Origin of the sequence: Leucobacter alluvii (assembly GCF_039530485.1) — a bacterium.
In the GTDB taxonomy this organism is placed as follows: Bacteria; Actinomycetota; Actinomycetes; order Actinomycetales; family Microbacteriaceae; genus Leucobacter; species Leucobacter alluvii.
This window is the reverse complement of record NZ_BAAAOP010000005.1, coordinates 723727-780792: the sequence shown is the minus strand read 5'-3', so window position 1 is coordinate 780792 and position 57066 is coordinate 723727. Positions and strand designations below refer to the sequence as shown.

The following is a 57066-nucleotide window of genomic DNA, read 5'->3' as shown; positions in this document are numbered from 1 at the left end:
GGAGCCTGCGCACGAGCGCGACGATGACGAACCCGAGTGCCACGAGAGCGACGACCGGGGCGACGACTGCGAGCACCGTGAGCACCACCGCACCGATGTCTTCGAACGTGCTGGCGACGGCCGCGCCTGCCCCAGCCGTCACCACGTTCACGACCGGGCGCGCGATGGCTTTGAGCGCATGGGGGATCAGCGCAACGCAGGCCCCGACGACGACGGGCCAGACGTCGGCGGAGGCGATGAATGCCGCGGGATCCGACACCGCGACGGTATCGCTGCCGCTCCCGGCGGCGAAGACCATTCCTCCGGAAGCCGGGCGGATGATGGTGTGGAGCACGTCATTGATCGAATCGAGAGCCGGAACCTTGTCGACGAGCATCTCGATCACGAGCAGGACGCCGAGGATGCCCAAAGACCATTCGTTCTCGATCCAGCTCCAGCCGGTCGGAAGGCTCACCCACTCCGTGAACCTGGAGAGCAGGCCTAAGCCCAGCAGCGGAACGTACGCGTTGAGGCCCGCCGACGCCGCGAGCACGACCCCGGTGATGATTTCGAGCATGGTTCCCTCCCGTGAGCCAGCCTACGTCGCCGGCGGATAAGCTGACAGCATGCGATTGATCGGGTTGACGGGCGGGATCGCCGCAGGGAAATCGACGATCGGACGGCGGCTCGCCCAGCACGGCGCGATTCGCATCGATGCCGACGATCTCGCTCGTGACGCCGTTGCCCCCGGGTCGCCGGGTCTCGCGCGCGTCGTGCAACGATTCGGCTCGGGGGTGCTGCGTGCCGATGCAACGCTGGACCGCGCTGCGCTCGGAGCCCGCGTGTTCGGCGATGCGGCCGCCTTGGGTGAGCTCAATGCGATCGTCCATCCCGAAGTGCGGCGACTCTTCCGCGAGCGCGTCGAACGCGCGCGCGCGGAGGACCCCGACGCGATCGTCGTGTACGAGGTGCCGCTCCTCGTCGAGACGGCGGCGCGCGACGAACCGTGGGACCACATCGTCGTCGCTGAAGCCGATGCCGACACCCGCATCGCGCGCATGATGAGCTTGCGCGGCATGAGCGAGGATGCGGCGCGCCAGCGCATATCGCGGCAGGCGAGCGACGAGGAACGCCGGGCCGTGGCCGACGCGGTGATCGATACCTCTGGGACTGAGGCCGAAACGCTCGAGCAAGCAGACCGGCTGTGGCACCAGCTGCTCAGCCTCGGCTGAACTCCGACACCCAGTCGAGCTGCAGCTGCGCGACGAACGCGATCGTCGCGAAGCAGACGAGGATGACCACCCAGCTCCACGCGTAGCAGCGCCCGAGCACGCGCTGCGCGTTCGGCGATACCGGTATGTCTCCGACCGCGTACGGGCGGAACAGCGTGATCCAGAACAGCGGGATGGTCGCGGTCCAGACGACCATGCACCAGGGGCACAGCGTTCCGAGCATGAACACGCTCTGCACGACGAGCCAGCTGACGAGCGCGAACCCGCCCAGCAAGCCGATCTGATACGTCACCCAGAACCAGGGCGCGAATCGAGCGCCCGCCAGGAGAGCCACGCCGACGGCGATCGGTGCGACGAAGGCTGCGACACCGATGATCGTGTTGCTGAAGCCGAGGAGCGCACCTTGCCAGGACGCCATGTTCGGCCCGCACGTGACCAGGATGCTCACCGAGCAGTTCGGAACGTAATCCGGGTTCTGCAGCGTCTTGATGTACTCCGTGAGGAGCTCGAACGATGCGAACCATCCGATGGCTCCGGCGACGATCGTGAAGATTGCGAAGGCGACGGAGCGCGACGGGGCGCGGAGCTCTGAACTCATGGCGCGATCCTACTGCGCCCAGCTGCGAGTTCTTTCCTCAGGCCCCTTGCGGACACCGTCGTGACATAATGGTGTCGGTGAGAGGCGCCGCACGGCGAATCTCACGCACAGTCTTTTGAAGGTCGAAGGCCTTCACCGGTCGATGAACGACCGAGCGCGAGCGAACCCGCTCGCGGAGAACAGGATTCGCGGGTCATACCGCACGATGAGCAACCTCTGGGGAATGCGCATTCTCCCGGGGCAGAGGAGACACCAGGAATGGTGAAGAACACAGCAACCGAACAGCACGACAACCCGGGCGAAGAGCCCTCGCAGGAGCAGGAGCTTCCGGCGACCGTGGAGGCGCACGCAGGCTCCACCGAGGCAGCGGAGGCGGAGCGGCCGCTCGCCGAGTCGCCGCCCCTGATCCTGCCGTTCGCAGAGATGACGCCTGAGGAGCGGTTCAGGGCGACGACCAGGTTGCTCTTCCTCGCACCGGACGTGCCGCCGATCGCCCCCCGCCCCAGGCGCGCGGAGTTCCGGCCGACCGAACTGCGTCAGCTCGACGACCTGCTGGACGAGCGCTTCTCACGCGATGAGGCGGGGGACGAGAGGGAAGCAGGCTCGTCCCAGCGGCGCAATCGTCGGCGCACGTCGAGCGATGCCCCGGCGGCGCCGGAAGAGGACGCGCCGCGCCGCCAGCCTCGGCAGGCGCCGGTCATCACCGAGCCGCAGAAGGTCAAGGGCTCGACCCGCCTCGAAGCGAAGAAGCAGCGGCGGCGCGACGGGCGCGACGCCGGTCGACGCCGCGTGGTCATCACCGAGTCCGAGTTCCTCGCGCGGCGTGAATCGGTCGATCGCGAGATGATCGTTCGCACGACCTCCGATCGCGTGCAGATCGGCGTGCTCGAAGACAAGGTGCTCGTTGAGCACTACGTCGCGCGATCCAGCGAGAACTCCCTCATCGGCAACGTGTATCTCGGCCGGGTGCAGAACGTGCTTCCGAGTATGGAAGCGGCCTTCGTCGACATCGGCCGTGGCCGCAACGCGGTGCTCTACTCGGGCGAGGTCGACTGGTCCGAGTTCGAGGGCGGAAACACGGCCCGGCGAATCGAGAACGCGTTGAAGCCCGGCGATCAGGTGCTCGTGCAGGTCACGAAGGATCCAGTGGGGCACAAGGGCGCGAGGCTCACGAGCCAGATCTCCCTTCCAGGCCGGTTCCTCGTGTACGTGCCCGGTGGAGCCATGAACGGAATCTCCCGGAAGCTTCCGGATACCGAGCGTGCTCGACTCAAGAAGATTCTCAAAGCGGTGCTGCCCGACGGTGCTGGCGTGATCGTGCGCACCGCGGCGGAGGGCGCGAGCGAGGACCAGCTCACGCATGACGTGCAGCGGCTCACCCGTCAGTGGGAGTCGATTCAGAAGCGCGTCGAGAAGGGCGGCGGCCCGGTGCTGCTGCACTCCGAGCCGGACATGCTCATCAAGATCGTGCGCGATGTCTTCAACGAAGACTTCCACCGGCTGACGATCTCGGGCGCCGAGACGTACGCGACGATCGAGAACTACCTCTCGCAGGTCGCCCCGGATCTGCTCGAGCGCGTCGAGCAGTACCAGGCAGAGCGCGACATCTTCGACGAGTACCGTGTCACGGAGCAGATCGCGAAGGCGCTCGACCGGAAGGTCTGGCTTCCGTCCGGCGGATCACTCGTGATCGACCGCACCGAGGCGATGACGGTCGTCGACGTGAACACCGGAAAGTTCGTCGGCTCCGGCGGCAACCTCGAAGAGACCGTGACCAAGAACAACCTCGAGGCCGCCGAGGAGATCGTGCGCCAGCTGCGACTGCGCGACATCGGCGGCATCATCGTCGTCGACTTCATCGACATGGTGCTCGAGTCGAATCGCGATCTCGTGCTCCGTCGCATGGTGGAGTGCCTCAGCCGTGATCGGACGAAGCATCAGGTCGCCGAGGTCACCTCGCTCGGGCTCGTGCAGATGACCCGCAAGAAACTCGGCCTCGGGCTGCTCGAGTCGTTCAGCGAGCCCTGCGACGTCTGCGCCGGCCGCGGTGTCATCGTGCATCACGAGCCGGTGAGCAAGCACCGGAGCGAGGCGCCTGCGCGCGGATCGAAGCGCGGCCGAGGGCAGCAGCAGCACCCGCAGCCACAGCAGCAGCATCAGCAGGCCGAGGCGAAGTCGCACACGCACGCCATCACCGATGGCGCGAAGAACATGCTGGCTCAGGTCGCCGCCTCGACGCTGCAGGCGGCGAAGGAGTCGGAGCACGAGGATCTCGCGCGAGCCCTGCAGGGTGCAGCGCAGACCGGCGCGCCCGCGCGCGATGATCGATCGCCAGAGGATCGACCGCAGGGGGCCCGGTCGCACGGTCCGGAGACGCCACGGGCCACGGGTCGGGCTCAGCTGGGCTCTGACCGGGCGCCGCGCTCGACGGAAGCGCGCAGGGATCGAGCGGAGCCGGTCGCCGACGCACTGCTCGACTCGGTGCTCGAAGCCCTTCCGGCGGCGCCGGCTGCCGGCAACGGACGCGCGCGCAATCGCCGAGTGTCAACGGCGCAGCTGCGCGGCGGCGTCGATGCTGGTCGCACCGAGGGAACCTCAGATGCCGGTGCGGAGACTCCGGAGGCGGCGCCAGTCGATCCGAAGCAGGCCGCCCAGATGGCCCTCGCCGAGGCGCTCGACGCGACGGCGAAGCGCAAGGATTCGGGTCGCTCATGACACGCGGGGGCGCCTATTTGACCAAAATCGGTGCTTCGAGATAATATTGACCGTTGGTGCCACTCCTCGGGGTGGCAAACACAAGCTTCGATCGCGGCGGCGCTGCGGTTCGACACGCAAGGCGATCCTCGAGAAAAGGGTATGAAGTGGTTTACGCAGTAGTGCGCACAAGCGGACGTCAGGAAAAGGTCGAGGTCGGCTCGATCATCACCGTCAACCGTGTTTCGGGCGACTCCACGGGCAAGCTTCAGCTTCCCGCGGTGCTCCTCGTCGACGGCGACCAGGTGACGACCGACGCGGCCGAGCTGGCCAAGGTCACGGTAACCGCAGAGGTGCTCAACGACCTCCGCGGCCCGAAGATCGTGATTCAGCGATACAAGAACAAGACCGGTTACAAGAGCCGCCAGGGGCACCGTCAGGATCTGACGCGCCTCAAGGTCACCGGCATCAAGTAATCGCTTCGACTACGATTCAAGGAGTAGAGACTCATGGCACATAAGAAGGGCGCCAGCTCCACCCGCAACGGCCGCGACTCGAACGCGCAGCGCCTCGGCGTCAAGCGTTTCGGCGGCCAGCAGGTGAACGCCGGCGAGATCATCGTCCGTCAGCGCGGAACTCACTTCCACCCCGGCGCCAACGTCGGCCGTGGCGGAGACGACACGCTGTTCGCCCTCGCGGCGGGCGCAGTCGAGTTCGGTGCGAAGGGCGGCCGCAAGGTCGTCAACATCGTGGCCGCAGCCTAACTTCAGGCATTCAACGGCGAGGCGGGCTTCGGCTCGCCTTTTGCCGTATCTAGGGGCAGGAAAACAGTAATGGTCACCTTTGTCGATCAGGTGCAAGTGCACGTCCAGTCAGGTCGCGGTGGAAACGGCTGCGTGTCGATCCGCCGCGAGAAGTTCAAGCCGCTCGCGGGTCCAGATGGTGGAGCCGGCGGGCATGGCGGAGACGTCGTGCTGGTCGCCGATCCTCAGGTGACCACCCTGCTCGACTACCATCGGCGACCGCACCGCACCGCCGAGAACGGCGGGTACGGCGCGGGCGACTATCGAGCCGGCACCAATGGCGCCGACCTTGTGCTCCCGGTGCCGGTCGGCACCGTGGTGAAAGACGAGGCGGGGGAGACCCTCATCGACCTCACCGAGCCCGGCACGCGGTTCATCGCGGCGAAGGGCGGTGTCGGCGGTCTGGGCAACCTCGCGCTCTCCAGCACGAAGCGCAAGGCCCCCGGGTTCGCGCTGCTGGGGACCGAAGGCTGGTCGGGCACGCTCACCCTCGAGCTCAAGACGATCGCCGACGTCGCCCTGGTCGGCTATCCGTCGGCCGGCAAGTCGAGCCTGATCGCCGCTATGAGTGCTGCGAAGCCGAAGATCGCCGATTACCCGTTCACGACGCTGCACCCGAATCTCGGTGTCGTGCAGGTCGCCGATCACCGCTTCACGGTAGCCGACGTGCCGGGTCTCATCGAGGGAGCGAGCGAGGGGAAGGGCCTCGGGCTCGACTTCCTGCGTCACGTCGAGCGGTGCAGTGCGCTGCTGCACGTGCTCGATTGCGCGACGTTGGAGCCGGGGCGCGATCCGCTCTCCGATCTCGAGGTCATCAAGAACGAGCTCGCCGCATACCCCGTGCCCGAGGGTCAGACCCCGTTGCTCGATCGGCCGCAGCTCATCGCACTCAACAAGATCGACGTGCCAGAGGGGCGCGAGCTCGCCGAGTTCGTGCGACCGGAGCTCGAGGCGCAAGGCTACCGGGTCTTCCAGATCTCCACCGTGTCGCACGAAGGGCTTCGTGAGCTCGGCTTCGCGCTCGCCGAGCTCGTCGAGACCGAGCGGCAGCGGCGCATCGACGAAGCACCCGTGCAGGAACGCATCGTCCTGCAGCCGAAGGCCGTCGACGACGGCGGGTTCCGCGTCGTGCCCGAGGGTGGCAGCTACGGAACGATCTACCGCATTCTGGGCGCGAAGCCGGAGCGCTGGGTGGCCCAGACCGACTTCAAGAACGACGAGGCCGTGGGATATCTGGCTGACCGGTTGCAGAAGATCGGCATCGAAGACGCGCTGGTGAAGGCCGGGGCGGTCGCTGGGTCCACTGTGGTGATCGGCCCCGGATCGGGAGTCGTCTTCGACTGGGAGCCCACGATGACGAGCGCCGCAGAGGTGCAGATGGGCGCTCGCGGCACCGACCTCCGCGTCGACCAGAACGGACGGCGCACCAACCAGGAGCGTCGCGTCGACTACCACGGCCTCATGGATGCGAAGGCCGAAGCGCGCGCAGAGCTGGAGCGCGAGCGGAAAGCGGGGCTCTGGGAGGATCAGGCGTGACGCACGGCGACGAATTGCTCTCGGCCCGCAGAGTCGTCGTGAAAGTCGGCTCGTCCTCGGTGAGCGGGGCGAACGCCGCTCAGATCCCCGAACTCGTCGCCTCGCTGGCACGCCTGCACGCAGCGGGCGCGCAGGTGATCCTCGTATCCAGTGGCGCGATCGCGACGGGAGTGCCGTTTCTGCGCCTCGAGGAGCGCCCTGACGACCTCGCAACCCAGCAGGCGGCTGCGGCCGTCGGGCAGAACATTCTGGTCAACCGGTACCAGCGGGCCCTGACGACGCACGAGATCATCGCCGGGCAGGTGCTGCTCACGGCGCAGGACATCGAGAATCCCACGCACCGCGACAACGCTCGACGAGCCATCGAACGGTTGCTGCAGCTCGGCATTCTGCCGATCATCAACGAGAACGACACCGTCGCGACGCATGAGATCCGTTTCGGCGACAACGATCGTCTCGCCGCGCTCGTCGCACGCCTCGTGGACGCCGACCGGCTCGTGCTGCTCTCCGACGTCGATGCGCTCTACACGGCGCCCCCGATGATGGCCGGCGCTCAGCGCATCGCAGCGGTGGCCTATGGCGACCCGTTGGAGGGGATCGAGATCGGCGAGAGCCAGTCGGGTTGGGGCACTGGCGGAGCCGCGACGAAAGTGCAGGCGGCCCGTTTGGCGGCCGACGCCGGCGCCACCGTCCTCCTCACTGAGACACGGCTGTTGGCCGCGGTGCTCGACGGGGCGGATCACGGAACTCGCTTCGCCGCTCGACCCTGAGCCGTCTCGCCTGAGCTGGCTCGCCTGAGCTCGCTCGCCTCAGCGCTGCTCAGCCCTGAGCGGCGCGATAAGCTGTGTGCCATGTCTGCTGCCGATGCCTTCGTCGAACGGCTCGAGCGCGCCCGTAGCGGCGCTCGAACGCTCGCCGCTGCGACCACTGATTCGAAGAACGCTGCGCTCGAGGCGATCGCGGTCGGGCTCGAGAACGCAGTTCCCGAGATCGTCGCCGCGAATGCTCAGGATCTCGCCAGGGGCGAGGAGAACGGCATCGGCGCCGGCCTGCTCGACCGTCTGCGGCTCGACGAGGCACGAGTGCGTGCGCTGGCCGCCGCGGTTCGAGAACTCATCTCACTGCCGGACCCCGTCGGGCAGGTGGTGCGCGGCAGCACGCTGGCGAACGGAATCGCGATCAGCCAGGTGCGGGTGCCGTTCGGCGTGATCGGTGCGATCTACGAGGCCCGCCCCAACGTGACGATCGACATCGCCGCCCTGGCCGTGAAGAGCGGAAACGGCGTCGTGCTCCGCGGCGGCAGCGCCGCGGAGCACACGAATGCCGAGCTCGTGGCCTTGATCCAGAGCGCTGTGACGAGCGCGGGGCTGGACGGCCGAGCCGTGCAGACCATCGACCCGTTCGGCCGCGAGGGCGCCGGGAAGCTGATGCGCGCGCGAGGCTACGTCGACGTGCTCATTCCGCGCGGGAGCGCAGCACTCATCTCGACCGTGGTGAACGAATCGACCGTCCCCGTGATCGAGACCGGATCCGGCGTCGTGCACGTCTTCGTGGACGAGACCGCCGACGACGACATGGCGGTCGAGATCGCGCTCAACGCGAAGACGCACCGGCCGAGCGTCTGCAACGCGGCGGAGACGCTCCTCGTGCACCGCGGCGCAGCCGACCGTCTGCTCGAGCGGCTCTCAGAGTCACTGCTCGCCGCGAATGTGACACTGTACGGCGATACGGCGGTCACGCAGCGCGTGCCGGGCGTCTCGCCGGCGAGCGACGAGACCTGGGGCACGGAGCACTTGGCGCTCGAGATGGGCATCAAGGTGGTCGATTCGCTGGACGAGGCGCTGCTGCACATCCAGCGCTACTCGACTCGTCATACGGAGGCGATCGTCACACGCGACTACGCGAATGCCGAGCGGTTCCTGTCAGAGGTCGATTCCGCCGTCGTCATGGTCAACGCTTCGACGCGTTTCACGGACGGTGGCGAGTTCGGCTTCGGCGCCGAGGTGGGCATCTCGACGCAGAAGCTGCACGCGCGCGGACCCATGGGCCTTCCGGAGCTCACCAGCACGAAATGGCTGGTGCGCGGCGCTGGCCAGATCCGCTGACGCCACCCGCTAGACTGGTTCGGTACCACCCACCGTAACGAATGCAGGGGACCACCAATGTCACTTCTTGCCACGATCGCAGCTGCCGCCGAAGAGGGGCACCACATCGTCAATGAGCTGCCGTTCCCGGCTGTCGTCTTCGGCGTCATCGTCTTCGCTGCGTTCGTCGCGATCGCGGCCGTCACCTTCTCGTTCCGCGATGTCGCCAACCGTCACGCGGCGAAGGCAGAGGCGTACGCTCGCGAGCACGGCTCGGCATCGCACCACTAGAAGAGCGCACCGACCGTGCCACACACACGTCGGATCGGGGTGATGGGCGGCACGTTCGATCCCATTCATCACGGTCACCTCGTGGCTGCCAGTGAGGTAGCTCAGAGCTTCGACCTCGACGAAGTGCTCTTCGTGCCGACGGGCCAGCCCTGGCAGAAGCAGAACGTCTCAGCGAGCGAGCACCGGTACTTGATGACCGTGATCGCGACGGCGTCGAATCCGCGATTCACCGTCAGCCGGGTCGATGTGGATCGCGCGGGACCGACCTACACGGTCGATACCCTGAGAGATCTGCACGAGCAGCATCCCGATGCCGAACTGTTCTTCATCTCGGGCGCGGACGCCGTCGAGCAGATCCTCGGCTGGAAGGATGTCGATCACCTCTGGGATTACGCTCATTTCATCGCCGTCTCGCGCCCCGGTCACGACCTCTCGCTTTCGGGATTATCGGAGGAACACGTAAGCTTGTTGGAAGTTCCCGCGCTGGCGATCTCGTCGACGGACTGCCGGGCACGAGTCGCCCGAGGTTATCCGGTGTGGTACCTCGTCCCTGACGGTGTGGTGCAGTACATTGCGAAGCACGGGCTATACACCGAGGAAGCGACAGAGTGATGAGCGAGCAGGACGAACAACGACCGCTGACCCGGCGTGAGCGGCGCATGCGCGACCTTGAGGAGACCGGCGCCATGGATCTCTCCGAGATCGGCGCCGGGAGCAGCGACGCTCCGAGCCCTCCGGTGAGTGCTGCGCGACCGGCCGCGGGAGCGGACATCGAGATCTCACCCTTCCATCCGGATGGGACCCCTCGGAGCCGACGCGAGATGCGTCAGTTGCGCGAGGAGGCGCTCGCGGCCCTCGGTCACCCCGTCGGTGAGGATGCGTCTGGCGCCGAAGCGCCGACTGCTGGTGAGGACGATCCGTCTGCTGGCGGGGCTCCGGTTGCTGGAGAGGTTCCGACTGCAGAAGACGCAGCTGTTACTGCACCCGTTGCTGATGACGCTCTCGTCGCGGATGATGCCCCCGTCGCCGATGAAGTCCCGGTCGCGGATGATGCCCCCGTCGTCGAGCAAGCCGTCGTCGTGGACGAGGCTCAGATCGTCGACCAGGCAGCGGAATCGGACGAGCCAGCTGTGATCGCCTCCGTGGTGGAAGACGAGAGCGTGGTCGAGCCTGCCGACGAGAGCGGCGCTGCAAGCGAATCGGGCGACCCCGAGGTCGTCGTGGCGGAACCGGCAGCTGGAGAGCCCGACTTCGACACACTGATGTCGCCACCGACGGAGCCCTTCACGGTGGAAGAGCTGCGCGAGGCGGAGTCGGCGGAGAAGATCGACGCCGAGGAAGCGGCGACGGAGGGCCAGTCCTCCGATGCTGGCGCGCCCGTGGTTGACGCGGCAGCGGTCGCTGGTGCGTCGGACGCCCCGGTCGACGCCCCGGCTGCTGAGGACTCGGCCGATGCGGCTCCCGCTAAGTCGAAGCGGCGGTTCCCGTGGCAGCGCTCGAAGCAGGCTAGTCAGCCCGCCGAGGACCCGGATCAGAAGGCCACCGAGGGGGCGGAGGAGACGGAGTCCGACACCGCCGCTGCGCGCGAAGCAGAAGCGGCTGACGAGAGCGTTGACCAGCCGACGAGTGAGCGCCCGGAGGACGCGCCGTCGGCCTCGGCCTCCGATGCCGAGCCCGTTGTGGCTGAGATCATCGCCGAAGAGGAGCCGGCGGCAGAGGCCGAGCCCGAGACGACGGTTCTCGATGCCGCGCGCCCGACGCCTCCCGCTGAAGTCCCAGAAGATCTTCCTTCGGCGTCGCCGCAGACGGTCGCGTTTCCGGCGCAGCAGAGCGATGAGGCGCCGCTCGCCGGCGCCGCAAGTGCGAGCGCTGCCGCGACGGACGGGGCCGACCGCAGTAACGTCGCGAATCCGCAGGAGCGTGAGAGCTATTCGTTCCCCGACATCGCCCCTCCGGAGGAGTGGCGCTCGGTGTTCGATGACCCGTCTGGGCGGAAGTTCCAGAACGAGTCGGAGCAGAATCCCGAGAGCGGAGACTTCGACGATCTGATCTCACGTGCAGTCGCCCAGGAGGGGTCGACTGGCGGGACGGGGTCGTCCGCGCTGATCCTGCCGACGATGCCGGAAGACACGGGTGGGTTGACTGGGCCGCTCGGTGCGACTGGCGATCTCTACGTCACCGGTTCTCTGAAGCTCCCGAAGTCACTGGGCGAAACCGGTGGGCATTCGGCGCTGCACGATTCGATCGAGATGGACCCGATCACCGGCGACCAGGTGCCGCCCCGCGACGAGGCGAACGAGGGGCCGGCCCCGGTGTCTGCGCGTCACGCTGTGAGCGCTCGGGTCGATTCCAGTATTCCGGTCGTGGCGAAGCCGACTCGGGAGAAGAGCAAACTGCCGCTCGTGCTCTCACTGACGGGCGGAGGGCTGCTCATCGTGGTGGTCGGACTGGGCGCCTGGGGCGCGAGCAACGGATTCTTCGGTTGACCGACCGAAGCTCGAACATGTTGAACGAAGGACACGAACTGAACGCTGCAACTGAGACACGAGATGTGCGATCCGACCTGAAGCTCGCCGTAGTGGCGGCCGACGAGAAGGGAGCCACGGCGCAGGTCGCTCTCGAAGTGACGGAGCAGTTCGGCCTCGCCGACGTGTTCCTCATCGTGACCGGCTCCGTCGAGCGCAACGTGCAGGCCATCTCCGACGGGATCGAGGAGGCGCTGAACGGAGCAGGCGTGCGCACGGTTCGCCGTGAGGGCCGTGAGAGCGGCCGGTGGATCCTGCTCGACTTCGGCGACCTGATCGTGCATGTCTTCCACCAGGAGGAGCGCGACTTCTACCAGCTCGAAAAGCTCTGGCAGGACTGCCCCACGATCGATACGACGGAGTTCATTCCTGAGGTTCCGCAGGGGCACGCCGACAGTTGAGAATGACGCGCCCGAGATCCCTCGATTTGGCTCTCACGTGTCCGGGTGATGTACAGTAGAGGAGTTGTCGGGCGAGCATTCGCTCGACTTCCCTGGGTCTATGGCGCAGCTGGTAGCGCACCTGCATGGCATGCAGGGGGTCAGGGGTTCGAGTCCCCTTAGATCCACCACAAGAGAGAACGGCCCCGCTTCGGCGGGGCCGTTCTGCTGTCGGTGCGGGCAACTACAGTGGGTGCTGTGCGCTCGGCGAGCCGCGCACCGAGGAGACCGCATGCATACGCCCGTTCCCGAATACCTGCAGGAAGTACTCGACGGCCTGAGCGGGCATGTCGACGGGGCGGTGGCCGATTACATCCCCGAACTCGCAGCGGCTGATCCGGATCGCTTCGGCATTGCGCTGATGACGACGAGCGGTCGAGTCCACGCCGCCGGGGACGCGGATGCGGAGTTCTCCATCCAGTCCGTATCAAAGCCGTTCATCTACGCTGCAGCGATCATGGATCGCGGCCTGCCGCGGGTACTGCGCTCGGTGGGTGTCGAGCCCTCGGGAGAGGCGTTCGACGAACTCTCCCTCGAGCAGGGGTCGCATCGGCCCCGGAACCCGATGATCAACGCCGGTGCGATCACCGCCCACCAGCTTCTGGTCGGCGAGGGTGCCACGAGCGCGCAGCGCACGGACCGTGCGCGGGCGTTCCTCTCCGTCCTGGCCGATCGCGAATTGCGCATCGACGAGGCGGTCATGCAGTCCGAGCTCGAAACGGCCGACCGCAACCTGGCACTCGCGCACCTGCTCCGCAACTACGGCATCTTCTCGACGTGCGCCCATGAAGCCGTGGCGGGATACACGGCGCAGTGCTCCATCATGGTGACGGCGCGCGATCTCGCCGTGATGGGCGCGTGTCTCGCGAATGACGGCGTGCAGCCGCACACCGGCAACCGGGTGGTGCCCAGTGATGTCGCGCGCCAGACGCTCTCGGTGATGGCGGCGGCGGGAATGTACGACGCTGCTGGCACGTGGTTCTCGGAGGTCGGGATTCCGGCGAAGAGCGGGGTCTCGGGAGGCATGCTCGGCGTGTTGCCCGGACAGCTCGGCATCGGGCTCTTCTCTCCACGCCTGGACGAGCACGGGAACAGTGCGCGAGGAGTGGAGGCCTTTCGCCGGCTTTCCTCGGACATGAACCTGCATCTCATGACAGCCGGCCCGGTCGGGTCAGCCCCGATCCGCACGATCGAACGGAGCGATGACCGCATCACCGTGGTGCTGCAGGGAGCCATCCAATTCGCAGGGGCTGAGGCCGTGCTCGATCGCCTGCAGTCGATCGAACCGGGCTCGACGCTCGTCCTGTTCGATGTGAGCCGGGTCGATCGGTTTCTCGACGTCGGCCGTCGGATGACGCTCGAAGGCATGCGTCGGCTGCGTCTCGACGGACACCGTGTTGCACTCCACGATCCCGACGGGCTCCTGCCCGAACCGGATATGGGCGATGGGCACGTCCCCGAGTCGTGGCCGGTTCCGACGCCCCATCGGTCATAGGCCGGCAGCCGACCCTGAGGCGGTCGCCGGGGCCGGGGAGCGCCGCGCGGGCCGGCGTCGTCGCCCCGCACCGTGCACGAGCAGGCCGTGCGTCGGACTGAACAGGTAGGCGAGGGCGAACGCGCTGCCCTGGACGAGGATCACCAGGCCTCCGGAGGCGGCATCCATCCAGTAGCTCAGCAGGATGCCCGTCACGGAGCAGACGGCCGACAGTACCGGCGCGATGATCAGCATCCGGTGGAACCGGTTGGTCAGCAAATACGCGGTCGCTCCCGGAATGATGAGCATCGCGACGACGAGGATCACGCCGACCACCTGGAGCGCGACCACGGAGGTCAGCGCGAGCAGTCCGAGCAGGAGCGCTCCGAGGAAGCGCGGGCTGAGCCCGATGGCGTGGGCATGCGTCGGATCGAAGGCGTACAGGGTCAGGTCGCGGCGCTTCACCATGAGCACGGCGAATGCGATGGCGGCGAGGGCGGCGATCTGCAGGAGGTCGGCGTCGGACACGCCGAGGATGTTCCCGAAGACGATGTGAGTGAGATCGGTCTGACTCGGGGTCACGGAGATGAGCACGAGGCCGAGAGCGAACAGGGTGGTGAACACGATGCCGATCGCGGCGTCCTCTTTCACACGGCTCGTATCGCGAATCGCTCCGATGAGTGCGACGGCGAGGAATCCGAAGATGAGGGCTCCGAGAGCGAACGGCGCGCCGACCAGGTAGGCGAGGACGACGCCCGGCAGAACGGCGTGCGATACCGCGTCGCCCATGAGCGACCAGCCGGTGAGCACGAGCCAGCACGAGAGGAGCGCGCAGACGACCGCGGCGATCGTGGTCGTCATGATGGCGCGCACCATGAACTCGTACTGCAGCGGTTCGAGGATGAAATCGATCGGGGTCACAGTGTCTCTCCCGTCTCTCTCGCGTCACGAGCGTCCAGCCCGAAGGCGTGCGCCAAGCGCTCCGGCATCAGAGCCTCCTCGACGGAACCGTGGAACAGCACGCGTCGCAGCAGCAGGGCTGCCTCGTCGGCGAGGTCGGGCAGGGCGTGGAGGTCGTGCGTCGAGACGAGTACGGTGCGGCCGGCGGCTGCGAGCTCGCGGAGGAGGCGCACGATCATCCCCTCACTGCGCTGATCCACGCCGGCGAACGGTTCGTCGAGGAGGAGCAATTCGGAATCCTGCGCGATGCATCTCGCGACGAACGCTCGCTTCTTCTGGCCTCCGGAAAGCGCCCCGATCTGGCGATCGCCGAGTTCGGCCAGCTCCACGCGCGCGAGCGCCTGCTCGACGGCAGCGCGGTCCGCGGCGCGCGGGCGACGGGTCACCCCGAGCCTGCCGTAGCGCCCCATCATCACGACGTCGCGAACGGAGATGGGGAACGCCCAGTCGACGTCTTCGCTCTGCGGCACGTATGCGACGCGACCGCTGGACCGTGCGGCGGCGGGAGCCATGCCGTCGATGAGGACGCTGCCGAGCTCTGGGCGGACCGCGCCCATGATGGACTTGAAGAGCGTGGATTTCCCAGAGCCGTTCATCCCGATCAGCCCGGTCACGCGGCCCGCCGCGACTTCCAGCGAAGCGTCGTCGAGCGCCACGACATCGCCGTAGCGCACGGTCACATGCTCTACCGAGATGGACGTCTTCATGACGCTTCCTCCGATTTCCCGCCGAGCGCGGAGACGATCACGTCGGTGTCGTGCGCGAGCAAGTCGAGGTAGGTCGGGACCGGTCCGTCGGGGGCGGAGAGCGAGTCGACGTAGAGCGTGCCTCCGAAGGCGGCCCCAGAGGACTCTGCGACCTGCCGCATCGGGCGATCCGATACCGTGGACTCGCAGAACACTGCGGGAACCTGGTGCTCGCGGACGAACTCGATCGTGTCGGCGATCTGTCGAGGCGTCGCCTGCTGCTCAGCATTCACCGGCCAGATGTACCGCTCGGTGAGTCCCGCATCGCGCGCCAGATATGAGAACGCCCCTTCGCAGGTGACGAGCGCGCGATGCGACTCGGGAAGCGCGTCGACGGCCTCGGTGAGCCGGTCATCGACCGCCTGGAGCTCGGACCGGTAGGCTGCGCCCTGCGCCGCGAAGTCTTCGGCGTGCTCGGGGTCGAGCTCGCTGAAGGCGGCCACCATGCGATCGACGTAGATCTGCGCATTGCGCGGACTCATCCACGCGTGCGGATTCGGTTTCCCTGCGTACGTGTCGCCGGCGATGTCGATGGGATCGATGCCCTCGGATACCACGACGTGCGGTGCGTCGGCCTGCTCGACGAAGCGCTTGAACCAGGCCTCGAGACCGAGTCCGTTGTCGAGAATGAGGTCGGCCTCCGATGCCTTGGCGATGTCGAGCGGGGTGGGCTCATAGCCGTGGATCTCGGCGCCGATCTTGGTGATGGAGCGCACCTCCACGTGTTCGCCTCCCACGTTGCGGGCGATGTCGGCGAGCACGGTGAAGGTCGTGAGCACGACCGGTCGTTCTCCCGCGGCATCCGTGCTCGAGGGGTCGGCAGCCGCCGTCGCGCATCCCGTCGCGAGGAGCACGACGCCGACCAGTGAGCAGATTGCCCGAGCGCTTCGTCGTCTTGGTCTCGGATGCACGTACCGCCACCTCTCGCGTAGTCGAATCTGAAAGTTCGGCATGGCGAACTTTGATGCGATGCTAGCGGAATTCGACGTGTTTCGCGAGGCTCCCTCCCGCTCCGGCGGGGGCGGCGGCGGGGTCGCGGATGCCGGCCGCTCGCTCCCGCGTCAGCGCATCCGGGCGCGTACACTGATCCGGGTGACCCTTCGTTCCCGACTTCCCGATCTCGGCCTGGTCGCACTCGGCGGTGCTCTCGGCTCGATCGCGCGGGTCGGCGTCTCGACGGCCATCGGCCCGGTCGACGCCACGGGCGGTTTTCCGCTCGCGACGCTCGTCGTGAACCTCTTCGGATCGTTCGCGCTCGGCGCGCTGATCGCGGGCACGACGGCGCGGGACGAGGTGCGTTGGCGGCGGCTGCGCCTGCTGCTCGGCACGGGTCTGCTCGGCGGCTTCACGACGTACAGTCTGCTCGCCGCAGACCTCGCGGCCTCGCTCCTGGACGAGCGATTCGGAATGGCGATGGGATACGCCTTCGCCACGGTGACCGGCGGTGCGATTGCGAGCGGGCTGGGAGTACTGCTCGGGCAACGGATCGCGAGGGCGCATACACGCCCCGTCGCATCGGAGGCGACCCGGTGAGCGACCTGTGGTCGGCCCTGAGCATCGCAGCCGGGGGCGGTGCCGGAGCCGTCATCCGCTATCTGGTGGACAGCGCTTTCCCTGCCGACCGCCGCGCGAGGTTCCCCTGGGGAATCCTGACGGTGAATCTCACTGGATCGTTCGCAATCGGGGTGGTGACCGGTCTCGCGCTGGAGCATCCGGCGGCAATGGTTGTCTCGGTCGGATTCCTCGGGGGCTATACGACATTCAGTACCGCGAGCGTCGATACCGTGCAGCTCCTCGTGCGTCGTCGCTACGGCGCCGCGATCGCGAACGGCATCGGCGCGCTCGGAGCGGCGACGGGGCTCGCGATCTGCGGTGTGCTGCTCGGGGCGGCGCTCGCGTGACGCACGGGGTTGGTCGGGGCAGGAGGATCGGAGCCCGCTCGCTGCCTCGCCCGGCGGTGGTCAGCGTACGCGCTGTGCGCTGAATCGCATGTCGGGATGCGCGTATGCCTCTTGGGCCTCGACGAGCTGCAGCTCGCGGGAACCAGCAGCGAACGTGCGCTCGAGCAACGCGAAGACACTCGCCGTCGTGCGCTCGAGCGCGTCGGCGCCATCGCTCGAGCGGCCGAAGTGGGCGGTGAAGAGCGCTGCGGTGACGTCTCCCGAGCCGTTGACCTTGAACGGGATGCGCGGCGTCTCGATGAGCCACGCGCCGGCATCGGTTACCGCGAGCATCTCGATCGCATCATCGGGCCGATCGGGGCGGTCGACGCTCGTCACCAGCACGGTGCTCGGGCCGGCGGCCCGAACGAGATCCACGGCGGCGAGCGTCGAATCCAACGTATCGGGGGAGGTGCCTGTGAGGAACCCGAGCTCGAACTGGTTCGGCGTGATGAGGTCTGCGCGCGGAACGACGCGGTCGCGGATGAGGTTCTGCACCTCGGGCGAGACGTGGCATCCCGATCGCGCATTGCCGAGCACCGGATCGCAGGCGTAGATCGCGTCGGGATTCGCCTCCTTGACGCGAGCTACCGCGTCGAGGATCGCGTCGCCGATGCTGTCGCCGCCCTGATAGCCGGACAGTACGGCGTCGACGTCGGAGAGCCCGCCCCGCTCTCCGATGCCGACGACGATTTCGCGGACGTCGTCTCCGGACATCATCGGGCCGCGCCACGATCCGTATCCCGTGTGATTCGAGAACATGACCGTGTATATCGGCATGACATCGACGCCGATGCGCTGCAGCGGGAACACTGCTGCGGAGTTCCCCACATGGCCGTACGAAACCGAGGACTGGATCGAGAGGATGCGCATGGCTTCGATCTTGCCAGTGGTCCGAGCAATGGACCAGTCTGCAAGGCCCGGGGCGGACCAGTTCGCTGTGCCCGATCAAGCCGGGCGCAGCGAAGGCTCGCGCCCGCTCAGAGCTCCGTCGTGCCCGACCGGCCCGGGCCTTCGCTTCCGGTGATCTTGGCAGCGGCGATCTTCACGGCTGCGGCGACTTTTCCGCCCGGTACACCCCAGTACTGGGCCGACTCGCCGGTCACCCGGAGCAGCCCGAGGTTCGGGTCGTCGAGCCCGCCGTCGAAGTACGCGTCCACCTCGCCGTCCCAGAGCTCACGCGCCTTCGCCTCATCGGTCACGAATTCGGCGAGTCCTGAGACGGAGAGCCAGCTGCCCGTCTCAGCGAAGGCGAGGTTCACCTGAGGGTTCGCGCGAATCGCATCGGCCTGGTCTCCCTGGAGGCCGATGAAGAACCACACGTCGCCCGCATCGGTCACCTCCTGCGGAGTCATCGGGTGCGAAACGATTTTCCCGTCCGGGGTCGCCGTCGACAGCATGACGAAGCGCTCCTCGCGCATCACGTCGATCACGGTCTCCGGGGTCAGTTCGCGCGGTGTGCTCATGTCAGCCTCCAGTCGGTGGTGCGGGTCGTCGAAAGACGATTGGCGCCAGTCTTCCGCTGCCGCGGACCGAGCGGCAAGCCCGTTGACAGCGCGTCAGATGCCTCGCTCCGGTGTCAGCGTTCCGAGCGGATCGAGTGCCCGCTTGATCGCCACCTGCACGCTCAGCGCGACCGTATCGAGCTGCCATCCGAGCTCGTGCCGTTTGACCGAGCCGATGCCGTGCTCGCCGGATATGGTGCCGCCGAGCGCGAGTGCGAGCCGCGTGATGTCGTCGATGACCGCGTCGGCTTCGCGAATGCCGACGGGTGTGTCGGCAGACTCGACGGTGCTGTGGAGATTGCCGTCGCCGGCGTGCGCGACCGTCGACACCCGCTTGCCGTGCTTCGCGGATATCTCGGCGATGCCGTGGAATACCTCCGCCAGGGCGGCGACGGGAACGCCGACATCGCAGGAGATCTTGAGTCCGCGCGCATTCAGCGCTGGATTCGAGAGGCGACGGGCCTCGAGCAGCGCGTCGGTTTCGGAGATCTCGGTATCGTCGGCCCCGACGTCCCGGCAGATGGCGGTGATGGCCTCCGCCTGCTCCTGGGCGTCCCACCCGACGGTCTGCCCGACGAGCATGGCGCCCGCCGGCACCGTGAGGCCACTGGGGTGGAACGACTCGATGATCTCGACGCTGAGGGCGTCCATCAACTCGAGCACCTCGGGGCGCGCCGCGCTGTTCACGATCGCGGTCACCGCCCGCCCGGCGTCCTCGAGCGTCCCGAAACTCGCGCGGAAGGTGCGGGGAGAGCCGGGCGGAACGGGCTTCAGCCTGACGGTCGCCTCGGTGATGACGCCGAGCGTTCCCTCTGACCCGACGAACAGCCGCGTCAGGTCGTATCCCACGACGTTCTTGCGGGTGCGCGCGCCGGACCGCATGACCCGGCCGTCTGCGAGCACGACTTCGAGCGCCGCGACCGCATCGCTCGTGACGCCGTGCGACACGCAGCGCAGGCCGCCGGCGTTCGTAGCGATATTTCCGCCCACCGTACTGATCCGCGCGCTCGCGGGGTCGGGTGGGAAGAACAGCCCGTGGTCACGAGCTGCGGCGTCGAGGTCGGCCGTCACGACCCCCGGCTGCACGGTTGCGAGCCGATTCGGCACGTCGATGTCGATAATGGTGCGCATCCGCTCGAGCGAGACGACGAGGCCGTCGGCGTAGGCCATCGCGCCCCCCGCGAGGCCGGTCCCGGCGCCGCGCACACTCACCTTCACGCCTGCACGGTTCGCCCAGCCGAGTGCCGCCGCCACGTCAGCCGTCGATTCGGCGAGCACTACGGCGAGCGGTGCGCCCTCGGCCACCGCGCGCGACGTATCGACGGCGTACGGAGCGATCAACTCCCGGTCGCGGACGAGACGCGGCCCCAGCAGGGTGTGCAGCTCGTCGAGGTCGAAGTGCGGTTCGGGGTGGGATTCGGACACGTGCGCCTCCTTGCGGTCGAACTCAAGCGTAGTCCCGCATGGCGCAGGCGCTCCACGCTCCTCGCTGCAACGGGCTCGTGAGAGGATGAACGGCATGACGGGAGCGAACGGGGCCGGACGCTACGCTCCGAGTCCTTCGGGGGATCTGCACATCGGGAACCTGCGCACCGCGCTGCTCGCCTGGTGCTTCGCCCGAGCGAGCGGGCGGAGATTTCTCATGCGCGTGGAGGATCTGGATCGCGCCAGAGACGCCGGCGCGGCCGCACGGCAGCTGGACGACCTGTCCCGGATCGGCCTCGACTGGGACGGGGAGGCGGTGCTCCAGTCGGAGTTGGGTCGCGGGCACGACGCCGCGATCGACCGGCTCGCCGAGGCGGGCCTCGTGTACGAGTGCACGTGCACCCGCGCCGACATTCTCGCGGCCCCGAGTGCGCCGCACGCCCCGCCCGGCGCGTATCCCGGCACCTGCCGGGACCGCAGCGAGGCTGAGCGGGCTCGAGAGCGCGAGCGCATCGCGCCGCGTCGGCCCGCCCTGAGGCTGCGCGTGCCGACCGGAGTGGCTGCCCCGGAGTTCGACGATCGGATTCGGGGCCGCGTTGTCGGAGAGATCGATGACTTCGTGCTGCGTCGCGGCGACGGGACGGTCGCCTACAACCTCGCCGTGGTGGTGGACGATGCCGCGATGGGCATCGACCAGGTGGTGCGCGGAGACGATCTCGTGACATCGACGCCGAGGCACATCGTGCTGCAGCGTCTGCTCGGGCTCCCGTCACCGCCCGATGTCGAGTTCGCGCACGTGCCGCTCGTGCTCGGGTCGTCGGGTGCCAGATTGGCCAAGCGCGACGGCGCCGTCACTCTCGCCGACCTGCGGAGTGCCGGCGCGAGCGCCGAGGAGGTGCTCGCGGTGCTCGCGCAGTCGCTCGATCTCGCTGCGCCTGGCGAACGCGTGCATCCGCAGCTGCTCGTCGAGCGGTTCGATCCCGGCGCCCTGCCGCGCTCGGCCTGGGTGTGGCCCGGCCTGGAGAACGCCGCTACTTCTTGAGCGCTTTGATGATGCGAGCGAGCGCTCGGCCGGCGACCCAGAGGAACGGGGTGCCGACGGCGAGCAGAGCGATGATGTTCGGCTCGAATCGGGTGGTGCCTTCGCGGGTGATGTAGGAGCCGACGGGAATGGAGAACCCGCCGCCGCCACCGCCTGATCCTTCTCCCTGGGCGACGCCCTCACCGGCACCGGCGCCTTCCCCGGCTCCGAAGCCGTAGGCCGTGTACGCCACCGGGATCAGTGTCGAACCGTCGACCTCGACGGGATCGCCGTACGCGGAGTGCACGCCGACCTCGACCAGGGTATCTGCGATCTGCTTCGTCAGGTGAGTCATGCGCCCCACACTACTCGCTCGCGCTAGTCTTCGGCAGCCCCGTGTCTCGACGGGCGCAGTGCCGCTGCAATGGGCCGTTTCGCTTCGATGTGGTCGCCCGATGACACGTGCTTGATCCGCCTGATCACCCACGGGACGAAGTGCTCGCGAGCCCAGACGACGTCCTCGCGACGTGCGGCCCGCCAGCTCCGCTCGGGGAGATCCGGCACCTCGAGCGGAGCGAGATCGTGAGGCACGCTGAGCGCCGCGAGCGCCGCCCGGGCGATGGTGTGGTGCCCGAGCGCGTTCAGGTGCAGTCGATCGCCGGCCCAGTAGCGGCTGTCGTGCAGTTCGTCGAGCGCCCACTGGTCGACGACGATGCAATCATGGCGTTGCGCGACCTTCCGCACGTTCTCGTTGAAGATGGCCACCTTGCCCCGGATCGAGCGGAAGACGGGCTGGAACGCGGTATCCACTCCGGTGAAGAGCATGATGGTCGCGCCGCCGACGCTCAGCCGCTCGACGATGCGCTCCAGCTTCGCTGCGACCTCGTCTGGATCCGTCCCAGGACGGATCACATCGTTGCCGCCGGCGCAGATGCTGATGAGGTCTGGGCGGAGATCGAGGGCGGCGTCCACCTGCGTGTCGGCGATCTGCTGGATCAGCTTGCCGCGCACGGCGAGGTTCGCGTACGCGAAGTCCTCATCGAAGAGGCTCAGCACCTCCGCGACGCGATCGGCCCACCCGCGGAGCCCGCCCGGGCTGTCAGGATCGGGATCTCCCACGCCCTCGGTGAACGAGTCACCGAGGGCCACGAAACGCGACCACGGAAGTTCGACTCGGGTCTGCGGAGCGCCGTCATCCTGTGCCATTGCTTACCTCTGAGTGTCTGGGGCGGTGGGGGGAGCCGCTCGCGGGCGTCGGCGAGGACGCAGCGGTCGGCTTACAGCGATAGTCTAGAACGTCGTGACAGATTCGGATCCGGGCCTCCACCTTCCTGGGACGAGTGCAGCCGAGCACCTGCCTCCCGCCTATCCCGAGCGCGCAGCGCACGGGACGGCGGGTACGCTGCGCGCCTGGCAGGAGGAGGCGATCAAACGCTACCTCGACGCGGCCCCGCGCGACTTCCTCGCCTCTGCGACGCCGGGAGCCGGCAAGACGACGTTCGCGCTCAGACTCGCGGCGATCCTGCGCTCCAATCACACCGTTCGGCAGATCATCGTCGTCGCCCCCACCGAGCATCTCAAGACGCAGTGGGCGGACGCGGCCGCACGCGCGGGTATTCGGCTGAACCCGAATTACTCGAACAGCGACGGGCTCGCCTACGGGCGCCACTTCCACGGCGTCGCAGTGACGTACGCGCAGGTGGCGATGAAGCCGGTGCAGCACCGGCTGCTGACCGAGCACGAGGACACGCTCGTGATCATGGACGAGGTGCATCACGGCGGCGACGCGCTGAGCTGGGGCGACGCGATCCGTGAAGCCTACGGAAACGCGCGACGGCGGCTGTCCCTCACAGGAACCCCCTTCCGGTCAGATGAAGCGCCGATTCCCTTCGTGCAGTACGCGCCGCAGGGGGACGGGTCGCGCCTCTCCCTGACCGACTACGACTACGGATACGGTCGTGCGCTCGCGGATGGCATCGTGCGCCCGGTCATCTTCATGGTGTACGCCGGCAAGATGCGGTGGCAGACATCGGCGGGCGAGGAGATGGAGGCGGCGCTCGGCGAGGGCAACACGAAGGACGTGACCTCGCAGGCATGGCGGACTGCGCTCGACCCAGCGGGAGACTGGATCGGCAAGGTGCTGCGCGCGGCCGATCGCCGGCTCACCGAGGTGCGGCAGCACGTGCACGATGCCGGAGGGCTCGTGATCGCGACCGACCACGCCTCGGCGCGGTCGTACGCCGCGCAGCTCAATGACATCACGGGGGAGGACGTGGCGCTGATCCTCTCCGACGACGCCGGAGCGTCGGAGAAGATCGATGCCTTCTCGAGCGGGGAGCAGCGCTGGATGGTCGCCGTGCGCATGGTCTCGGAGGGTGTCGACGTGCCGCGGCTCTCCGTGGGCGTCTACGCGACGAGCTCCTCGACGCCGCTCTTCTTCGCGCAGGCGATCGGACGCTTCGTGCGCTCGCGCCGCCGCGGGGAGGTCGCCTCGGTGTTCATCCCCAACGTGCCCGCCCTCATGCAGCTCGCGGCTGAGCTCGAGAAAGAGCGGAACCATGTGCTCGAGGGCCCGAAGAGCGCCGAGGAGATGTGGGACGCCGAGGCCGCACTGATGGCGGAGGCCGAGCGAGGCGACCAGGCATCATCGGAGCTGGTCGAGGGGGAGACGTTCGTCTATCAGGCCCTCGCCTCCGACGCCCACTTCGACCGCGCGGTCTTCGACGGTGCTGAATTCGGCGGCTACGCCGAGGTGGAGACCGAGGAGGAACTCGATTTCCTCGGGTTCCCCGGGCTGCTCGAGCCGCAAGAGGTGAAGGCGCTGCTTCAGCAGCGGCAGGCCAGGCAAGCACGCCGGAGCGCGGGGAAGCAGGGCATTCTCGAACACGCCCCCGACCGAGCCGAATCGCCGGAGGCGTTGCATCGTACGCTCGGGGAGCAGCGGAAGCTGCTGAGCTCGCTCGTGGGCATGTACGCGAAGGTCTCTGGCGAAGCGCACAAAGACATCCACACCGAGCTCCGTCGGGTCTGCGGCGGGCCTGCGGTGGCGCAGGCGTCGGTCACGCAGCTGCAGAAGCGGATCGAGTTGCTGCGCCGACGTCTCCGGCCGTGAGCGGCTCGTTCGCCCGCTGGTACGGGGCGCTGGAAGCCGACGCGCGCGAGATCCCGGGCCGATTCGATCAGCCCTCGAGATCCGTGCTAAGTTATCTTCTGTTCGGCCGATGAAGGTTCCGAATCGTTCGCGCGGGTGGCGGAATGGCAGACGCGCTAGCTTGAGGTGCTAGTGCCCGTATTAGGGCGTGGGGGTTCAAGTCCCCCTCCGCGCACGTGAACGAAAGAGGCTCTCCGAGAGGAGGGCCTCTTTTGCGTTACCGTGAGGGGAGGAGTGGACGATGAACGATTCGCGCGGAGAACGCACCCGGAGAGGGGCTTCGAGCGCCGATCCGACGAAGGTGACGCAGCAACCCGCCCTCACCACGGCGTCCGGGACCATCTGGGTGGTCATGGGGAGCCTCCTGCTCGTCGCGGGTGCGGTTCCGGTCGTCGCGATCATCGCGCTCCGACCCGGACCGATGGTCCCGGTCGCGGTGGCGACGGGAGCGCTCATGCTCGCCTGCACCTGCGTCCTGTTCATCGCCCGCTTCGCCGTGCAGCGGGGACCCCTTCGGCTGCGGGTCATGGCCGCCTCGATGATCGCCTCCGCCGTCGTCGGAGTGCTCGGATTGCTGCTCTGCCTCGTGATCCAGGGCGGCTGAGCGTCCACCGGGCTACGCTGGAAGCATGAGCCTCGAGACCTCCGAGCACGCGCTGTCTGAAACGGCCCGCGTTGCGCGCGATCTGATCCGCATCGACACGTCCAACCGCGGGGGCGGGGATGCCGAGCCCGAGCGGCCGGCGGCCGATTACGTCGCGGCGTACCTGCGCGAGCTCGGTCTCGAACCGGAGATCTTCGAGAGCGACCCCGGTCGCGCGAGCGTCATCGCGCGGGTTGCGGGAGCCGACGCATCGCTGCCGGCACTGGTGCTCCACGGACACCTCGACGTCGTGCCGGCGGATCCCGCGAACTGGTCCGTCGACCCGTTCGCCGGCGTGATCAAGGACGGCATGCTGTGGGGGCGCGGCGCGGTCGACATGAAGGACATGGACGCCATGATCCTCACCGCCGTCGCCGAACTGCTGCGGGGCGGCGAGCGGCCGCGACGCGACGTGATTCTCGCCTTCTTCGCCGATGAGGAGAACGGCGGCGTGTACGGCGCCCAGCATCTCGTGCGGAACCATCCGGAGCTGTTCGCGGGAGCGGAGACGGCGATCAGCGAAGTCGGCGGGTATTCGATCGATATCGCGGGCACGCGGGCCTACCTCGTGCAGACGGGTGAGAAGTCGCTCGAGTGGATTCGGCTGCGGGCGCGCGGCACGGCCGCCCACGGCTCCCGCGTCTGGCACGACAACGCCGTGACCCGCCTCGCCGAAGCGATCGCCGCACTCGGACGGCACGAGTGGCCGGTGACGCTCACCGACACCACCAGAGACCTGGTCGACGCCATCGCCGAGATCCTGGGGGAGGACCCGCACGTCGTATCCCCGGAAGATCTCGTGCTCCGCTTGGGCAAGGGCGGCGGATTCATCCAGGCCAGCCTGCGCAGCACCAGCAACCCGACCGTGCTGCAGGCGGGATACAAGCACAACGTCATTCCCGACACGGCGGAGGCGCTCGTCGACGTGCGCGCGCTGCCGGCCGATCAGGAGTCGATCCTCGACCAGATCCGTGCGATCGTCGGCGACGACATCGAGCTGGAGCAGGTGCACTCCGATATCGGTCTCGAGGTGCCGTTCGCCGGGGAGCTGGTGGACGCCATGACGGCGTGTCTGAAGCGCGCCGACCCAGAAGCCCGCGTGCTGCCGTATCTGCTCTCCGGCGGCACCGACAACAAGTCGCTGGCACGGTTGGGCATCACGGGCTACGGGTTCGCTCCGCTGCGGCTTCCCGCGGATCTCGACTTTCCCGGCATGTTCCACGGCGTCGATGAACGTGTTCCGCTCGAAGCGCTCGACTTCGGCCACGGCGTGCTCGTGGACCTGCTCCGCACCTACTGAATCGTCGGCGCCCGGGCCCGCCCTCACGGGTTCTCAGTGCGCTGTGAGCTAGTCTGGACGGCGGTCCAAACCCGGCGCGGTCGGTTCGCGCGCGTGGTGCAGCCAGGAAAGGAATCATGGGAATCTTCGAGGCGATCCTCCTGGGAATCATTCAGGGACTCACCGAGTTTCTGCCCATCTCGTCGAGTGCGCATCTGCGCATCGCGAGCGAACTGCTCGGCATCGGCGACGCGGGTGCGGCGTTCACCGCGATCACTCAGATCGGAACGGAAGCCGCCGTCATCGTGTTCTTCTGGCGCGACATCGTGCGCATCATCGGACGCTGGGCGCAGTCGCTGGGCGGGAAGCGCGTGCCTCGGAACGATCCGGACGCGCTCATGGGGTGGTGGATCATCATCGGCACCGTTCCGATCGTCGTGCTGGGGCTGCTGTTCCAGGATCAGATCGAGACGACGCTCCGCTCCCTCTGGTTCGTCGCCATCAGCCTCATCGTCTTCGGCCTGCTGCTCGGCGTGGCCGACCGCGTCGGCCAGAAGGTGCGCCCCATCGAAGCGCTCACCTGGAAGCACGGTCTCGTCTACGGATTCGCTCAGGCCCTCGCCCTGATCCCGGGCGTCTCGCGCTCGGGCGGCACGATCACCGCTGGGCTCCTCATGGGGTACACGCGCGAAGCCGCGGCCCGCTACTCCTTCCTGCTCGCGATTCCAGCTGTGCTGGGGTCCGGCTTCTACCAGGTGTTCAAAGCGCTGCGCGCTCCCGCAGGCGAAACCCCCATGGGACTCACCGCGGTGGCCACGGTGGTCGCATTCGTCATCGCACTCTTCGTCATCGGTCTCTTCATGAAGTACATCTCGAAGCGCAGCTTCATGCCGTTCGTCGTCTACCGTGTGCTGATCGGCGGGATCATCATCGTGCTCCTCGCGACCGGCGTACTCTCAGCCGATGGCGGGGCATCCGTCGCCGAAGGCGCTGCAGCCGTGCACGCGGTGACGGCGGGGGGTGTTCGATGAGAACCTGGACCCCGCCCGAGCTCCCCGCGCTGCCGGGAACCGGCGTCGCGCCGAAACTCTTCAACACCGCCACCGAGCGCCTCGAGTACCCGGCCATTCCCGAGGGACGCGCGCACCTTTACGTCTGCGGCATCACGCCGTACGACGCGACGCACCTCGGGCACGCGTTCACCTACCTCGCGTTCGACATCATGCAGCGCGCGTGGCGCGACGCCGGGATCGAAACGGTCTACGCGCAGAACATCACTGACGTCGACGACCCCCTGCTCGAGCGCGCGAACGCCACCGGAGCCGATTGGCGCGCGCTCGCGGACGAGCAGATCGGTCTCTTCCGCTCCGACATGCATCGCATGGGCATGCTGCCTCCCGAGCACTACATCGCGGTGACCGAGCAGATCGATGAGATCGCCGCCGCGGTGCGCGAGCTGCTCGACCGCGGATTCGCCTACACGGTGCCCACCGCAGACGCTGCCGGCGACGACATCTACTTCGATACGGCCGCCGCCGAGCGGGACTCGCAGTGGCGGCTCGGCGACGTCGCGCCGTACGACCGCGAGACGATGCTCCGGTTGAGCGCCGAGCGCGGGGGAGACCCCGAGCGTCCGGGCAAGCGGGGCCCGCTCGACCCGCTGCTCTGGAGGGCGGAGCGCGCCGGGGAGCCGAGTTGGGAGACCCCGGTGGGGTCGGGGCGCCCAGGGTGGCATATCGAGTGCTCCGTGATTGCACGCGGTGCGCTCGGTGGAGCGTTCACCGTGCAGGGCGGGGGCTCCGATCTGGTGTTCCCGCATCACGAATTCACCGCCGCGCACGCGACCGCCCTTTCGGGCACGCCCCTGGCGCACGCCTACTGCCACGCAGGGCTCGTCTCGTACCACGGGCACAAGATGTCGAAATCGAGGGGCAATCTCGTCTTCGTCTCGCGGCTGCTCGACGGAGGAGCCGACCCCTCGGCGATCCGGTTGGGGCTTCTCGCCCACCACTACCGCTCCGAGTGGGAATGGCACGACAGCGACCTCGCGGTGGCGCAGCGCCGGCTGGAGGCCTGGCGGGCCGGGCTGCTGCGCGAGAGCGAGGATCCGACTCCCGCCGCCGCCGTGGTGCGCCAGCTGCGGTCGGCGATCGCCAACGACCTCGATACGCCCGTGATGCTGGCGACCCTCGACGCAGCGCTCGATCAAGGCGTCGACGCACCGGGGCTCGTGGCCGATGCGGTGCTCGCGCTACTCGGAGTGCAGCTCTAGTACGACCGGGGTGACCCGGGCCCGTCTCAGGCCGAGCCGGGCCCGGAGTCGTCGTCCCGGCGGTCCGCAGGGCCGTCCGGAGTCTCCGGACTGCCGGGCGTCTCTCGGTCCGTATCGTGCTCAGGATCCGCGGCGGAATCCGACGCACCCGAGCGCCGCGACCCCGCGTCGGGAACCTCGACATCGCGCGCGAACCGCGGCCCGCCCTTCAGGAACTTCTCGAATTCGAGGGCGATCGCGTCTCCGGTGGTCTCCGCGGCGAGTTCCTCGTCCCGCGATTCCTCGAGCCGGCGGATATACCTCGACATGTCCTCGTCGGCGTCGGCGATGCGATTGATGTTCGCCTCCCACTCGTTCGCCTGAACGAGCAGCTCTCCGCGCGGGATGACGATGTCGAGCAGTTCTTCGAGCTTGTCGAGCAGCGCGAGCGAGGCCTTGGGAGACGGCGTGCTGTGCACGTAATGCGGCACCTGCGCCCAGAGCGACAGCGTCTCGATGCCCGCCTCGGCGAGCGCCAGATCGATGACCGTGGAGATGCCGGCCGGCCCCTCGTACGTGCTTCGCACGGCTCCGACTGCGTCGCGGCGCGCCTCGTGCTCCGACGTCACGGTGGTGACGATCGGCCGCGTGTGGGGCGCATCGGAGAACATCGACCCCAGGATGATGACGAGATCGATCGCCCAGACATCGACCAGCTCGACGATCTCGTCGGCGAAGTTCTGCCAGTCCCTCGCCGGCTCGACGCCCGCGAGGAGGAAGAGATCCCGAACCGGACTCCCGTCGATGCGTCGCACCGTTTCACCGTCAGCGGGTTCCGGAGAGACGACGGCATCCGACGACTCGCCCGGGCGCTGCACCGGACCGAACAACCGGGTGTCGGGCCATTCGAGCACCCGCTTGCCCGACTCGTCGAAGAGCACTTTCGGGCGGTGCACCTGGAAGTCGACGTACCCCTCGGCGCCGATCTCGTGGAGCACCTCGGCATCGATCAGACCGGCGAGGTGCTGCAGCACCTCCGTCGTCGCGTCGCCGGCGTCGCTCCAGCCCTGGAACGCGACGATCAGGACGCGGGAATGCGGGGCCGAGGGTGTGGACATAGGCTCAAGGGTATCGGCTGACGAACAGTACACTGGTTCGGATGAACGCATTCCTCTCTGAGCGGACACTCGACGCTCGTCCCGCCGCCGTCCTCTGGGATATGGACGGCACACTGATCGACTCCGAACCGCTCTGGCTCGCATCGGAGCTGGCGATGCTCGGTCGCTACGGGATCGAACTGACGTCCGAGATCCGCGACTCGCTCATCGGCTCGGGGCTTCGCGCCGCCGCGCGGCGATTCCAGGAACTCGGTGTTCCCATGACGGTCGACGACATCATCGCGGAGTGGACGGCCGGCGTGATCGCTGGGCTCAGCGCGGAGGAGCCCATGTGGCGGCCCGGCGCCGTCGAACTGCTGGAGTCGCTGCGCGACTCGGGTATCCCCTGCGTGCTCGTGACCATGGCTGTGCGGGAGATCGCCGATGCGGTCGTGGCCCTGCTTCCCGACCGTCTCTTCACCCACATCATCGGCGGCGATGAGGTCCCGCACGAGAAGCCGCACCCGGAGCCGTACCGCATGGGCGCGGCTCTGCTCGGCGTCGATATCGAGGCGTGCGTCGCCCTCGAGGACTCCGTCACGGGCCTGCGCTCCGCTCACGCTTCCGGGGCCGTTGCCTTCGGCATTCCGAATCTGATCGATCTGTCCGACGCACCCGCTCACGAAGTCTGGCCGACCCTGGTCGGCGTCGATGCGGCGGTGCTCGGCGAACGGTACGCCGCGCATCGCGGTGCGCCTTCGGCAACCGTGTCGCCGGCAGTGCGCGGCCCCTTCCAGTACGGCGATCGCGTGCAGCTGACGGGGCCGAAGGGGCGTCTCAACACCATCACCCTCGTGCACGATGGCGAGTTCCACAGTCATCGCGGCGTCATCCCGCATTCCGATATCGTGGGCCGGCCCGACGCCTCGGTGGTCGCGAACAGCAGCGGTGAGGAGTACCTCGCGCTGCGTCCGTTGCTCTCCGATTTCGTGATGTCCATGCCGAGGGGTGCCGCGATCGTCTACCCGAAGGATGCGGCGCAGATCCTGTCGCTCGCCGACATCTTCCCGGGAGCTCGTGTCGTCGAGGCCGGCGTGGGCTCCGGCGCGCTGTCGCTGCATCTGCTCAGAGGAGTCGGGCCGGAGGGTGCGCTCTTCTCGTTCGAGCGTCGCGACGAGTTCGCGGAGATCGCCACCGGAAACGTCGTCGCCTTCTCGGGCAGCGTTCCCGAGAACTGGACCGTGACCGTCGGAGACCTGCAGGAAACGCTGCCCGCCGTGTGCGCAGCAGGCAGCATCGATCGCGTCGTGCTCGACATGCTCGCACCGTGGGAATGCGTGGACGTCGCCGCCGATGCGCTCGCACCCGGCGGCGTGCTCATCTGCTACGTCGCCACCGTGACTCAACTCTCCCGCACGGTCGAGCAGATTCGCCGCAGCGGCGAGTTCGCTCATGCTCAGGCATCGGAGACGCTCGTGCGCGGCTGGCACGTCGAGGGCCTGGCGGTGCGGCCCGATCACCGGATGGTCGCGCACACCGGCTTCCTGGTGACGGCGCGAAGGCTCGCGCCCGGCACCGTGCTGCCCGAACTGAAGCGACGCGCGTCGAAGAGCGATTTCAGCGAGACCGACCTCGGCAGCTGGCTGCCCGACCTCGGCCCAGAGGACGAGGCGCCGGCGAGCGCGGAGGTGTGGACACCGGAAGCGGTCGGCGAGCGCACGAAGAGCGACAAGGTGCTGCGCAAGAAGATGCGTGAGACCCAGCAGTTCGCGCGGGAGCGCGGCGGCGAGCTCCCGGGCTCCGATTCCGCGGTGACCGACTGATCGCGCGGCGGCGAGGGTTCTGGCGCCCGTGATCGGACCGGTGGTCGCAGCGCCGGACGACTACGAGGCGCGCATACGCCCAGTCGCGGTTCGATAGGATAGCGGGGTTCACGTCGGCTTCCTCGAGAGGTGCTCATGCTTCGTCGCATCATTCCCGCTACCGCTGCTGCTGCGCTGCTTCTCGCCGGGGTGACCGGCTGCAGCGCGCAGCAGGCGCAGGCGTCAGACTGCAAGACGACGCTGCAGCCGGGCGCTCTGAGCGATGGCACGACGGTTCTCGGGAGCTTCGGCGACGTCCCGGAGATCTCGGCGCCGGAGGATCTCGAGATCCTCTCCACCCAGCGCACCGTCGTCGAACACGGCGACTCCGATGGCTACGTGGCCGAGGAGCAGTCGCTCGTCGGGGTCAACATGGCCTTCTTCGACGCGGCCACAGGCGACGCCCTCTTCCAGAGCGAGGGGTTCACGGATCCCTCGCAGCCGCCGCAGCCCCTGCTCGTCGCCGAGGAGACCGCGAACCCACTGAGTGAGGCGGTGCGATGCTCCGTCCCCGGCGATCGCATCGTGCTGGCGCTCTCGCCAGAGGAGAGCACGCAGCTCGGAGGTCAGCTCGGCGCGACCGGAGCGGACGCGGTCGTGGGCGTGGTGGACGTCGTGTCGACGGCTCCGACCGTAGCGGAGGGTTCGAAGCGCGGTCTTCCCAATGGCTTCCCAGCAGTGGTCACCGACGAGGAGGGTCGTGTCGGCGTCGTGCTGCCGCCCACCGAAGCGCCCGCAGGCACGACCTCGGCAGTGCGCATCGCAGGCGAGGGAGCGGAGGTGACTGCCGACGACAACGTCATCGCGCAGGTGCTCGCCGTCGGCTGGGACGGCATGGAGCAGGAGAACACCTGGGATACGGGGCTCAAGCTGCTCTACACCGAAGCGGACATCGCCCAGTCGGGGGTCACGTATCGTGCGGAACTGACGGGCAAGTCGATCGGCTCGCAGGTGGTCGTCGTCGAGAACGAGGGCGACGCGAATGCCCGTGTCGTGGTCGTCGACATCCTCGGGGTCAGCTGATCGGCCATGCCGAGCAGCTCGGCAGCCTCTGAGGCCCCGGAACGGCGGTCGCGTTCCTCGGTGCCGAGCGAGCAGCGTCTCTTCAGCCTGGTCCTCGCCCTCGTCGTGAGCCCGTTCGGCGCTACGAAGCGCGAGCTCCTCTCCTCGGTCTACGGGTACGCCGACAGATATCGCCACGGCCAGCCGAGTGCGGCTCTGGAAAAGCAGTTCGAGCGCGACAAGGAACAGTTGCGCTCCCTCGGCATCCGGATCGACGCGTTCGAGGATCCGCAGGACGTCGGCAACAACCAGCTCATCAGGTACCGCATTTCCAAGGAGCGGCTGCAGTTCCCAGCCGATCTTCGATTCTCCGAGCGCGAGCTCATGCTGCTGCGGCTCGCGGCTCTCGCCTGGAGCGAGGGAAGCCTCAGCGCGGAGTCGCGCCGTGCCGCGATGAAGCTCGAAGCCCTCGGCGCCGGGCTCGATGTGCAGCATCTGGGCATCGCACCGCGACTGGGAACGGCAGAGGCCGCTGCAGCGCCGTTGCAGCGCGCGATCGATGCCGGGCGGGTGGTGCGCTTCGCGTATCGCTTACCGGATCGGGAGGCGCCGCTGATGCGCAGGGTCGCTCCGCTGCGGCTGCACCGCGCCGAGGGGCGCTGGCACCTCGTGTCGTGGGACCTCGAACGCGACGCGGCTCGCACGTTCCTCCTCGCCCGCATCGAGGGGCGCGTGCAGCAGTCGACTGAGGCATTCGACCCCGAGCTGCGGGTGCGCGCCGATGCGGCGGTGGAAGACCTCGAGCGATTGCGCTCCGACCGGCGCGCCGTGCTCTGCGTCCGTCGCGGAAGCATCGCGGAGGCTCGACTGCTCTCGCGGTCAGGGGATCAGGGCGACCTGCGGCCCGGGCGCTGCGGTTCGGGCGATCACGTCGAGCTCGAAGTCGGGGTGCTCGATCTCCATGTGTTCGCGGTCGAACTCATCGGATACGGAGCGGATGTATCGGTGTGCGAGCCGGCTCAGCTGCGCGAACTCGTCGTCGCGGGCCTGCGGCGCATCGCCGAGGTTCATCACGCACCGGTCGCACCGTCGGGGAATGAGCTCCAGCTCGATGCCCGGCATGACGAAGGGACGGCAGATGCGTAAACAAGTCCTCGCTCCGGAACGCGTGACCTTTCTCCTCTCGCTCGTCGCGTACCTCAGGGATACCGGTTCGGCGACAGTCGGGGAACTGGCGGAGCGCTTCTCGGTGCCGCCGGAACTCGTGCGCACCCTCGTCCGGTTCCTCGGCACCGCCGGTGTGCCAGGAGAGACGATGAACTATCAGGACGAGGATCTCTTCGACATCGACTGGGACGCGCTCGAGCAGCAGGACCTCGTCAGTCTCACGCGGACTGTGGCCGTCGACGATGCACCGCGTTTCGCTCCCATGGAGACGGCTGCCCTCATCGCGGGACTCCAAGCACTCACGAGCATGCTCGGTCCGGAGGACGCAGCGCTCGCCAGAGCCACCGCCGAGAAACTCGGCACGGCGCTCGGAGCGACTCCGGAAGCGCCGATGTCGGTGACCGACGGGCCCGGGGATGCGCGGGTTCCGGAACTCGTGGCCGCCATCGAGGAGGGGCGAGCAGTCTCGTTCGTCTACCGCGACGCCTCCGGTTCGGACTCCCGTCGCACGGTGCGGCCGCAGTCGCTCACGCAGGGATCGGGCACCTGGTACCTGCGCGGGTACTGCTTCGAACGCCTGGCCGATCGCACCTTCCGGGTCGACCAGATGCGCGAGCTCGAACGTGCGGAAATCCCGGGCGCCGCAGGTGCAGCGCCCGGGACCGCGGACCCGGCCGGATCGGACGCGCCGCTCGTACCGGTGCCCGTCGCGGCGCCGCCCGCCACCGCGGCCGAGCAACCAATGGCGCACGAAGGCCCGGTGCACATCACCGCGCGAGTGACAGAGGCGGCACTCGCGCCGCTCGAAGGCTTCGCCCCAGAGGTGCTCGAACAGATCGAAGACGGGCGCTTCCGGGTGCGAGTCGAAGCCTGGCATCGAGGTACGGCAGTGCAGATCGTGCAGGTGCTCCCCGGCGGCGTGGAGATCGAGTCGCCCGACTGGGCGCGGGCGTCGGTGCGCGAGTGGACGGAACGCGCGCTCGCGGCATACGGCGGCTGAGTGTTCCTGGCGCGGTGCGGCGACCGCTGAGATACACTGAACCAATGGCTAACCAGGCTCGCAAGCGGCGAAGTCCCGATGGGCGGATGAGCCTCGGCGAGCACCTCATCGAGTTCCGCAAACGACTCTTGATCTCGGCCGCCGCGATCGTGGTCGCCCTCATCGCCGGCTGGTTCTTGTCGACGTGGGTGTGGGAGATGCTCCGCAAGCCGATCAACGATCTCGAGATGCAGGGCCGTGATGCGATCATCTCGTACGGCGACATCTCGAGCGGCTTCGACACCAAGGTTCAGATCGCGCTCTTCATCGCGGTGCTCATCGCTTCGCCGGTGTGGCTCTACCAGGTCTGGGCGTTTCTCGCCCCGGGTCTGACGCGACGCGAGAAGCTCACCGGGGTGGGATTCATCGGTGCCGCGGTACCGCTGTTCCTCGGCGGCGCGTATGCAGGCTGGCTGGTCCTCCCGAATATCGTCCGCCTCATGGCGAGCTTCCAGCCGGAGGAGGACGCGTTCTATCTCACGGCGCGCAACTATCTCGATTTCGCGATCAAGCTCCTGCTCGCGGTGGGCGTCGGCTTCGTGCTCCCGGTGCTCCTGGTGATGCTCAACTTCATCGGAGTGCTGCGCGGCGCGGCCATCATCCGGAGCTGGCGAGTCGCGATCCTCGTCATCATTCTCTTCGCGGCCATCGCGACACCCGCGGCCGACCTGATGAGCATGTTCTTGCTCGCGGCGCCCATCATCGTGCTGTACTTCGCGGCGGCCGGCGTCGCACTGCTGCACGACCGCAGGGTGGACAAACGCCGGGCCGCCGAGCTCGCCGAGTACGACCTCGACGACGACACCGGACGGGAAGCCGAGCGTGGCGACGCCGACCGCACGAAAGGACGCCGATGAGCATGCCTGACCCCGGCGCGAGTCGGGAGGAGAGCGCGCTCGACGCGTTCTCGGCCCGTCTCGAGTATCCGCTCGACGCGTTTCAGCGCACGGCGTGCGAACGCCTCGAGGAAGGCAGAAGCGTGCTCGTCGCGGCTCCCACCGGGTCGGGCAAGACGACGGTCGCCGAGTTCGCGGTGTACCTCGCCAGGCGGGAGCGCGACGCGCGGATCTTCTACACGGCGCCCATCAAGGCGCTCTCGAACCAGAAGTTCCGAGAGCTCTGCGACGAGTACGGCGAAGACGAAGTGGGTCTGCTCACCGGCGATGTGAATCTGCGCTCGAACGCTCCGATCATCGTGATGACCACCGAGGTGCTTCGGAACATGATCTACGCGGGGTCCGACGCCCTCGACGATCTGGAGTTCGTCGTGCTCGACGAGGTGCACTACCTCGGCGATCGATTCCGAGGCGCGGTGTGGGAGGAGATCATCCTCCACCTGCCGCCCGCCGTGCGACTCGTGTCGCTGTCGGCGACGGTTTCGAACGCGGAGGAGTTCGGCGACTGGATGCACGCCGTGCGCGGCGACACCGACGTGATTCTCTCTGAGCACCGGCCGGTGCCGCTCTACCAGCACGTGCTCACCTCCCGTGCGCTCCTCCCGCTCTACGTCGATCGGGCGGGCGAGCTCGCGACTGGCGGGCGGGTGAATCCGGAGCTGTACGCGCTCGACCGCAGAGGCGGATGGCGTGACCGCGACGGCGACCGTGAGCGAGGCCGCGGGCGGGGAGAGCGCTCTCGCGGGCGGCCACCGGCGCGTCGAAGCCGTCGCATCTCGCGATCCGACATCGCTCGCGCACTCGACGAGACGGATCTCGTGCCGGCGATCGTCTTCATCTTCAGCCGGAACGGATGCGATCAGGCGGTTCGTCAGTGCCTCATGGAGGGCATCACGCTGACCAGCCGTGAGGAGCGCGACGAGATTCGTCGCATCGCGCGCGCAGAGGTCGCGGGGATGAGCGACGAGGAGCGTCGTGTGCTCGGCGTGCGCGAGTGGCTCGCTGGCTTGGAGCGCGGCGTCGCGGCGCACCACGCCGGCCTGCTTCCGGCGTTCAAAGCCGTCGTCGAGCGGCTCTTCCAGCGGCGACTCGTGAAGCTGGTCTTCGCCACCGAGACGCTCGCCCTCGGCATCAACATGCCCGCGCGCGCCGTGGTCATCGAGCGCTTGGATAAATTCAACGGCGAGCAGCGGGTGCCGCTCACCTCCGGAGAGTTCACCCAGTTGACTGGTCGCGCCGGTCGGCGCGGGATCGACGACGAAGGTCACGCCGTTGTCGTGTGGAGCGACGACGTCGATCTCGAAGCACTCGCCCATCTCGCCGGAGCCAGGTCGTTCCCCGTGCGTTCGAGCTTCCGTCCCACGGCCAACATGACTGTGAATCTGCTGCAGCGCATGGACCGGGCTCACGTGAGGGAGATGCTCGAGCTCTCGTTCGCGCAGTTCCAGGCCGATCGCGCCGTCGTCGATCAGGCCAGGGAACTGCGCGCGGAGCAGGAATCACTCGCTGGCTACGATGCGGCGGCGAGCCGTGCGCAGGGCTCCGATCGGAAACGATGGGAGGAACGCGCTCGCAAACTCCGGCGTCGCGTGGAGCGCGGCCGGCGCCAGATCGCTTCCCGGACGGGCACGATCGCCCGTACCTTCGACCGGGTCGTCGACCAGCTGCTCGAACTCGGCTATCTGGAAGCCGACCGCACACGCGAGCCGAACGTCACTCCGTGGGGCAACCTGCTCCGGCGGATCTACGGCGAACGCGATCTGCTCGTCGCCGAGTGCATTCGCGAGGACGCATGGCGCGGGCTGGACGCCGCGGGACTCGCCGCGATGTGCTGCGTGCTGAGTTACGAACCGCGGCGGGACGACGAAGGGGAGGAGCGTCTGCCTGGCGGAGCTGCCTTCGGCGCCGCTTATGATCGGGTGCTCGACATCTGGGTGCGACTCGACGACCTGGCAGAGCGATCGCGGTTGCCGCGGAGCGAGATGCCGCATGCCGGCCTCGCGAAGACGATGCACGCCTGGGCGACCGGGCGACCGATCGAGCTGGTGCTCGAAGCCGCCGGGATCGGAGCGGGTGACTTCGTTCGCTGGGCGAAGCAGACCATCGATCTGCTCGACCAGGTCGCGCAGGCGTGCGAGGCGGCCGTGCTGGACGATGTGGACGCTGATCGACTCGGTGCGCTCGCTCATCTCGCCCGCGAGGCGAAGCGGGGTGTGAAGCGGGGCATCGTCGCAGCGTCGAGCACTTCGTGAGTGCGACGATTGCGGGGGCGCCGAGCGAGCGCTCGATGCTGGTGCGCACCGACGCGAACGGAACGCGGGCTCTGCGCTGGTACGCCTCCGTGATCGCGGCGGTCGCCGGGGGCCTTCTGCTCGATGCCGCGACGCCGGGATTGAGCTGGTGGCCGCTCGCGTTTCCCGCAGTCGCGCTCGTGTGCGCGGCGGTCTGGCAGCAGCGCGCGCGATGGGGGTTCCTGGTCGGCGCCCTTGCGGGCGCTGCGTTCTGGATGCCGCACATCGGCTGGCTGACCCTGTACCTCGGCCCGATTCCCTGGGCGGCGCTGTGCGCTCTGATGATCCTCTGGTTCGGGCTCTTCGGCGTCGCAGCGGCGGTCGCGACACGGGGGCTCCGCCGGATCGCGATCCTGCGCCGCAGCGCTGCGGCGCTGGCCGGAGCGCAGGCGGCGTCGGTCGCGGGCCTCTGGATGCTGCGGGAGCAATTGCAGGGCGCGATTCCCTACGGTGGTTTCGCGTGGGGTCGGCTCGCCACAACGCAAGCCGACGGGCCGCTCCTGCAATCCGTCTCCTGGCTCGGATTCGCTGGTCTTTCCGCCCTGCTGGCCTTCGCGAGCGTGGTTCCGGTGGCGGTAGCGCTCGTCGCCCGCGACCGCGGCACTTCCGTGCGGCCGGTACTTGTCGGAGTCGCGGCGTCCCTCGCGGTGCTGGTCGCGCTCGCGGCATTGCCGGCGGCTCCGCTCGAGCAGTCGGGCGCACTGCGCGTCGCTGCCGTGCAGGGCAACTCGAAGTCGGGAATCTTCGACGATCGCGAAGCGGGCGGCGTGATCCGCGACCATTTCACCGCGACCGAAGAGCTGCTCGATCGCCTCGAAGCGGAGGGGCGAACGGTGGACGTCATCGTCTGGCCGGAGAACAGTGCGGAGTTCGCCGCACCGGACCAGCTCATTCGAAGTCAACGACTCGCGAAGCTCGCCGAGCGCGCAGGCGCGCCGATCGTCGTCGGCACCGTCCTCGCGAACGAAGACGGCACGTACAGCAACAGCTCGCTCGTCTGGAACTCCGAGGGGCCCACCGACGCCCGATACGACAAGCGGTACCCGGTCCCGTTCGCGGAGTACATGCCCAATCGGCCGTTCTTCCGCGCTATCGTGCCGGATCTCGTCGACCTGGTGCAACTCGAATACGCGCCCGGCACGCGCCCCTCGGCGCTGGAGGTCGACACGTCGGCGGGAGTCATCCGGGCTGGCATCGCGATCTGCTTCGACATCATCTTCGATCCGCAGGCGGTCGCGATGGCGAGCGACGGGGCGCAGGTGATCTTCGCGCAGACGAACAACGCGGATTTCGGGCGGACCGATGAGAGCGCTCAGCAGCTGGCCATCGCCCGCACCCGCGCGGTGGAGATGGGTCGTGCTGTCGTCAACGACTCGACGGTCGGCACCAGCGCCGTCGTAGCGCCCGACGGTCGGAGCCTCGACGAACTGCAGCCGTTCACGCGCGACGCGATGGTCGCCGAGGTGCCGCTGGTCGAGGGTCTCACTCCGGCCCTCCGGTTCGGGGGCGCGATCGCCTCGGTCGGGGTGCTCGTCGGCGTCCTCGGCCTGGCGGGAGGGGTCTTCGGGCTCGTACGCGCTCGACGCGTGTCGCGGCACGGCTAGATCGAGGCGCGCGGCCACGTTCGATCGCCCGAGAAGCGGCTACTGAGCGGAGCCGCGTCGCGAGCGCAGCAATCGCAAGCGCTCCTCGAGCAGTTCTTCGAGTTCTTCGCGACTGCGTCGCTCGATGAGCATGTCCCAGGGAGTGCGCTGAGAGGACTCTTTCTCCTCGAACTCGGCCCTCGCGGCGCGGCCCGCCTCGTCGTCCAGGAATCCGACCTCGCCGCTCTTCTGGTCCACCCATTCGGCGGGCGGCTCGGCATCAGCGTCGAACATGATCGTGAATCGGACCCCGCGGTCCGTGAGGTACTCGACTGAACGGCGGGGGGAAAGCTCGACGCCTTCTTCACCCTGCAAACTGGTCGCGCCGATGCGCGTCCCGCGGAGTGTTCGATCGGCCATGTGGAACCCCCTCATGTCTGACGCCCACGTTGCCGGGGCGCCGTGCCTCCTCTTGCAGGGTACCCGCCTGCGGTGCCCCGGCGATAGCCCCGACCTGGGCAACTGCTGGCCGTCCAGTACCCTGGGACGACGGTTATCACCACGATTGAGGAGTACATGTGACCCAGATTCTCGAACCCGGCAGCCTCGCCGGCCGCCGCGCGCTCGTCACGGGATCATCTCGCGGCGTCGGTGCCGACACTGCGCGCTACTTCGCGCAGGCGGGTGCGGACGTGGTCGTCAACTTCCGGAACAAGGCGCCGCGCGCCGAGAAACTCGCTGCGGAGTTCCGCGAACTCGGTGTGCGTGCGCTCGTGCAAGGTGCAGATCTGACCGACCGGGATTCCGTGCAGGCCATGATGGCGGCCGTGCGGGAGGAGTTCGGCGGACTCGACATCCTGGTGCTCAACGCCTCCGGCGGCATGGAGAGCAATATGGGAGAGGACTACGCGCTGCGTCTCAACCGCGATGCGCAGCTGTCCGTGCTCGACGCCGCGCTGCCGTTGATGGGCGAGGGGGCGCGTGTGGTGTTCGTCACGAGTCACCAGGCTCACTTCATCCGGACGACTCCGACGATGCCGGAGTACGTGCCCGTGGCCGAATCGAAGCGAGCGGGCGAGGATGCACTGCGGGAACTCATTCCCGACCTCGCTGCGCGAGGCATCGGGTTCACGGTCGTGTCGGGCGACATGATCGAGGGGACGGTGACGGCCACCCTGTTGAACCGTCTGAACCCCGGTGCCATCGAAGCACGGCGCGAAGAGGCGGGCAAGCTGTACAACGTATCGGAGTTCGCGGCAGAAGTGGCGCGCGCGGCGGTGGATCCGGTTCCGGACGACTACACGCGCCTGGTGGGTGACACGAGCAGCTTCAACGCCGAGGCGTAAGCGCGGGGCACGAGCGCGGTGTTCGATATCTGAGCGGCCGAGAGGGTCGAATCCGATTATCGAACACCGCGTTCTGCGTGTCCCGGCTGCACAGCGGCCCCGCCGTGTTTCAGGAGTGTTTCGCGTCGGAGTCGCGTGCGGCAAAAGTCAATAACTTCCGTCATAAATTCGGCAACAGATGGCGCGCCTCCGAATGCGGGGCACAAGATGCGAGCAGCCGCGTATTTCGTCGAAGAAACGAAGTGCTACATTCGGAGCTCAGCCACCGCCCTGCCGCCCGGACCGCCTCTGGACTCGCGCGAGCAGCGCGGCTTCGTACCGGGACCGACGACGTCCCGTCGACCGAGAGGACGTCGATGCCCGAGCGCTCGCCGAAATCCCATCCGGTGCACCCCTCCATGCCGGGATCGGCCCTCCCGAGCGCCGTCGGACTCTACGATCCTGCGGGTGAGCGCGACGCATGCGGGCTCGCCTCCGTGGTCGCGCTGACCGGGGAGGCCAGCCACGACATCATCGAGATGGCGCTCGAAGCGCTCGAGCACCTCGAGCATCGAGGCGCGGTGGGGTCCGATGCTGGGACGGGAGACGGCGCCGGCATCCTCACCGACCTTCCGGACGCGCTGATCCGCGAGGAACTCGCCCGCCTCGATCCGCACCTGCATCTGCCAGAGCCCGGCGCGTACGCCGCGGGGCTGGCGTTCCTCCCGCAAGCATCGACCGAGCGGCGTGTCACGCAGTACCGCATCGCCGCCATCGCGGCGGAGGAGGGACTGTCGGTCCTCGCATGGCGCCCGGTCGCAGTGCGACCCGATGTGCTCGGGGAGAGCGCACGCGTCGCGAGTCCGGTCATCGAACAGCTGGTGCTCGTGCCGGCTGTCGCAACGGCGCTCTCGGCCGACCAGCTCGAACGCCGAGCCTTCCGAGTGCGCAAGCGCGTGCAGCACGAGACGGGCAGCTACCTGCCTTCGCTGAGCTCCCGGACCATCGTGTACAAGGGAATGGTCACCACCCTGCAGTTGCCCGGCTTCTACGCCGAGCTCACCGATGCTCGTTTCACGAGCCGCTTCGCCATCGTGCACTCCCGGTACTCCACGAACACCTTCCCCTCATGGCATCTCGCGCAGCCGCTGCGGCTCATCGCGCACAACGGCGAGATCAACACGGTGCGGGGCAATCGCAACTGGATGCGGGCGCGCGAAGCCCAACTGGCCTCCGAGCACATCGGAGACATCGAGCCGCTGCTCCCGATCTGCTCCGCCGGAGGCAGCGACTCCGCGAGTTTCGACGAGGTGCTCGAACTGCTCGTCATGGCGGGCCGCACGCTGCCGCACGCACTGGCGATGATGGTTCCCGAGGCGTGGGAATCCGAGCCCGGCATGTCGCCGGCTCTCGTCGACTTCCTCGAGTACCACTCGCTCGTCATGGAACCGTGGGACGGACCCGCCGCGATGATCGCGACCGACGGGCAGGAGCTCGTCGCACTGCTCGACCGCAACGGCCTGCGACCGGGACGCTACCTCGTCACCTCCGATGGCATGCTCGTGATCGCGAGCGAGACCGGCGTACTCGACATCGCCCCGGAGCGCGTCGTGCGGCGCGGCCGTCTGCAGCCCGGTCGCATGCTCGCCGTCGACCTCGCGAGCGGCGTCATTCGGGACGACGAGGCGGTGAAGTCGGAACTCGCGGCCGCCGCGCCGTGGGGCGAGTGGCTCGCAGAGGGGCGGATCCGGCTCTCAGAGCAGCCGGAACGCGAGCACCTCGTGCATCCGCCGGCATCGATCGAGCGGCGCCAGCGCACGTTCGGCTACACCGAGGAGGAGCTTCGCGTGCTCCTCATGCCCATGGCGCGCGACGGCATCGAACCGCTCGCGGCCATGGGAACGGACACGCCGATCGCCGCGCTCTCCGACCGGCCGCGCCTCGTCTTCGACTACTTCGTGCAGCAGTTCGCCCAGGTGACGAACCCGCCGCTCGACGCGCTGCGCGAAGAACTCGTCACCAGTCTCCGCGCGGGTATGGGGCCGCAGGAGAACCTCCTGAGCCAGTCCGCGGAGCACGCGCGCCAGGTGATCCTCGATTTCCCGGTCATCGACAACGATTCGCTCGCCCGCATCCAGCACTTCGGCGACGACCCGGAGCGAGAACGAGCCGTCACCCTTCGCGGCCTGTATCAAGTCGACTCCGGGGCCAGAGGACTGGCCGATCGCCTGGAGACGATGTGCATTGAGGCGAGCGCCGCGATCGAGGCCGGAGCGGAGTTCCTGATCCTCTCCGACCGCGATTCGAACAAGGATCTCGCGCCCGTGCCGTCGCTGCTCGCCGTCTCGGCGGTGCATCACCATCTGATCCGAGAGGGCCTGCGCATGCGCGTCGCCCTCGTCGCCGAAGCGGGGGACGTGCGCGAGGTGCACCACGTGGCGGCGCTCATCGGATACGGCGCGGCAGCGGTGAACCCCTACCTGGCGATGGAGACGGTCGGGTTGCTCGTTCGCGATGGTTCGATTGCCGATCGTTCGGAGACCGATGCCATCGCCGGTCTCATCAAAGCGCTCGGCAAGGGCATGCTCAAGGTGATGAGCAAGATGGGCATCTCGACCGTCGCGTCCTATTGCGGAGCTCAGACCTTCGAAGCGATCGGACTCTCGCAGCAGCTCGTCGACCGCTACTTCACCGGCACGACCTCGCGCCTCGGCGGCGTCGGCCTCGACGTCATCGCGGCAGAGGTGGCCGCCCGCCATCGGGCGGCGTACCCCGACGACCCTGCGGCGAGCGCCCACCGCACACTCGAGACGGGCGGCGAGTACCGGTGGTGCCGTGGCGAGGAACCGCACCTGTTCGACCCGGAGACCATCTACCGGTTGCAGCACGCGACCCGCACCGGCCGACGCGACATCTTCTCGGCCTACACCGAGCGCGTCAACGCGCAGCAGCAGCGGCTGATGACCTTGCGCGGTCTGTTCCGGTTCTCGCCCCAACGGCCCCCGGTGCCGCTCGCCGAGGTCGAGCCGGTGAGCGACATCGTGAAGCGCTTCTCGACCGGGGCGATGAGCTACGGCTCGATCTCACCCGAGGCGCACGAGACGCTCGCCATCGCCATGAACCGGCTCGGGGCGCGATCGAACACTGGCGAGGGCGGGGAGGCCGAGGATCGTCTGCTCGATCCCGAACGGCGCAGCGCCATCAAGCAGGTCGCCTCGGGGCGATTCGGCGTCACCTCCATGTATCTGACCCACGCCGACGAGATCCAGATCAAGCTCGCGCAGGGGGCGAAGCCGGGTGAGGGCGGTCAGCTCCCTCCGACCAAGATGTACCCGTGGATCGCCCGCACGAGGCATGCGACTCCCGGCGTCGGGCTCATCTCGCCGCCGCCGCACCACGACATCTATTCGATCGAGGATCTGAAGCAGCTCATCTTCGACCTGAAGCGCGCGAATCCGTCTGCTCGCATCAGCACGAAGCTCGTCGCGCAGAGCGGCATCGGACCCGTGGCTGCGGGCGTGGCGAAGGCCCTCTCCGACGTCATCCTCGTCTCCGGGCACGATGGAGGCACGGGCGCGAGTCCGATGAACTCCCTGAAGCACGCCGGCTCACCGTGGGAGCTCGGGTTGGCCGAGGCTCAGCAGACGCTCATGCTGAACGGGCTGCGCGAACGCGTGGTGCTCCAGGCGGACGGTCAGTTGAAGACCGGGCGCGACGTCGTCATCGCGGCGTTGCTCGGTGCGGAGGAGTTCGGGTTCGCGACGGCGCCTCTCGTCGTCTCCGGGTGCATCATGATGCGCGTCTGCCATCTCGACACCTGCCCGGTCGGCGTTGCGACGCAGAATCCGGAATTGCGATCGCGCTACACCGGACAGGCCGAGCACGTGATCAACTTCTTCCGCTTCATCGCCGAGGAGGTGCGCGAGATCCTCGCATCCCTCGGGTTCCGCTCGCTCGATGAGGCCGTGGGCGACACCTCGGCCCTCGACGTCGAAGAGGCGATCTCCCATTGGAAGGCGTCGGGTCTCGACCTCACACCCATCCTGCGGGGTCCGGTCTTCGCAGAGGGGGAGCCCCGGCGGCACGGGCGCGCACAGGATCACGAGATCGATGCGCACTTCGACGGCTCGCTCATACGCATGGCAGCGGACGCGCTCGAGCGTCGGGAACCGGTCGTCATCGACCTGCCCATCCGCAACATCGATCGCGCTGTCGGCACCATGCTCGGCCATGCCGTCACGCGACGCTTCGGGGCGGAGGGCCTGACGCCGGAGACCATCGACATCACGCTCACCGGTTCGGCGGGTCAGTCCCTCGGGGCATTCCTGCCGACCGGCATCACCCTCCGGCTCGTCGGCGACGCCAACGATTACGTCGGAAAGGGGCTCTCGGGCGGGGAAGTCGTCATCCGCCCGCATCCGGAGGCGGGCCACCCGGCCTCCGGCAACGTCATCGCGGGCAACGTCATCGGATACGGCGCGACCAGCGGATCCCTGTGGATCGCAGGCGTGGTGGGTGAGCGCTTCCTCGTGCGCGGCTCGGGGGCGACCGCGGTCGTCGAAGGTACGGGGGATCACGCGCTGGAGTACTTCACGGGAGGCTTCGCACTCATTCTCGGACCGACGGGCCGGAACATCGGCGCTGGGATGTCGGGCGGAGAGGCGGTGGTGCTCGATCTCGACCCCGCGCACGTCAACTCCGCAGAACTCGCCTCCGGCTCGCTGATGCTCCAGAGCTTCGGCCGCGTCGGCGCGAGCGGGCCGGGCGTTCCGAGCGGCGAGGAAGCGGCGCTGCGCGCGAAGATCATCGACCTGGTGAAGCGTCACGCAGAACAGACGGGATCGAGCGTCGCGGCGGAACTGCTCGAGAGCATCGAACGCGACCCCGAGCGGACGTTCGCCCGGTTCACCCGTCTGATCCCGCGCGGCTACTCGCGCGTGCTCGAAATCCGAGTGCGCGCCGGCGAACAGGGGATCGACCCTGATGGAGACCACGTCTGGTCTGAGATTCTGGAGGCGACTCATGGCTGATCCCCGCGGATTCCTGAAGGTTCGCGAGCGTGAGCTCGCTCCGAAGCGTCCCGTCGCATTGCGCCTGCAGGATTGGCGCGAAGTCGTCGATCCGGCCGATCCGAAGCTGGTCGCGAAGCAGGCGTCGCGCTGCATGGACTGCGGCGTCGCGTTCTGCCATCAGGGGTGCCCGCTCGGCAACCTGATCCCCGAATGGAACGACCTGATGTTCCGGGGGCGGGAGCGGGAGGCGATCGAACGCTTGCACGCCACGAACAACTTCCCAGAATTCACGGGCCGGGCGTGCCCAGCACCCTGCGAATCAGCGTGCGTGCTCGGCATCAACCAGCCTGCGGTCACCATCAAGCAGATCGAGAACAACATCATCGATCAGGCATTCATGAACGGGTGGGTGGTCCCGCAACCGCCATCGCGCCTCAGCGGCAAGACCGTCGCAGTCGTCGGGTCTGGCCCGGCCGGACTCGCAGCCGCTCAGCAGCTCACCAGAGCGGGCCACACGGTGGCCGTCTACGAGCGCGATGAAGAGCCGGGCGGCCTGCTGCGCTTCGGAATCCCGGATTTCAAGCTCGAGAAGCACCTGGTCATGCGCCGCATCGAGCAGCTCAAGGCGGAGGGCACCCGTTTCCGCTGCGGCGTCGAGATCGGTCGCGACATGTCATGGAGCGAACTCCGCCGCAGGTACGACGCGGTGGTCGTAGCGACGGGCGCGACGGTCGCGCGCGAACTGCCCATCCCCGGTCGCGAGTACGCGGGCATTCTGCCGGCGATGCAATACCTCGCCGCGTCGAACCGTGTGCAATCGGGTGCGCTGGCCGCGACGCCCTTCGATGCCGCAGGCAAGCACGTCATCGTCATCGGGGGAGGCGATACCGGGGCCGACTGCATCGGCACCGCGAACCGGCAAGGGGCCGCCTCGGTGACGAACCTCGCCATCGGCAAGAAGCCCTCGGAGTTTCGCACCGCGGGCCAGCCCTGGCCCGTGCACCCGACGCTCTTCGAGGTCTCGAGCTCGCACGAGGAGGGCGGAGAGCGGCGATTCCTCGCCTCGACGGTGGAATTCGTCGGAAACGACCGAGGCGAGGTGAGCGGTCTGCGCGTCGCCGAGACCGGGTTCACGGAAACCGGGCGCGCGCCCCTGGAGGGCACGGAGCAGCTGCTCGCAGCCGACCTCGTGCTGATCGCGATGGGCTTCACCGGTCCGGAGGAGATCGAGGACCCGGCTCATCGGCTCGAACGCTCGCAACGAGGCGCCTTCGAACGTGGCCGCGACTACGCGACCGGCTTGCCCGGAGTCTTCGTCGCCGGTGACGCGGGACGTGGGCAGTCGCTGATCGTCTGGGCCATCGCGGAAGGTCGAGCGGTCGCAGCCTCGGTCGACGAGTACCTCACCGGCACAACGGTGCTGCCGAGCCCGGTGACCGCGCACGACCGCGCGTTCGCGTGATCGCACGCCGCGTCGGCCCGCGTCCGCGTGTCGGCGCGCGCGCACGCCTTCCGGCTGCGACTACGCTGGGCGGGTGCATGCAGAACTCGTCGATCGTCTCCGCGCCGACCTCCGATCGGCGGCGTTCTCCGCTGAGTCCGTGACGGCACTGCTCGGCGATTCCGCCGAGGGCGCGCGGCAGCGCGGAGTCTTCGCACCGGCTCGACGAGCGCTCATCGGACGGGAGGGCGAGCCCCTCGCGATCCTGGTGCGCTGCTTCCTGCTCGGCGCGGGTACGACACCGCGTGAACTCGATGTCGCGTTTCCCGAACTGCGGGCTGACGGCGCAGTGGCACTCGGTCTCGTGGGCGCCGCGCCCGATGAAGATGCGAGCGGACCTCGGTTCGACGCTGCGCTCTCGCTCAATCCTGTGCGCGTCTCCCCGGACGAGCACTGGGTCGTGCTCTCCGATCTCGACGACCAGTTGCGGCGTGCGCCCGCGCGCAGGGATCACGTGATGGGCGTGGGCGGAGCGACGCGCTCGTTGCTCGCGCAGGCGCCGTCGGCGCGAGTCGATACCGCGCTCGATCTCGGCACGGGGTGCGGCATCGTCGCCATGCATCTCGCCCAGCACGCAGACCGGGTCATCGCCACGGACATCTCGGAACGCGCGCTCTGGCTCGCGCGGTTGAACGCCCGGTTGAACGAGGTCGACAGCCGCATCGAGTTCAGAATGGGGGATCTCTTCGCACCGGTGGAATCGGAGCGCTTCGACCTCATCCTGTCGAACCCGCCCTTCGTCATCACCCCTCGCACGGGCGACGCCCCGGTCTACGAGTATCGGGACGGCGGCCGCACCGGAGACGCCCTGGCGCAGTCCGTGATCGAGACGGCCCCAGCGTTCCTGCGACCAGGGGGGACCCTGCTCTGCCTCGCGAACTGGGAGTCGCCGTGGGGCGCGAACGGGCTCGCCCGCGTCGCGGAGTGGGTCGGAGCGGCCGCGGTCGCCGCGGGATCGCTGAACGCCTGGGTCATCGAGCGAGACCGGGTCGATCCGGCGAGCTATGCCGAGACCTGGGTGCGCGACGGGGGCGCACGGCCGGGCGAGCCCGCGTTCGAGCAGCTGCTCGCAACCTGGATCGATGACTTCGCTGAACGCCGCATCACCGCGGTGGGACTCGGCTCGGTGCGCGTGCAGCGCGTGTCGGGAGACGCATCCGCACCGCCGGTCGTCCACCTGGACACGGCGACCGGCGCGTTCTCAGATGCCGGAGGGCTCGGCGACGCACTGCAACGAGCATTCGAGGTGAGCGCCGCCACGGCGCGCGCCTCCTCCGATGCTGTGCTGGAGACGAGATGGATGCTCGATGGGGCCGTGGCGGAGATCCGCGAGCACCAGCCGGGGGAGGAGTCTCCGCGTCGCATCACTCTGGAGACCGCGCGCCCGATCGCGCGCAGAGTCGCGGCGGATACCCTGCTCGCCGCAGCTCTCGGGGCCTGCGACGGCGAACTCTCGCTGCGGCAGATCGCCGACGCTCTCGCGACCCTGCTCGACGTCGACGCCGCCGCCGCGCAGGAGGCCCTCGTGACCGGGGTGCGAGAGCTGGTCTGGTTCGGCATGCTCGCTCCTGGCGCGTGAGGCGGTGGCTGCCGCGCTTCGGGGCGCGACAGGCTCAGTAGACTGGTCGGGTGATGCGAACGATCGATCTCCGGGGCCGCGCGCTCTCCCGTGATGAACTGCTCAAGCTGGTGCCGCGCGCAGCGGTGAGCGCCGAGATCGCGGTCGAGCGAGTCCGCCCGCTCGTCGCCGACGTCGCCGCACGCGGCGAAGCGGCGCTGCGCGACCAGGCGCGCGAATTCGACCGTGTCGACGGACATCTGCTCCGCGTTCCGAGCGAGAGCATCGCCGACGCGCTGCGCAACTGCCCTCCGGCGGTCGAAGCGGCGCTGCGCGAACTGATCGAACGGCTGCGTCTCGGCTCCTCGGCCCAGGTGCCCGAGGAGCAGGTGACCCGGTTCGCAGATGGCGCTGTCATCCGTCAGCGGTGGCAACCGGTGAGCCGCGTCGGCCTCTACGCCCCGGGCGGCAAGGCGGCGTACCCGTCGTCCGTGGCGATGAACGCGATCGCCGCGCAGACCGCCGGGGTGCCGAGCCTTGCGCTCGCCTCGCCCGCTCAGGCGGACAACGCCGGCCTGCCGCATCCTGCGGTGCTGTGGGCTGCCGCCCTCTGCGGAATCGAGGAGGTCTACGCCATCGGCGGCGCCGGGGCCATCGCGGCCTTCGCGCACGGCGTCCCCGCCATCGGCCTCGACGCGGTCGACGTCGTCACCGGGCCGGGAAACGTCTTCGTCGCGGCCGCCAAGCGCGTGGTGACCGGTCTCGTCGGCATCGACGCGGAGGCCGGCACGACTGAGATTCTCGTCATCGCCGACGCCTCAGCCGAAGCCGGCTTCGTCGCAGCCGACCTCATCAGTCAGGCCGAGCACGACGAAGCCGCGGCGTCCGTGCTCGTGACCGACTCCGAGGAGCTCGCGCAACGGGTCGCCGCCGAGATCGCATCGCGCGCCGCCGCGACGCGACACGCAGGCCGGGTCGCCGAAGCGCTCTCCGGGCCGCAGTCAGGGATCGTGCTCGTCGACGATCTTCGCGCGGCCGCTCGCGTGAGCAACGCCTACGGTCCGGAGCATCTCGAGATCCAGACGCGCGACGACGCAGCGGTGCTCGCCGAGATCACCGATGCGGGAGCGATCTTCGTCGGCGGGTACACGCCTGTGAGCCTGGGTGATTACCTCGCGGGATCGAACCACGTGCTCCCCACCGGCGGTACCGCGCGCTTCGCGTCCGGCCTCGGCGCGCACACCTTCCTTCGACCCCAGCAGATCGTCAGCTACGACCGAGCTGCCCTCCGTGACCTGGAGGAGCCACTCCGTGCGCTCGCAGAAGCTGAGGGTCTTCCCGCACATGCCGACGCCGTCAGCGCGCGTTTCGAGACCGGAAAGAAGTCCAGCTGATGCACTGCCCATTCTGCCGCCACCCGGATTCCCGCGTGATCGATTCGCGTACCGCCGATGACGGCCTCTCCATTCGCCGACGTCGGCAGTGCCCAGAGTGCGGTCGTCGATTCACGACCACCGAAACCGCCAGCCTGACCGTGATCAAGCGCTCCGGTGTTGTCGAGCCGTTCAGTCGCGAGAAGGTGATGAGCGGCGTGCGCAAGGCGTGCCAGGGGCGCCCCGTCACCGAGGCGGATCTCGCGGTGCTCGCCCAACAGGTCGAGGAGTCCGTGCGCTCGAGCGGTATCGCGCAGTTCGACGCGAACGAGATCGGCCTGGCGATCCTGCCCCACCTGCGCAAACTCGACGAGGTCGCGTATCTGCGCTTCGCCAGTGTCTATCAAGCGTTCGAATCGCTCGCCGACTTCGACGCCGCGATCGAAGAGCTCCGCACCCGCCCGAGCGGATCGGCCGTGCGCGGCCCGCGCTCCGAACCACACGAGGGGGAGTGACCGCGATGCGCTGGTACCCGATTCTCTTCAAGACCGTGCTGAGCCGAATGGACCCCGAGGTAGCCCACCACTGGGCGTTCCGCGTGATCCAGGCAGCGCCGATCGCCGGCGGTCTCGTTCGCCGGCTCTGCGGTCCGGACCCCGCGCTGCGCGTGCGCGCACTCGGAACGACATTTCCGAGTCCTTTCGGGATCGCGGCCGGGTTCGATAAGAACGCGACGGCGATCGACGGCCTCGGACTGCTCGGATTCGGGCACGTCGAGGTCGGCACGCTGACGCGACACGCCCAGGACGGAAATCCGAAGCCGCGCATGTTCCGGCTGGTCGGCGATCGCGGCCTCGTGAACCGCATGGGATTCAACAACGGGGGTGCTGCTGCCGCGGTTCCCCGCGTCGAGCGTGCGCGCATGCGACGTCGACGCCCCATCATCGGTGTGAACATCGGAAAGAGCCGGGTCACCGAAGTCGAGGACGCGGTCGCCGACTACGTATGGAGCGCGCAGCGTCTCGCTCCCGTCGCCGACTATCTCGCGATCAACGTGAGTTCTCCGAACACGCCCGGGCTCCGCGGCCTGCAGGAGCTCGATCTGCTCGAACCGCTGCTGAGCGCGGTGCGCGACGCCGCAGGCAGCACCCCGTTGCTCGTGAAGATCGCTCCCGACATGGAGGACGAGCAGATCGACGGCATCGTCGCGCTCGCACGGCGGCTGGGTCTCGACGGCATCATCGCGACGAACACGACGGTGTCGCGAGACGGCCTGCAGGCGTCAGCGGCTGAGATCGATCGGATCGGTGCAGGCGGGCTCTCGGGCGAGCCGCTCCGAGACCGTTCGCTCGAGGTACTGCGCCGCATCCGGGCGGTCGAGCCCGATCCGGGCTTCTGCGTCATCGCCGTCGGAGGCGTCGAGAGCGCCTTCGACGTGCTCGAACGGCTGCGTGCCGGCGCAACCCTGGTGCAGGGGTACACCGCGTTCCTCTATACCGGCCCGATGTGGGCGCGCAGCATCAATCGCGGGTTGCAGCGCGCCGGATTCCGGGGGAGCGGCGCACCCGCCGACACCCGCTAGCTGGGGAACGCTCCGCGCTTCACCACGGCCTTCGGAGCGCGGAGCGGGCGGAACTGGAAGGCGCGCATCGCCGCGTACCACCGGAACCCCGGCTGCACGCGATCCTCGCCGAACTTCTCCGACAGCTTGCGCTTGAGACGAACCCCCAGGAAGACCGCGTCGAGCACGGCGAGACCAACGAACGCCCAGATCACGAACAGGCTGATGACCTGCACGGTGCCGGGGATGAAGGTCATGACGAGCACGACGAGCATCATCGGGATCAGCATCTCGCCGACGTTCCAGCGGGCATCGACGTAGTCGCGCACGAACCGGCGCTGCGGCCCGCGATCGCGCGGTCCCAGGAACCGCTCATCGCCCTGCATCATGCCCACGCGGGCGCGCTCGCGCAGCTCTGCCTGCTGACGGCGCTGCTCCTTCATCGCGGCTTTATCGCGCGATCCGACGATCGGACGGGCGTTCGCGGCCTCCGCCTGCTTGCGCGACGGCGTCGGGCGTCCTTTTCCGACGACGGCTTCACTGCCGTCCGTTGCACCCTGCTCGTTCGCAGCGCCCTTCTGAGCCACGCAGATCCTCTCGTTCCGGGCGCTGTGCGCGCCGCCTCTCCCGGCGTTCGCCGAAGACTTCTAGCGTACCGCGACTTGGTCGCCCCGCCGCGCCCGGGCGGTAGACTGAAAGCAGAACGATCACGACGTGAGCAAGGAGTTAGGCATGAGCACCGACACGATCGCACCAGAGGGCGCTTCCATAACCGCAGAGCCTGCGCACGGGGTGCAGCTGAGCGCTGATGCGCGCGACAAGGTTCGCAGCCTGCTCGCCCAGGAGGGGAGGGACGACCTCCGCCTCCGCATCGCGGTGCAGCCCGGCGGCTGCTCCGGATTGATCTACCAGCTCTTCTTCGACGAACGCGAGCTCGAGAATGACGCCGTGGTCGATTTCGACGGCGTCGGAGTCGTCGTCGACATGATGAGCATCCCCTACTTGAACGGGGCGACCATCGACTTCGAGGACACGATCCAGAAGCAGGGATTCACGATCGATAATCCGAACGCGCAGGGGAGCTGCGCCTGCGGCGACAGCTTCAGCTGACCGCGCAGCGGGATGCATCGGCGACCGAAGATGACGACACCCCTCGGTGGTTCGGGGAACCGTCTCGTTCGCGCTAAGCTGTCAGGGAGTCATCAGCTTCGTTCGCATGCGTGCGGCGAAACAACGTTTTCGAAAGGTATGCGGTGCGTTCCAATCGTCGAATGAAATGGGTCGCAGCCCCGGTGGCGCTCTCCGCAGCGCTGGTCCTGGCTGGCTGTACCCCCGAGCAGCAGCGAGGCTTCCTCCCCGCTGGCTCCGAAGGGGCAACGAACCTCACTGATGGAGTGACTGGCCTCTGGGTCACCTCCTGGATCGTCCTGCTCGCGGTTGGTGTGATCACGTGGGGATTGATCATCTGGGCGACCATCGCCTACCGTCGCCGCAAGGGCCAGACGGGGCTTCCCGTTCAGCTTCGGTACAACATGCCGATCGAGACGTTCTTCACCGTCGTGCCCGTGATCCTCGTCATCGGCTTCTTCGCGTTCACCGCGCAGGAGCAGAGCAAGATCGAGGCTCGCTACGACAACCCCGAGAACGTTGTCGAGGTGCTCGGCAAGCGCTGGTCGTGGGACTTCAACTACGTCGACGATGACGTCTTCTTCCAGGGCATCCAGGTGCAGACCGACGGTGACGGCGAGGCCGAGGCGGAAACGATGCCCGTGCTCTACCTCCCCGTCGACAAGACCACGGAAATCCGGCTCGAGACCCGCGACGTCATCCACTCCTTCTGGGTGGTCGAGTTCCTGTACAAGAAGGACATGATCCCCGGCCAGACGAACTACATGAGCTTCACCCCGACCAAGACGGGAACGTTCATGGGCAAGTGCGCCGAGCTGTGCGGCGAGTACCACTCCATGATGCTGTTCCAGGTCAAGGTCGTCGAGCAGGACGAGTACGACGCGTACATCGAGACGCTCCGCGAGGCCGGCAACACCGGTCAGGTGACCGAGGAGTACAACCCGAACCAGGATCACTTCGAAGGTGACCAGGCCAAGGCTCAGAACGAGTAACGAGGGATAGCAAGAAGATGAAGAAGGGCAATGTCATTGTCTCGTGGGTGACGTCCACGGATCACAAGGTGATCGGATACATGTATCTGATCAGCTCCTTCGTATGGTTCCTGGTCGGCGGCCTCATGGCCCTCGTGATCCGTGCGCAGCTGTTCGCCCCCGGGCTCGAGGTCGTGGCCACCAAGGAGCAGTACAACCAGCTGTTCACCATGCACGGCACGATCATGCTGCTCATGTTCGCGACGCCGCTGTTCGCAGGGTTCGCCAACGTGATCATGCCGCTGCAGATCGGTGCTCCCGATGTCGCGTTCCCGCGGCTCAACGCTTTCGCCTTCTGGCTGTACACCTTCGGGTCCCTCATCGCCGTCGGCGGATTCCTGACGCCCCAGGGCGCTGCGTCGTTCGGCTGGTTCGCGTACGCTCCGCTCTCCGATATGACGTACTCCCCGGGTGTCGGCGGAAACCTCTGGGTACTCGGACTCGGCGTCTCCGGCTTCGGCACGATCATGGGTGGCGTGAACTTCATCACGACGATCATCACGATGCGCGCTCCGGGTATGACGATGTGGCGCATGTCGGTGTTCACCTGGAACACGCTCATCACCTCGATCTTGGTGCTCCTCGTCTTCCCGGTGCTCGCAGCAGCGATGTTCGGCCTCGCCGCCGACCGCATCTTCGGCGCTCAGATCTACAACGGAGAGGGCGGCGCCATTCTCTGGCAGCACCTCTTCTGGTTCTTCGGGCACCCCGAGGTGTACATCATCGCGCTCCCGTTCTTCGGAATTGTGTCGGAGATCTTCCCGGTGTTCAGCCGGAAGCCCATCTTCGGGTACAAGACGCTGATCTACGCGACCATCGCGATCGCGGCTCTGTCGATGACCGTATGGGCGCACCACATGTATGTGACCGGCTCCGTGCTGCTGCCGTTCTTCGCACTGATGACGATGTTGATCGCGGTCCCGACCGGCGTGAAGATCTTCAACTGGCTCGGCACGATGTGGCGCGGTTCGATCACGTTCGAGACTCCGATGCTCTGGTCGCTCGGCTTCCTCGTGACCTTCATCTTCGGTGGCCTCACCGGCGTGATCCTGGCGTCGCCCGCACTCGACTTCCACCTCTCCGACACGTACTTCGTGGTGGCGCACTTCCACTATGTGGTCTTCGGCACGGTCGTGTTCGCCATGTTCGCCGGATTCTACTTCTGGTGGCCGAAGTGGACAGGCAAGATGCTCGACGAGCGTCTCGGCAAGATCCACTTCTGGGTGCTCTTCATCGGCTTCCACACCACGTTCCTGGTGCAGCATTGGCTCGGCGTCATGGCAATGCCCCGCCGCTACTACACCTACCTGCCGTCGGACGGCGTGACGTGGGGCAACCAGCTCTCCACGGTCGGCGCGATGATTCTCGGCGCATCGATGATCCCCTTCCTGTTGAACGTCTACCTCACGGCGCGGCGCGCGCCGAAGGTGACCGTCGACGATCCGTGGGGCTACGGTCGATCGCTCGAGTGGGCGACGTCCTGCCCGCCGCCGCGACACAACTTCACGTCGATCCCGCGTATCCGTTCCGAGTCTCCTGCCTTCGATCTCAACCACCCCGAGATCAGCGGCGTGGAACAACCGGTACGGCAAACCGAGCGCGAGCTCGCTGAAAAGCAGTGAGCTGAGGAGTAACGAGCTATGAAATCCAATATCGTCATCTTCTGGATTTTGACGGTCTACCTGGTCGTTCTGGCCACGGTGTACACCGTGTGGAACATGCTGGCGCACGGCTACCCGGAGTGGGCAGGGTCGACCGCGATCCTCCTGTCGGGTGGACTGACGGGCTTCATCGCCTCCTATCTCATGCTTGTTCAGCGCAAGCAGGGCGGAGTGCTGGTCGAAGACCGCGACGATTCCGACATCGACGACGGGGATCCGGAGCTCGGCGAGTTCAGCCCCTGGAGCTGGTGGCCCATCGTGCTGGCCTTCGGTGCCTCGATGGTCGTTCTCGGTCTCTGCGTCGGCTTCAACTTCTGGCTCTCCTTCCTGTCGCTGCCGATCGTGCTCGTCGCGATCGTCGGCTGGGTGTATGAGTACTACCGCGGCAACTTCGCCCGCTAAGGACGGTTCGGTGTGAGCATCATCATTCGGCGGGGTCGAAGCGACGACGACACGGCAGTCTTCGGACTCGCGCGCCAGTTCACGACTGGCCGCGAACCGATCGGACGTGACGAGTTCTCGGTCGCCTACGACAACGTGCTGCGGCACCGCGATCAAGAGGCGAACGTGCTCTTCATCGCTGAACTCGACGACACGGTCGTCGGTTACTCGCTGATGACGGTCTCTCGCCTGCTGCACGCACCCGGACTGACCGCTCACCTCCAAGAGATCGTCGTCGACGAGGCCGCTCGAGGCCATGGCGTCGGAGATCGCCTGATGCAGGCGAACGAGCACTACTGCATGGGTCGTGGCGTGCGTCAGCTGTCCGCCTCCACTGCCCGTTTCGGCTCGTTCTACAACCATCGTGGTTTTGAAGCGGTGGGCGAGCACTACCGCAAGATTCTCGAACTCGGGTAATCGTGAACCAACGTCGTGCTCGGAGAAAGCCCGGCGAGAACCGCGAACGCCTGATTGAGGCCGGACTCACCGAGTTCGGCCTCTTCGGCTTTCACGGGGCCTCGACCGCTGCCATCGCAGCACGAGCGGGAGTCCCGCAGCCACACGTCTACGCGAACTTTCCCAACAAACATGCGCTCTTCGTCGAGACCTGCGCCGCCGCCGCACACATCGTGCGTACGCACCCAGACGACTCTGCGGAGACCGATCAACTGCGCGGCAGCGAGCCCCCCACCTCCGAAGACGTTCGCACGAGCGCACAGCGCGCCGTGCTGCAGGCGATCTCTGCTGTAGCCATCCCCGAACTTCGAGACGATCTGCTGTCTCTTCTCGTGCCGCTACGCAATGGGCTCGGCACGGAACGATTTGTGCGCGACTACGGCCTCGCAAGCACGACCCTCATCGATCATGCGCTGACCCTGCGCTGAGCTCCCGGCGCGACCCCATGCATCGGCACGGTCTGCGTCTTGCTCCGATCGGTCGGCGCCCCGTCGGCTCCGTGGTC

53 protein-coding genes, 2 tRNA genes and 1 pseudogene (1 of these 56 only partly in view) are annotated in these 57066 nt (G+C 67.8%); 43 read left to right on the top strand and 13 right to left on the bottom strand.

Annotation, left to right across the window (positions count from 1 at the left end; translation table 11 throughout):
- Positions 1–556, bottom strand: partial view of a DUF4126 domain-containing protein gene (locus ABFX18_RS08180; RefSeq protein WP_346057967.1) — the 5' portion only. 35 nt of this gene lie to the left of the window's left edge; the window shows 556 of its 591 coding nt (coding positions 1–556); it begins with the start codon at positions 554–556; its stop codon lies off the left edge, out of view.
- A gap of 49 nt (positions 557–605) precedes the next feature.
- Between ABFX18_RS08180 and coaE the strand changes: the two genes are divergently transcribed.
- Positions 606–1211 carry a dephospho-CoA kinase gene (coaE, locus tag ABFX18_RS08175; protein ID WP_346057966.1) on the top strand — a complete coding sequence of 202 codons (606 nt, stop codon included), beginning with the start codon at positions 606–608 and terminating at the stop codon, positions 1209–1211.
- Here coaE and ABFX18_RS08170 read toward each other — a convergent pair.
- Positions 1198–1809, bottom strand: a complete 612-nt coding sequence (locus tag ABFX18_RS08170) for a vitamin K epoxide reductase family protein (protein WP_200328717.1) — start codon at positions 1807–1809, stop codon at positions 1198–1200. The two genes, coaE and ABFX18_RS08170, sit on opposite strands and share 14 nt — an antisense overlap.
- A 258-nt stretch (positions 1810–2067) precedes the next feature.
- On the opposite strand from ABFX18_RS08170, the gene ABFX18_RS08165 reads away from it, so the two are divergent.
- From ABFX18_RS08165 to ABFX18_RS08110, 12 genes are all read left to right on the top strand, one after another.
- On the top strand, positions 2068–4524 hold the full coding sequence (locus ABFX18_RS08165) for an Rne/Rng family ribonuclease (RefSeq protein ID WP_346057965.1): 2457 nt from the start codon (positions 2068–2070) through the stop codon (positions 4522–4524).
- A 146-nt stretch (positions 4525–4670) separates the two neighbouring features.
- On the top strand, positions 4671–4979 hold the full coding sequence (gene rplU / locus ABFX18_RS08160; protein ID WP_090149206.1) for a 50S ribosomal protein L21: 309 nt from the start codon (positions 4671–4673) through the stop codon (positions 4977–4979).
- A 33-nt stretch (positions 4980–5012) separates the two neighbouring features.
- Positions 5013–5267 carry a 50S ribosomal protein L27 gene (gene rpmA, locus ABFX18_RS08155; protein ID WP_010157307.1) on the top strand — a complete coding sequence of 85 codons (255 nt, stop codon included), beginning with the start codon at positions 5013–5015 and terminating at the stop codon, positions 5265–5267.
- A gap of 69 nt (positions 5268–5336) precedes the next feature.
- Positions 5337–6842, top strand: a complete 1506-nt coding sequence (gene obgE, locus ABFX18_RS08150; protein ID WP_200328721.1) for a GTPase ObgE — start codon at positions 5337–5339, stop codon at positions 6840–6842.
- Positions 6839–7612, top strand: a complete 774-nt coding sequence (proB, locus tag ABFX18_RS08145) for a glutamate 5-kinase (RefSeq protein WP_090149197.1) — start codon at positions 6839–6841, stop codon at positions 7610–7612. The genes obgE and proB overlap by 4 nt, the downstream gene beginning before the upstream one ends.
- Before the next feature lie 81 nt (positions 7613–7693).
- A complete protein-coding gene (locus ABFX18_RS08140) occupies positions 7694–8947 on the top strand; it encodes a glutamate-5-semialdehyde dehydrogenase (RefSeq protein WP_346057964.1) in 1254 nt (417 codons plus the stop codon).
- A 57-nt stretch (positions 8948–9004) separates the two neighbouring features.
- The gene (locus tag ABFX18_RS08135) at positions 9005–9217 is read left to right on the top strand and encodes a hypothetical protein (protein ID WP_211648485.1); all 213 of its coding nucleotides are present in this window, start codon (positions 9005–9007) and stop codon (positions 9215–9217) included.
- Positions 9218–9232: 15 nt separating this feature from the next.
- Positions 9233–9829 carry a nicotinate-nucleotide adenylyltransferase gene (nadD, locus tag ABFX18_RS08130; RefSeq protein WP_346057963.1) on the top strand — a complete coding sequence of 199 codons (597 nt, stop codon included), beginning with the start codon at positions 9233–9235 and terminating at the stop codon, positions 9827–9829.
- On the top strand, positions 9829–11703 hold the full coding sequence (locus tag ABFX18_RS08125; RefSeq protein WP_346057962.1) for a hypothetical protein: 1875 nt from the start codon (positions 9829–9831) through the stop codon (positions 11701–11703). The genes nadD and ABFX18_RS08125 overlap by 1 nt, the downstream gene beginning before the upstream one ends.
- 65 nt (positions 11704–11768) lie before the next feature.
- The gene (gene rsfS, locus ABFX18_RS08120; protein ID WP_428833645.1) at positions 11769–12143 is read left to right on the top strand and encodes a ribosome silencing factor; all 375 of its coding nucleotides are present in this window, start codon (positions 11769–11771) and stop codon (positions 12141–12143) included.
- A 94-nt stretch (positions 12144–12237) separates the two neighbouring features.
- Positions 12238–12313: transfer RNA gene (locus ABFX18_RS08115), tRNA-Ala, on the top strand.
- A 101-nt stretch (positions 12314–12414) separates the two neighbouring features.
- Positions 12415–13677 carry a glutaminase gene (locus tag ABFX18_RS08110; RefSeq protein WP_346057960.1) on the top strand — a complete coding sequence of 421 codons (1263 nt, stop codon included), beginning with the start codon at positions 12415–12417 and terminating at the stop codon, positions 13675–13677.
- On the opposite strand, the gene ABFX18_RS08105 is transcribed toward ABFX18_RS08110, so the two are convergent.
- Genes ABFX18_RS08105 through ABFX18_RS08095 form a run of 3 tightly spaced genes read right to left on the bottom strand, consistent with a single transcriptional unit; the run spans position 13672 to position 16315 of the window.
- Positions 13672–14568, bottom strand: coding sequence for a metal ABC transporter permease (locus ABFX18_RS08105; protein WP_428833651.1), 897 nt, complete (start codon positions 14566–14568; stop codon positions 13672–13674). The genes ABFX18_RS08110 and ABFX18_RS08105 overlap by 6 nt on opposite strands.
- Positions 14569–14573: 5 nt before the next feature.
- A complete protein-coding gene (locus tag ABFX18_RS08100; protein WP_346057958.1) occupies positions 14574–15323 on the bottom strand; it encodes a metal ABC transporter ATP-binding protein in 750 nt (249 codons plus the stop codon).
- Complete coding sequence (locus ABFX18_RS08095) at positions 15320–16315, bottom strand: metal ABC transporter substrate-binding protein (RefSeq protein WP_428833644.1); 996 nt, start codon at positions 16313–16315, stop codon at positions 15320–15322. Before ABFX18_RS08095 ends, ABFX18_RS08100 begins: the two co-directional genes overlap by 4 nt.
- Before the next feature lie 139 nt (positions 16316–16454).
- Here ABFX18_RS08095 and ABFX18_RS08090 point away from each other — a divergent pair, with 139 nt between their 5' ends.
- Both ABFX18_RS08090 and crcB read left to right on the top strand, forming a co-directional pair.
- Positions 16455–16895 (top strand): fluoride efflux transporter FluC, encoded by a 441-nt coding sequence (locus ABFX18_RS08090; protein WP_346057956.1) that lies wholly within the window; start codon positions 16455–16457, stop codon positions 16893–16895.
- The gene (crcB, locus tag ABFX18_RS08085; protein WP_346057955.1) at positions 16892–17263 is read left to right on the top strand and encodes a fluoride efflux transporter CrcB; all 372 of its coding nucleotides are present in this window, start codon (positions 16892–16894) and stop codon (positions 17261–17263) included. Before ABFX18_RS08090 ends, crcB begins: the two co-directional genes overlap by 4 nt.
- Positions 17264–17323: 60 nt before the next feature.
- Here crcB and pdxY read toward each other — a convergent pair whose 3' ends face one another.
- From pdxY to ABFX18_RS08070, 3 genes are all read right to left on the bottom strand, one after another.
- Positions 17324–18175: a pyridoxal kinase PdxY gene (gene pdxY, locus ABFX18_RS08080; protein ID WP_346057954.1), complete on the bottom strand. Its 852-nt coding sequence runs from the start codon at positions 18173–18175 to the stop codon at positions 17324–17326.
- A 107-nt stretch (positions 18176–18282) separates the two neighbouring features.
- Positions 18283–18768 carry a pyridoxamine 5'-phosphate oxidase family protein gene (locus ABFX18_RS08075; RefSeq protein ID WP_090149146.1) on the bottom strand — a complete coding sequence of 162 codons (486 nt, stop codon included), beginning with the start codon at positions 18766–18768 and terminating at the stop codon, positions 18283–18285.
- A 93-nt stretch (positions 18769–18861) separates the two neighbouring features.
- Complete coding sequence (locus ABFX18_RS08070; RefSeq protein WP_346057953.1) at positions 18862–20232, bottom strand: FAD-binding oxidoreductase; 1371 nt, start codon at positions 20230–20232, stop codon at positions 18862–18864.
- A 94-nt stretch (positions 20233–20326) separates the two neighbouring features.
- Here ABFX18_RS08070 and gluQRS point away from each other — a divergent pair, with 94 nt between their 5' ends.
- A complete protein-coding gene (gene gluQRS / locus ABFX18_RS08065) occupies positions 20327–21274 on the top strand; it encodes a tRNA glutamyl-Q(34) synthetase GluQRS (protein WP_346057952.1) in 948 nt (315 codons plus the stop codon).
- On the opposite strand, the gene ABFX18_RS08060 is transcribed toward gluQRS, so the two are convergent.
- The gene (locus tag ABFX18_RS08060; protein WP_090149140.1) at positions 21264–21608 is read right to left on the bottom strand and encodes a spore germination protein GerW family protein; all 345 of its coding nucleotides are present in this window, start codon (positions 21606–21608) and stop codon (positions 21264–21266) included. The two genes, gluQRS and ABFX18_RS08060, sit on opposite strands and share 11 nt — an antisense overlap.
- Positions 21609–21631: 23 nt before the next feature.
- A complete protein-coding gene (locus tag ABFX18_RS08055) occupies positions 21632–22459 on the bottom strand; it encodes an SGNH/GDSL hydrolase family protein (RefSeq protein WP_090149137.1) in 828 nt (275 codons plus the stop codon).
- 94 nt (positions 22460–22553) lie between these two features.
- Here ABFX18_RS08055 and ABFX18_RS08050 point away from each other — a divergent pair, with 94 nt between their 5' ends.
- From ABFX18_RS08050 to mshC, 6 genes are all read left to right on the top strand, one after another.
- Entirely contained in the window at positions 22554–24365 is a 1812-nt protein-coding gene (locus tag ABFX18_RS08050) for a DEAD/DEAH box helicase (RefSeq protein WP_346057951.1), read from the top strand.
- Between the two features lie 129 nt (positions 24366–24494).
- A tRNA-Leu gene (locus ABFX18_RS08045) sits at positions 24495–24579 on the top strand.
- A gap of 66 nt (positions 24580–24645) precedes the next feature.
- Positions 24646–25008, top strand: a complete 363-nt coding sequence (locus ABFX18_RS08040) for a hypothetical protein (RefSeq protein WP_346057950.1) — start codon at positions 24646–24648, stop codon at positions 25006–25008.
- A gap of 25 nt (positions 25009–25033) precedes the next feature.
- Positions 25034–26347: a M20/M25/M40 family metallo-hydrolase gene (locus ABFX18_RS08035; protein WP_090149128.1), complete on the top strand. Its 1314-nt coding sequence runs from the start codon at positions 25034–25036 to the stop codon at positions 26345–26347.
- Positions 26348–26463: 116 nt separating this feature from the next.
- A complete protein-coding gene (locus ABFX18_RS08030; protein ID WP_211648468.1) occupies positions 26464–27357 on the top strand; it encodes an undecaprenyl-diphosphate phosphatase in 894 nt (297 codons plus the stop codon).
- On the top strand, positions 27354–28598 hold the full coding sequence (gene mshC, locus ABFX18_RS08025) for a cysteine--1-D-myo-inosityl 2-amino-2-deoxy-alpha-D-glucopyranoside ligase (RefSeq protein ID WP_200328755.1): 1245 nt from the start codon (positions 27354–27356) through the stop codon (positions 28596–28598). Before ABFX18_RS08030 ends, mshC begins: the two co-directional genes overlap by 4 nt.
- Before the next feature lie 26 nt (positions 28599–28624).
- Here mshC and ABFX18_RS08020 read toward each other — a convergent pair whose 3' ends face one another.
- A complete protein-coding gene (locus tag ABFX18_RS08020) occupies positions 28625–29695 on the bottom strand; it encodes a PAC2 family protein (RefSeq protein ID WP_346057949.1) in 1071 nt (356 codons plus the stop codon).
- Positions 29696–29736: 41 nt separating this feature from the next.
- Here ABFX18_RS08020 and ABFX18_RS08015 point away from each other — a divergent pair.
- The 8 genes and pseudogenes from ABFX18_RS08015 to lnt all read left to right on the top strand — a co-directional run.
- Positions 29737–30306, top strand: a pseudogene (locus ABFX18_RS08015) (HAD family hydrolase); the annotation flags it as partial.
- 135 nt (positions 30307–30441) lie between these two features.
- A complete protein-coding gene (locus tag ABFX18_RS08010) occupies positions 30442–31497 on the top strand; it encodes a tRNA (adenine-N1)-methyltransferase (protein WP_336662147.1) in 1056 nt (351 codons plus the stop codon).
- A 135-nt stretch (positions 31498–31632) separates the two neighbouring features.
- Positions 31633–32559 (top strand): peptidylprolyl isomerase, encoded by a 927-nt coding sequence (locus ABFX18_RS08005; protein WP_346057948.1) that lies wholly within the window; start codon positions 31633–31635, stop codon positions 32557–32559.
- 60 nt (positions 32560–32619) lie between these two features.
- Positions 32620–33684 (top strand): helix-turn-helix transcriptional regulator, encoded by a 1065-nt coding sequence (locus ABFX18_RS08000; RefSeq protein WP_346057947.1) that lies wholly within the window; start codon positions 32620–32622, stop codon positions 33682–33684.
- The gene (locus tag ABFX18_RS07995; protein WP_090149828.1) at positions 33677–34705 is read left to right on the top strand and encodes a helix-turn-helix transcriptional regulator; all 1029 of its coding nucleotides are present in this window, start codon (positions 33677–33679) and stop codon (positions 34703–34705) included. Before ABFX18_RS08000 ends, ABFX18_RS07995 begins: the two co-directional genes overlap by 8 nt.
- 44 nt (positions 34706–34749) lie before the next feature.
- Entirely contained in the window at positions 34750–35601 is an 852-nt protein-coding gene (gene tatC, locus ABFX18_RS07990) for a twin-arginine translocase subunit TatC (protein ID WP_346057946.1), read from the top strand.
- Between the two features lie 2 nt (positions 35602–35603).
- Complete coding sequence (locus tag ABFX18_RS07985; protein ID WP_346058022.1) at positions 35604–37892, top strand: DEAD/DEAH box helicase; 2289 nt, start codon at positions 35604–35606, stop codon at positions 37890–37892.
- Positions 37889–39535, top strand: coding sequence for an apolipoprotein N-acyltransferase (gene lnt, locus ABFX18_RS07980; protein ID WP_346057945.1), 1647 nt, complete (start codon positions 37889–37891; stop codon positions 39533–39535). Before ABFX18_RS07985 ends, lnt begins: the two co-directional genes overlap by 4 nt.
- A 39-nt stretch (positions 39536–39574) precedes the next feature.
- Here lnt and ABFX18_RS07975 read toward each other — a convergent pair whose 3' ends face one another.
- Entirely contained in the window at positions 39575–39934 is a 360-nt protein-coding gene (locus ABFX18_RS07975) for an RNA polymerase-binding protein RbpA (protein WP_090149102.1), read from the bottom strand.
- A 158-nt stretch (positions 39935–40092) separates the two neighbouring features.
- On the opposite strand from ABFX18_RS07975, the gene ABFX18_RS07970 reads away from it, so the two are divergent.
- The 7 genes from ABFX18_RS07970 to ABFX18_RS07940 all read left to right on the top strand — a co-directional run bounded on the left by ABFX18_RS07970 (position 40093) and on the right by ABFX18_RS07940 (position 51865).
- Positions 40093–40860 carry an SDR family oxidoreductase gene (locus ABFX18_RS07970; protein ID WP_346057944.1) on the top strand — a complete coding sequence of 256 codons (768 nt, stop codon included), beginning with the start codon at positions 40093–40095 and terminating at the stop codon, positions 40858–40860.
- 356 nt (positions 40861–41216) lie between these two features.
- Positions 41217–45869 (top strand): glutamate synthase large subunit, encoded by a 4653-nt coding sequence (gene gltB, locus ABFX18_RS07965; protein WP_428833643.1) that lies wholly within the window; start codon positions 41217–41219, stop codon positions 45867–45869.
- On the top strand, positions 45862–47313 hold the full coding sequence (locus ABFX18_RS07960; RefSeq protein WP_090149091.1) for a glutamate synthase small subunit: 1452 nt from the start codon (positions 45862–45864) through the stop codon (positions 47311–47313). The genes gltB and ABFX18_RS07960 overlap by 8 nt, the downstream gene beginning before the upstream one ends.
- Before the next feature lie 73 nt (positions 47314–47386).
- Positions 47387–48931 (top strand): class I SAM-dependent methyltransferase, encoded by a 1545-nt coding sequence (locus tag ABFX18_RS07955; protein ID WP_346057943.1) that lies wholly within the window; start codon positions 47387–47389, stop codon positions 48929–48931.
- A 53-nt stretch (positions 48932–48984) separates the two neighbouring features.
- Positions 48985–50304, top strand: coding sequence for a histidinol dehydrogenase (gene hisD, locus ABFX18_RS07950; RefSeq protein WP_346058020.1), 1320 nt, complete (start codon positions 48985–48987; stop codon positions 50302–50304).
- Positions 50304–50798 (top strand): transcriptional regulator NrdR, encoded by a 495-nt coding sequence (gene nrdR, locus ABFX18_RS07945; RefSeq protein WP_090149082.1) that lies wholly within the window; start codon positions 50304–50306, stop codon positions 50796–50798. The genes hisD and nrdR overlap by 1 nt, the downstream gene beginning before the upstream one ends.
- 5 nt (positions 50799–50803) lie before the next feature.
- On the top strand, positions 50804–51865 hold the full coding sequence (locus ABFX18_RS07940) for a quinone-dependent dihydroorotate dehydrogenase (RefSeq protein ID WP_336662142.1): 1062 nt from the start codon (positions 50804–50806) through the stop codon (positions 51863–51865).
- On the opposite strand, the gene ABFX18_RS07935 is transcribed toward ABFX18_RS07940, so the two are convergent.
- Complete coding sequence (locus tag ABFX18_RS07935; RefSeq protein WP_346057942.1) at positions 51862–52431, bottom strand: DUF3043 domain-containing protein; 570 nt, start codon at positions 52429–52431, stop codon at positions 51862–51864. The genes ABFX18_RS07940 and ABFX18_RS07935 overlap by 4 nt on opposite strands.
- A gap of 145 nt (positions 52432–52576) precedes the next feature.
- Here ABFX18_RS07935 and ABFX18_RS07930 point away from each other — a divergent pair, with 145 nt between their 5' ends.
- The 6 genes from ABFX18_RS07930 (at position 52577) to ABFX18_RS07905 (ending at position 56989) form a co-directional block, all read left to right on the top strand.
- Positions 52577–52954 carry a HesB/IscA family protein gene (locus ABFX18_RS07930; protein ID WP_090149077.1) on the top strand — a complete coding sequence of 126 codons (378 nt, stop codon included), beginning with the start codon at positions 52577–52579 and terminating at the stop codon, positions 52952–52954.
- A 161-nt stretch (positions 52955–53115) separates the two neighbouring features.
- Positions 53116–53964, top strand: a complete 849-nt coding sequence (gene ctaC, locus ABFX18_RS07925) for an aa3-type cytochrome oxidase subunit II (protein ID WP_090149074.1) — start codon at positions 53116–53118, stop codon at positions 53962–53964.
- Positions 53965–53981: 17 nt separating this feature from the next.
- Positions 53982–55625 carry an aa3-type cytochrome oxidase subunit I gene (gene ctaD / locus ABFX18_RS07920; protein ID WP_090149070.1) on the top strand — a complete coding sequence of 548 codons (1644 nt, stop codon included), beginning with the start codon at positions 53982–53984 and terminating at the stop codon, positions 55623–55625.
- Between the two features lie 18 nt (positions 55626–55643).
- Positions 55644–56066: an aa3-type cytochrome oxidase subunit IV gene (gene ctaF, locus ABFX18_RS07915; RefSeq protein WP_090149067.1), complete on the top strand. Its 423-nt coding sequence runs from the start codon at positions 55644–55646 to the stop codon at positions 56064–56066.
- 12 nt (positions 56067–56078) lie between these two features.
- Positions 56079–56522: a GNAT family N-acetyltransferase gene (locus ABFX18_RS07910; protein ID WP_090149064.1), complete on the top strand. Its 444-nt coding sequence runs from the start codon at positions 56079–56081 to the stop codon at positions 56520–56522.
- 2 nt (positions 56523–56524) lie between these two features.
- Entirely contained in the window at positions 56525–56989 is a 465-nt protein-coding gene (locus ABFX18_RS07905) for a TetR family transcriptional regulator (RefSeq protein ID WP_346057941.1), read from the top strand.
- Positions 56990–57066: the final 77 nt, after the last annotated feature.

Coding starts and splice junctions, on each gene's coding strand:
- ctaD (WP_090149070.1), top strand. CDS start 53,982: ATGAAGAAGGGCAATGTCATTGTCTCGTGGGTGACGTCCACGGATCAC.
- ABFX18_RS08100 (WP_346057958.1), bottom strand. CDS start 15,323: ATGAAGACGTCCATCTCGGTAGAGCATGTGACCGTGCGCTACGGCGAT.
- ABFX18_RS07975 (WP_090149102.1), bottom strand. CDS start 39,934: ATGGCCGATCGAACACTCCGCGGGACGCGCATCGGCGCGACCAGTTTG.
- ABFX18_RS08035 (WP_090149128.1), top strand. CDS start 25,034: ATGAGCCTCGAGACCTCCGAGCACGCGCTGTCTGAAACGGCCCGCGTT.
- coaE (WP_346057966.1), top strand. CDS start 606: ATGCGATTGATCGGGTTGACGGGCGGGATCGCCGCAGGGAAATCGACG.
- ABFX18_RS08055 (WP_090149137.1), bottom strand. CDS start 22,459: ATGGCACAGGATGACGGCGCTCCGCAGACCCGAGTCGAACTTCCGTGG.
- tatC (WP_346057946.1), top strand. CDS start 34,750: ATGGCTAACCAGGCTCGCAAGCGGCGAAGTCCCGATGGGCGGATGAGC.
- ABFX18_RS07930 (WP_090149077.1), top strand. CDS start 52,577: ATGAGCACCGACACGATCGCACCAGAGGGCGCTTCCATAACCGCAGAG.
- rpmA (WP_010157307.1), top strand. CDS start 5,013: ATGGCACATAAGAAGGGCGCCAGCTCCACCCGCAACGGCCGCGACTCG.
- ABFX18_RS07940 (WP_336662142.1), top strand. CDS start 50,804: ATGCGCTGGTACCCGATTCTCTTCAAGACCGTGCTGAGCCGAATGGAC.
- ctaF (WP_090149067.1), top strand. CDS start 55,644: ATGAAATCCAATATCGTCATCTTCTGGATTTTGACGGTCTACCTGGTC.
- gltB (WP_428833643.1), top strand. CDS start 41,217: ATGCCCGAGCGCTCGCCGAAATCCCATCCGGTGCACCCCTCCATGCCG.
- ABFX18_RS08005 (WP_346057948.1), top strand. CDS start 31,633: ATGCTTCGTCGCATCATTCCCGCTACCGCTGCTGCTGCGCTGCTTCTC.
- obgE (WP_200328721.1), top strand. CDS start 5,337: ATGGTCACCTTTGTCGATCAGGTGCAAGTGCACGTCCAGTCAGGTCGC.
- hisD (WP_346058020.1), top strand. CDS start 48,985: ATGCGAACGATCGATCTCCGGGGCCGCGCGCTCTCCCGTGATGAACTG.
- ABFX18_RS08170 (WP_200328717.1), bottom strand. CDS start 1,809: ATGAGTTCAGAGCTCCGCGCCCCGTCGCGCTCCGTCGCCTTCGCAATC.
- ABFX18_RS07960 (WP_090149091.1), top strand. CDS start 45,862: ATGGCTGATCCCCGCGGATTCCTGAAGGTTCGCGAGCGTGAGCTCGCT.
- ABFX18_RS08060 (WP_090149140.1), bottom strand. CDS start 21,608: ATGACTCACCTGACGAAGCAGATCGCAGATACCCTGGTCGAGGTCGGC.
- mshC (WP_200328755.1), top strand. CDS start 27,354: ATGAGAACCTGGACCCCGCCCGAGCTCCCCGCGCTGCCGGGAACCGGC.
- ABFX18_RS08095 (WP_428833644.1), bottom strand. CDS start 16,315: ATGCCGAACTTTCAGATTCGACTACGCGAGAGGTGGCGGTACGTGCAT.
- ctaC (WP_090149074.1), top strand. CDS start 53,116: ATGAAATGGGTCGCAGCCCCGGTGGCGCTCTCCGCAGCGCTGGTCCTG.
- ABFX18_RS08135 (WP_211648485.1), top strand. CDS start 9,005: ATGTCACTTCTTGCCACGATCGCAGCTGCCGCCGAAGAGGGGCACCAC.
- pdxY (WP_346057954.1), bottom strand. CDS start 18,175: ATGCGCATCCTCTCGATCCAGTCCTCGGTTTCGTACGGCCATGTGGGG.
- ABFX18_RS08165 (WP_346057965.1), top strand. CDS start 2,068: ATGGTGAAGAACACAGCAACCGAACAGCACGACAACCCGGGCGAAGAG.
- gluQRS (WP_346057952.1), top strand. CDS start 20,327: ATGACGGGAGCGAACGGGGCCGGACGCTACGCTCCGAGTCCTTCGGGG.
- ABFX18_RS08020 (WP_346057949.1), bottom strand. CDS start 29,695: ATGTCCACACCCTCGGCCCCGCATTCCCGCGTCCTGATCGTCGCGTTC.
- ABFX18_RS08030 (WP_211648468.1), top strand. CDS start 26,464: ATGGGAATCTTCGAGGCGATCCTCCTGGGAATCATTCAGGGACTCACC.
- ABFX18_RS08040 (WP_346057950.1), top strand. CDS start 24,646: ATGAACGATTCGCGCGGAGAACGCACCCGGAGAGGGGCTTCGAGCGCC.
- ABFX18_RS08110 (WP_346057960.1), top strand. CDS start 12,415: ATGCATACGCCCGTTCCCGAATACCTGCAGGAAGTACTCGACGGCCTG.
- nrdR (WP_090149082.1), top strand. CDS start 50,304: ATGCACTGCCCATTCTGCCGCCACCCGGATTCCCGCGTGATCGATTCG.
- ABFX18_RS07985 (WP_346058022.1), top strand. CDS start 35,604: ATGCCTGACCCCGGCGCGAGTCGGGAGGAGAGCGCGCTCGACGCGTTC.
- ABFX18_RS08125 (WP_346057962.1), top strand. CDS start 9,829: ATGAGCGAGCAGGACGAACAACGACCGCTGACCCGGCGTGAGCGGCGC.
- ABFX18_RS07995 (WP_090149828.1), top strand. CDS start 33,677: ATGCGTAAACAAGTCCTCGCTCCGGAACGCGTGACCTTTCTCCTCTCG.
- ABFX18_RS08075 (WP_090149146.1), bottom strand. CDS start 18,768: ATGAGCACACCGCGCGAACTGACCCCGGAGACCGTGATCGACGTGATG.
- ABFX18_RS08140 (WP_346057964.1), top strand. CDS start 7,694: ATGTCTGCTGCCGATGCCTTCGTCGAACGGCTCGAGCGCGCCCGTAGC.